Origin of the sequence: Mycobacterium sp. (assembly GCF_035274705.1) — a bacterium.
Classification (GTDB): domain Bacteria; phylum Actinomycetota; class Actinomycetes; order Mycobacteriales; family Mycobacteriaceae; genus Mycobacterium.
Genome location: NZ_DATENY010000108.1, coordinates 1 through 46,151 on the forward strand (window position 1 = coordinate 1; position 46,151 = coordinate 46,151).

General features: G+C 66.1%; 47 protein-coding genes, 2 tRNA genes and 1 pseudogene. 31 read left to right on the top strand and 19 right to left on the bottom strand.

Going from position 1 to position 46,151, the window contains the following annotated elements:
- Window positions 1–127: 127 nt before the first annotated feature.
- From VJV41_RS22385 to VJV41_RS29010, 5 genes are all read right to left on the bottom strand, one after another.
- Entirely contained in the window at window positions 128–1,126 is a 999-nt protein-coding gene (locus tag VJV41_RS22385; protein ID WP_325337361.1) for a YncE family protein, read from the bottom strand.
- A gap of 4 nt (window positions 1,127–1,130) precedes the next feature.
- The gene (locus VJV41_RS22390; protein ID WP_325337363.1) at window positions 1,131–1,856 is read right to left on the bottom strand and encodes a sirohydrochlorin chelatase; all 726 of its coding nucleotides are present in this window, start codon (window positions 1,854–1,856) and stop codon (window positions 1,131–1,133) included.
- A complete protein-coding gene (locus VJV41_RS22395) occupies window positions 1,835–2,539 on the bottom strand; it encodes a phosphoadenylyl-sulfate reductase (RefSeq protein ID WP_325337365.1) in 705 nt (234 codons plus the stop codon). Before VJV41_RS22395 ends, VJV41_RS22390 begins: the two co-directional genes overlap by 22 nt.
- 28 nt (window positions 2,540–2,567) lie before the next feature.
- The gene (locus tag VJV41_RS22400; RefSeq protein WP_325337367.1) at window positions 2,568–4,238 is read right to left on the bottom strand and encodes a nitrite/sulfite reductase; all 1,671 of its coding nucleotides are present in this window, start codon (window positions 4,236–4,238) and stop codon (window positions 2,568–2,570) included.
- Window positions 4,239–4,356: 118 nt separating this feature from the next.
- Window positions 4,357–4,704, bottom strand: coding sequence for an Ms4527A family Cys-rich leader peptide (locus VJV41_RS29010; RefSeq protein WP_414685022.1), 348 nt, complete (start codon window positions 4,702–4,704; stop codon window positions 4,357–4,359).
- Between VJV41_RS29010 and hemW the strand changes: the two genes are divergently transcribed.
- Complete coding sequence (hemW, locus tag VJV41_RS22405) at window positions 4,637–5,812, top strand: radical SAM family heme chaperone HemW (RefSeq protein WP_325337369.1); 1,176 nt, start codon at window positions 4,637–4,639, stop codon at window positions 5,810–5,812. The two genes, VJV41_RS29010 and hemW, sit on opposite strands and share 68 nt — an antisense overlap.
- Before the next feature lie 24 nt (window positions 5,813–5,836).
- Here hemW and VJV41_RS22410 read toward each other — a convergent pair whose 3' ends face one another.
- Window positions 5,837–6,073 carry a hypothetical protein gene (locus tag VJV41_RS22410; RefSeq protein WP_325337371.1) on the bottom strand — a complete coding sequence of 79 codons (237 nt, stop codon included), beginning with the start codon at window positions 6,071–6,073 and terminating at the stop codon, window positions 5,837–5,839.
- 162 nt (window positions 6,074–6,235) lie between these two features.
- Here VJV41_RS22410 and VJV41_RS22415 point away from each other — a divergent pair, with 162 nt between their 5' ends.
- Window positions 6,236–6,745: a sigma-70 family RNA polymerase sigma factor gene (locus VJV41_RS22415; protein WP_325337373.1), complete on the top strand. Its 510-nt coding sequence runs from the start codon at window positions 6,236–6,238 to the stop codon at window positions 6,743–6,745.
- Window positions 6,742–7,449: a hypothetical protein gene (locus VJV41_RS22420; RefSeq protein ID WP_325337375.1), complete on the top strand. Its 708-nt coding sequence runs from the start codon at window positions 6,742–6,744 to the stop codon at window positions 7,447–7,449. The genes VJV41_RS22415 and VJV41_RS22420 overlap by 4 nt, the downstream gene beginning before the upstream one ends.
- Before the next feature lie 80 nt (window positions 7,450–7,529).
- On the opposite strand, the pseudogene VJV41_RS22425 reads toward VJV41_RS22420, so the two are convergent.
- Window positions 7,530–8,004, bottom strand: a pseudogene (locus VJV41_RS22425) (hypothetical protein).
- A gap of 104 nt (window positions 8,005–8,108) precedes the next feature.
- On the opposite strand from VJV41_RS22425, the gene VJV41_RS22430 reads away from it, so the two are divergent.
- Window positions 8,109–8,498 (top strand): hemophore-related protein, encoded by a 390-nt coding sequence (locus VJV41_RS22430; RefSeq protein ID WP_325337377.1) that lies wholly within the window; start codon window positions 8,109–8,111, stop codon window positions 8,496–8,498.
- Window positions 8,499–8,523: 25 nt separating this feature from the next.
- Window positions 8,524–9,147 (top strand): DUF998 domain-containing protein, encoded by a 624-nt coding sequence (locus VJV41_RS22435; RefSeq protein WP_325337379.1) that lies wholly within the window; start codon window positions 8,524–8,526, stop codon window positions 9,145–9,147.
- 80 nt (window positions 9,148–9,227) lie between these two features.
- Here VJV41_RS22435 and VJV41_RS22440 read toward each other — a convergent pair whose 3' ends face one another.
- Window positions 9,228–9,563 (bottom strand): type II toxin-antitoxin system VapB family antitoxin, encoded by a 336-nt coding sequence (locus tag VJV41_RS22440; RefSeq protein WP_325337441.1) that lies wholly within the window; start codon window positions 9,561–9,563, stop codon window positions 9,228–9,230.
- 145 nt (window positions 9,564–9,708) lie between these two features.
- On the opposite strand from VJV41_RS22440, the gene hrcA reads away from it, so the two are divergent.
- From hrcA to era, 8 genes are all read left to right on the top strand, one after another.
- Window positions 9,709–10,740, top strand: a complete 1,032-nt coding sequence (gene hrcA, locus VJV41_RS22445; protein WP_325337381.1) for a heat-inducible transcriptional repressor HrcA — start codon at window positions 9,709–9,711, stop codon at window positions 10,738–10,740.
- A 30-nt stretch (window positions 10,741–10,770) separates the two neighbouring features.
- Window positions 10,771–11,913, top strand: coding sequence for a molecular chaperone DnaJ (gene dnaJ / locus VJV41_RS22450; protein WP_325337383.1), 1,143 nt, complete (start codon window positions 10,771–10,773; stop codon window positions 11,911–11,913).
- A gap of 6 nt (window positions 11,914–11,919) precedes the next feature.
- Window positions 11,920–12,657 (top strand): 16S rRNA (uracil(1498)-N(3))-methyltransferase, encoded by a 738-nt coding sequence (locus VJV41_RS22455; RefSeq protein ID WP_325337385.1) that lies wholly within the window; start codon window positions 11,920–11,922, stop codon window positions 12,655–12,657.
- 108 nt (window positions 12,658–12,765) lie between these two features.
- A complete protein-coding gene (locus VJV41_RS22460) occupies window positions 12,766–13,800 on the top strand; it encodes a PhoH family protein (protein ID WP_325337387.1) in 1,035 nt (344 codons plus the stop codon).
- Between the two features lie 4 nt (window positions 13,801–13,804).
- A complete protein-coding gene (gene ybeY, locus VJV41_RS22465; RefSeq protein ID WP_325337388.1) occupies window positions 13,805–14,341 on the top strand; it encodes an rRNA maturation RNase YbeY in 537 nt (178 codons plus the stop codon).
- Entirely contained in the window at window positions 14,338–15,627 is a 1,290-nt protein-coding gene (locus VJV41_RS22470; RefSeq protein ID WP_325337389.1) for a hemolysin family protein, read from the top strand. The genes ybeY and VJV41_RS22470 overlap by 4 nt, the downstream gene beginning before the upstream one ends.
- Window positions 15,620–15,940, top strand: a complete 321-nt coding sequence (locus tag VJV41_RS22475) for a cytidine deaminase (protein WP_325337390.1) — start codon at window positions 15,620–15,622, stop codon at window positions 15,938–15,940. Before VJV41_RS22470 ends, VJV41_RS22475 begins: the two co-directional genes overlap by 8 nt.
- A 67-nt stretch (window positions 15,941–16,007) precedes the next feature.
- Window positions 16,008–16,916: a GTPase Era gene (era, locus tag VJV41_RS22480; protein WP_325337391.1), complete on the top strand. Its 909-nt coding sequence runs from the start codon at window positions 16,008–16,010 to the stop codon at window positions 16,914–16,916.
- Window positions 16,917–17,181: 265 nt separating this feature from the next.
- Here era and VJV41_RS22485 read toward each other — a convergent pair whose 3' ends face one another.
- Window positions 17,182–17,601 carry a CAP domain-containing protein gene (locus VJV41_RS22485; protein ID WP_325337443.1) on the bottom strand — a complete coding sequence of 140 codons (420 nt, stop codon included), beginning with the start codon at window positions 17,599–17,601 and terminating at the stop codon, window positions 17,182–17,184.
- A gap of 88 nt (window positions 17,602–17,689) precedes the next feature.
- Entirely contained in the window at window positions 17,690–19,234 is a 1,545-nt protein-coding gene (locus tag VJV41_RS22490; protein WP_325337393.1) for an amidase, read from the bottom strand.
- Window positions 19,235–19,297: 63 nt separating this feature from the next.
- Here VJV41_RS22490 and recO point away from each other — a divergent pair, with 63 nt between their 5' ends.
- From recO to VJV41_RS22505, 3 genes are read left to right on the top strand one after another with little or no spacing between them, the layout of a single operon-like run.
- The gene (gene recO / locus VJV41_RS22495) at window positions 19,298–20,143 is read left to right on the top strand and encodes a DNA repair protein RecO (RefSeq protein ID WP_325337395.1); all 846 of its coding nucleotides are present in this window, start codon (window positions 19,298–19,300) and stop codon (window positions 20,141–20,143) included.
- Window positions 20,088–20,972 carry a decaprenyl diphosphate synthase gene (locus VJV41_RS22500; RefSeq protein ID WP_325337397.1) on the top strand — a complete coding sequence of 295 codons (885 nt, stop codon included), beginning with the start codon at window positions 20,088–20,090 and terminating at the stop codon, window positions 20,970–20,972. Before recO ends, VJV41_RS22500 begins: the two co-directional genes overlap by 56 nt.
- Complete coding sequence (locus VJV41_RS22505; protein WP_325337399.1) at window positions 20,972–21,379, top strand: hypothetical protein; 408 nt, start codon at window positions 20,972–20,974, stop codon at window positions 21,377–21,379. Before VJV41_RS22500 ends, VJV41_RS22505 begins: the two co-directional genes overlap by 1 nt.
- Here VJV41_RS22505 and VJV41_RS22510 read toward each other — a convergent pair.
- Both VJV41_RS22510 and VJV41_RS22515 read right to left on the bottom strand, forming a co-directional pair.
- Complete coding sequence (locus VJV41_RS22510; protein ID WP_325337401.1) at window positions 21,368–21,772, bottom strand: Fur family transcriptional regulator; 405 nt, start codon at window positions 21,770–21,772, stop codon at window positions 21,368–21,370. The two genes, VJV41_RS22505 and VJV41_RS22510, sit on opposite strands and share 12 nt — an antisense overlap.
- On the bottom strand, window positions 21,769–22,128 hold the full coding sequence (locus tag VJV41_RS22515) for a metalloregulator ArsR/SmtB family transcription factor (protein ID WP_325337403.1): 360 nt from the start codon (window positions 22,126–22,128) through the stop codon (window positions 21,769–21,771). Before VJV41_RS22515 ends, VJV41_RS22510 begins: the two co-directional genes overlap by 4 nt.
- A 39-nt stretch (window positions 22,129–22,167) precedes the next feature.
- Between VJV41_RS22515 and VJV41_RS22520 the strand changes: the two genes are divergently transcribed.
- Complete coding sequence (locus VJV41_RS22520; protein ID WP_325337445.1) at window positions 22,168–23,583, top strand: glycine--tRNA ligase; 1,416 nt, start codon at window positions 22,168–22,170, stop codon at window positions 23,581–23,583.
- 97 nt (window positions 23,584–23,680) lie between these two features.
- Here the strand turns inward: VJV41_RS22520 and VJV41_RS22525 are convergent, their stop codons facing one another.
- Entirely contained in the window at window positions 23,681–25,678 is a 1,998-nt protein-coding gene (locus tag VJV41_RS22525; protein ID WP_325337405.1) for a TPM domain-containing protein, read from the bottom strand.
- On the opposite strand from VJV41_RS22525, the gene VJV41_RS22530 reads away from it, so the two are divergent.
- From VJV41_RS22530 to VJV41_RS22540, 3 genes are read left to right on the top strand one after another with little or no spacing between them, the layout of a single operon-like run.
- Window positions 25,677–26,969, top strand: a complete 1,293-nt coding sequence (locus VJV41_RS22530) for a deoxyguanosinetriphosphate triphosphohydrolase (RefSeq protein ID WP_325337407.1) — start codon at window positions 25,677–25,679, stop codon at window positions 26,967–26,969. The genes VJV41_RS22525 and VJV41_RS22530 overlap by 2 nt on opposite strands.
- A gap of 31 nt (window positions 26,970–27,000) precedes the next feature.
- Entirely contained in the window at window positions 27,001–28,917 is a 1,917-nt protein-coding gene (dnaG, locus tag VJV41_RS22535; RefSeq protein ID WP_325337409.1) for a DNA primase, read from the top strand.
- A 60-nt stretch (window positions 28,918–28,977) separates the two neighbouring features.
- The gene (locus VJV41_RS22540; protein WP_325337411.1) at window positions 28,978–29,259 is read left to right on the top strand and encodes a DUF7155 family protein; all 282 of its coding nucleotides are present in this window, start codon (window positions 28,978–28,980) and stop codon (window positions 29,257–29,259) included.
- 5 nt (window positions 29,260–29,264) lie between these two features.
- Here VJV41_RS22540 and VJV41_RS22545 read toward each other — a convergent pair whose 3' ends face one another.
- Window positions 29,265–29,516, bottom strand: coding sequence for a hypothetical protein (locus VJV41_RS22545; protein WP_325337447.1), 252 nt, complete (start codon window positions 29,514–29,516; stop codon window positions 29,265–29,267).
- A gap of 149 nt (window positions 29,517–29,665) precedes the next feature.
- Between VJV41_RS22545 and VJV41_RS22550 the strand changes: the two genes are divergently transcribed.
- A tRNA-Asn gene (locus VJV41_RS22550) sits at window positions 29,666–29,738 on the top strand.
- Window positions 29,739–29,809: 71 nt separating this feature from the next.
- Here VJV41_RS22550 and VJV41_RS22555 read toward each other — a convergent pair.
- Window positions 29,810–30,151, bottom strand: a complete 342-nt coding sequence (locus VJV41_RS22555) for a hypothetical protein (RefSeq protein ID WP_325337413.1) — start codon at window positions 30,149–30,151, stop codon at window positions 29,810–29,812.
- 205 nt (window positions 30,152–30,356) lie between these two features.
- Here VJV41_RS22555 and VJV41_RS22560 point away from each other — a divergent pair, with 205 nt between their 5' ends.
- The 3 genes from VJV41_RS22560 (at window position 30,357) to VJV41_RS22570 (ending at window position 33,756) form a co-directional block, all read left to right on the top strand.
- Window positions 30,357–32,594: a M4 family metallopeptidase gene (locus tag VJV41_RS22560; RefSeq protein WP_325337415.1), complete on the top strand. Its 2,238-nt coding sequence runs from the start codon at window positions 30,357–30,359 to the stop codon at window positions 32,592–32,594.
- Between the two features lie 217 nt (window positions 32,595–32,811).
- Window positions 32,812–33,201 carry a nuclear transport factor 2 family protein gene (locus VJV41_RS22565; protein ID WP_325337417.1) on the top strand — a complete coding sequence of 130 codons (390 nt, stop codon included), beginning with the start codon at window positions 32,812–32,814 and terminating at the stop codon, window positions 33,199–33,201.
- A gap of 78 nt (window positions 33,202–33,279) precedes the next feature.
- The gene (locus tag VJV41_RS22570) at window positions 33,280–33,756 is read left to right on the top strand and encodes an LppP/LprE family lipoprotein (protein WP_325337419.1); all 477 of its coding nucleotides are present in this window, start codon (window positions 33,280–33,282) and stop codon (window positions 33,754–33,756) included.
- Window positions 33,757–33,829: 73 nt separating this feature from the next.
- Here VJV41_RS22570 and VJV41_RS22575 read toward each other — a convergent pair whose 3' ends face one another.
- Window positions 33,830–35,752 (bottom strand): acyl-CoA dehydrogenase, encoded by a 1,923-nt coding sequence (locus VJV41_RS22575; protein WP_325337421.1) that lies wholly within the window; start codon window positions 35,750–35,752, stop codon window positions 33,830–33,832.
- Window positions 35,753–35,851: 99 nt separating this feature from the next.
- On the opposite strand from VJV41_RS22575, the gene VJV41_RS22580 reads away from it, so the two are divergent.
- On the top strand, window positions 35,852–36,586 hold the full coding sequence (locus VJV41_RS22580) for a VIT1/CCC1 transporter family protein (RefSeq protein ID WP_325337423.1): 735 nt from the start codon (window positions 35,852–35,854) through the stop codon (window positions 36,584–36,586).
- Here VJV41_RS22580 and VJV41_RS22585 read toward each other — a convergent pair.
- The gene (locus VJV41_RS22585) at window positions 36,583–37,803 is read right to left on the bottom strand and encodes an MFS transporter (protein WP_325337425.1); all 1,221 of its coding nucleotides are present in this window, start codon (window positions 37,801–37,803) and stop codon (window positions 36,583–36,585) included. The genes VJV41_RS22580 and VJV41_RS22585 overlap by 4 nt on opposite strands.
- Window positions 37,804–37,826: 23 nt before the next feature.
- A complete protein-coding gene (locus VJV41_RS22590; protein WP_325337427.1) occupies window positions 37,827–38,264 on the bottom strand; it encodes a MarR family winged helix-turn-helix transcriptional regulator in 438 nt (145 codons plus the stop codon).
- Window positions 38,265–38,372: 108 nt separating this feature from the next.
- On the opposite strand from VJV41_RS22590, the gene VJV41_RS22595 reads away from it, so the two are divergent.
- From VJV41_RS22595 to VJV41_RS22620, 6 genes are all read left to right on the top strand, one after another.
- The gene (locus VJV41_RS22595) at window positions 38,373–40,406 is read left to right on the top strand and encodes an ATP-binding cassette domain-containing protein (RefSeq protein WP_325337429.1); all 2,034 of its coding nucleotides are present in this window, start codon (window positions 38,373–38,375) and stop codon (window positions 40,404–40,406) included.
- Window positions 40,403–41,236, top strand: a complete 834-nt coding sequence (locus VJV41_RS22600; protein WP_325337431.1) for an energy-coupling factor transporter transmembrane protein EcfT — start codon at window positions 40,403–40,405, stop codon at window positions 41,234–41,236. The genes VJV41_RS22595 and VJV41_RS22600 overlap by 4 nt, the downstream gene beginning before the upstream one ends.
- Window positions 41,237–41,793: 557 nt before the next feature.
- Window positions 41,794–43,311, top strand: a complete 1,518-nt coding sequence (locus VJV41_RS22605) for a TldD/PmbA family protein (RefSeq protein WP_325337433.1) — start codon at window positions 41,794–41,796, stop codon at window positions 43,309–43,311.
- Window positions 43,312–43,314: 3 nt separating this feature from the next.
- Window positions 43,315–44,688: a metallopeptidase TldD-related protein gene (locus VJV41_RS22610; RefSeq protein WP_325337435.1), complete on the top strand. Its 1,374-nt coding sequence runs from the start codon at window positions 43,315–43,317 to the stop codon at window positions 44,686–44,688.
- Window positions 44,689–44,695: 7 nt separating this feature from the next.
- Window positions 44,696–45,541 carry a carboxymuconolactone decarboxylase family protein gene (locus VJV41_RS22615; RefSeq protein WP_325337437.1) on the top strand — a complete coding sequence of 282 codons (846 nt, stop codon included), beginning with the start codon at window positions 44,696–44,698 and terminating at the stop codon, window positions 45,539–45,541.
- A gap of 101 nt (window positions 45,542–45,642) precedes the next feature.
- Window positions 45,643–45,716 (top strand) — tRNA-Ile (locus VJV41_RS22620).
- 16 nt (window positions 45,717–45,732) lie between these two features.
- Here VJV41_RS22620 and VJV41_RS22625 read toward each other — a convergent pair.
- Window positions 45,733–46,151, bottom strand: a 419-nt coding sequence (locus VJV41_RS22625) for a tyrosine-type recombinase/integrase (RefSeq protein WP_325337439.1), incomplete at its 5' end; no start/stop codon positions are given.

A 46,151-nucleotide genomic window follows, 5' to 3' on the forward strand; every position in this document is an offset into this window, starting at 1 on the left:
CACCCGGGGGTATGTGACAGCAGCCTCGACGATACCCCATGGGGTATCTGCACCCAGGGCACAAAGTCCTCGACTATGCGTGAGCTCCGCCACTCGTCCGTATGCGATGGCGGTGGCAAAGGCCTGGTCAGCTAGGCACGCGGATCAGCAGGCCTGGTCGCCCGTCGGCGCCGTCGGGTACCGGGTAGTAGCTTCGGTGGGTGTTTGGATCGACGGCCACAACGTGAGCGCCGTCGGCCAGACGGCCCGAACCGACCGACGTCAATGCGCGATCGCGAAGGTCTAACACTGTGACGGTGCCACTTTCGGCGGCCACGTACAGCCGGCGCGCATTGCCGTCGTATGCGAGGACGTCAGGGCCGTCACCGACCTGGCTGGAACCGGCAAGACGCCAGGTCTTTTCGTCGAGCGTGACCAGCGTGGCGTTCTGATCGCAAGCCACGAATACCACCGCGCTGGACGGATCGATCGTCAGCCCGTGTGGATGTTCACACCCCGATAGTGCCACCCGCCTTTCGACGGTCAATATCCCGGGATCGATGACGGCCACATCGTTTCGGCCCTGTACGGCGACCAGCATCCGATCGGTGGACGAGTCATAGCCGACGTTGCCAACTTCACCGCCGAGTTCCACGGTGCCCCGTAGCTGCAATGTGGCGGCGTCGAGGACGGTTTCAGTCCCCGCCACTTCATTCGTCGTCCAAATCGCGTTGCGACGTGAGTCGTAGGCCAGCCCGTCGGGATATTCACCCGTTTGCGCCCGTCCGATCTCTGTACCGGTGCTCTCGTCGATCGCGACAACCTGATTGGTGCCGGTAGCCGTGGCGTAGACGCGGTTCAAGGACCCGACAACCAACACGCCGTGCACCTGCGAGAGGTTCGGCACTGTTCGCACCACTCGGCCAGCGTGAACATCGATTTCGATGACTTCGCTGGCGCCCAGATGTGCGACAAACAGTGATCCGCGTTGAGCATCGAGGCTCGCGTAGTCGAACCGCGAGTTGTCTCCTGGCAGTGGAATATCCCCGACGGGACGCAGGGGCAGCGGTTGTGAAGACGCGTGATGGGCGCATCCCGTCGCGATCATCGCGACGATAACCAGTGCCTGCAGCAGCCTGGCCAACATCGGCTCAGGCGGCCGCGCGATCCTCGGCGGCCACCGCGTCGAAACGGTCCAGCACCGTTGCGGCAACGAGGTTGTGCGAGCCCAGCGGCTCGGCCATTGAAATGCCGTGCGCGGCAGCGTAGGTCGCTACCCGGTCGGTGATCAAACCGTGCGCCAAGAACCACGGAGCTATCACCAGACGTTCGGCACCATTCGCGGAGAGATGTGCCGCGGTGTCCGCAATGCCCGGATGCGGACCCGTCGCAAACGCGACTTCGGCGCCCGCCCAGCGGGTCCCGGCACTCAACGCGCGCGCCACCGTCGAGGTCCGCGCGTTGGCCGCGTCGCTCGATGAGCCCACCGCGACGACGAGCACGCCGAGCGTCTCGTCATCCGGCGACACTCCGATCTCGGACAATCGTTGCCTCAACACCGACAACAGCGCCGGATCCTCACCAAGCACCCCTGCCCGCCCCACCGCGGCCCCAGACTCCTCGATCAGGGCGGGGATGTCTATGCGGGCGTGGTACGCGTCGGCGAGAAGGAACGGCACCACGACGCCGCGGGCGGGCACAGCGCCCAGAACGTCGTGGAGGTTGGGCGTGGTCTGCTCGAGAAATGCGGGACGGACGTCGAGCCAGGGCCGCAGCCGCCGGATCCGGCCGGCGACCGCATGTGTCACCGCCGCCGACCGCGGGTCGGCGCTACCGTGGGCGGCCAATATCAGCGTCACGACGCGTGCAAACCGCATTCCGTCTTCGACGAGCCGGCCCACCGGCCGCTGCGCGGATCGGCGCCCTCAACGGGCTTCGCGGTGCACGGCGCGCAGCCGATCGACGGATAACCCTCGAACACAAGGGGATTGACGAGCACATCGTTGGCGTCGATGTAGTTCTGGATGTCCTCGTCGGTCCAGGCCGCGATTGGGTTGATCTTCACCAACCCAAAAGCCTTGTCCCAGCTGATCAGTGGCGCGTTGGCGCGCGTCGGCGCCTCGACGCGGCGGATGCCCGTCACCCATGCGGAGTAGCCGCGCAACGCCTTGCCCAGCGGCTCGACCTTGCGCATCCGGCAGCACTCGTTGGGCTCGCGGGCGAACAGGTCCTTGCCGAATAGTTCGTCCTGCTTGGCCACGGAGTTCTCCGGCGTGACATTGACCACGTTGATGTCGTAGACCGCCTCGACCGCGTCGCGGGTGCCGATGGTCTCGACGAAGTGGTAACCCGTATCCAGGAACAGCACATCGACACCGGGGCGGACCTTCGCAGCGAGATCGACGAGCACCGCGTCCTGCATATTCGACGCCACGATGTAATTGCCGCCGAAGTTCTCATCGGTCCAGCGCAGAAGGTCGTTCGCGTTGGCGCCCGCGAGTTCGGCCGCGCCGCGCGCGGCCAGCTGCTGCAGCTCTGCCTCGGTCATCACTTCTGTCATCTGTGTCCTCTGCTCTTCGCGCAAGCGCTCATCGCAAATCCGCCTCGTCTGCTCGCACTGCCCACGTAGCGAAACGCTCGCCTTGCTCGCGTTGTTTCACGAAGTTGCGAACAACCCGGTCGATGTAGTCGCCGAGCTCGGTGGAGAGCACCTTGTGCTGGCGCAGCTTGCGGCCGAAACCGCTGTCCAGGCCCAGGCTGCCGCCCAGATGAACCTGGAAGCCCTCGACCGAACCGCCGTTGCCGTCGTCGACCATCTGCCCCTTGAATCCGATGTCAGCGACCTGGATGCGGGCGCACGAGTTGGGGCAGCCGTTGATGTTCACCGTGATCGGCACGTCGAGCTGGGCGTTGATGTCCTCGAGCCGCTTCTCGAGCTCAGGCACCAGCACCTGCGCGCGGTTGCGGGTCTCGGCGAATGACAGCTTGCAGTATTCGATGCCCGTGCAGGCCATCAGGTTCTTGCGCCAATGCGACGGGCTTGACGGCAGCCCCAGCGCGTCCAGCTGTTCGACGAGCTTGGCCACCTTTTCATCGGGCACATCCAAGATGACCAGCTTCTGGTACGGGGTGAACCGGATGCGGTCCGAACCGGCGACCTTGGCCAGGTCAGCCACCTTGGTCAGGATGGTGCCGGACACCCGGCCCGCGATCGGCGCGACTCCGACGGCGTTCATGCCGTTCTTCAGCTTCTGCACACCGACATGGTCGATCGGATGCTTGACGGGCTCGGGCGCCGCGCCGTCGATCAACTTGCGGCCAAGGTACTCCTGTTCGAGAACTTCCCTGAATTTCTCAATGCCCCAGTCCTTGATCAAGAACTTCAGCCGCGCCTTGGCCCGCAGCCGCCGGTAGCCGTAGTCGCGGAACACCGAGGTGACGCCCTCCCAGACGTCGGGCACCTCCTCGAGCGGAATCCACGCGCCGACGCGCTGGGCCAGCATCGGATTGGTCGACAACCCGCCGCCCACCCACAGATCCAGGCCCGGCCCGTGCTCGGGGTGATTGACGCCGATGAACGCGACGTCATTGACCTCGTGTGCGACGTCCTGCAACCCCGATATCGCGGTCTTGAACTTTCGCGGCAGGTTGGAGAGCTCGGGATTGCCGATGTAGCGGCGAACGATCTCGTCGATGGCCCAGGTCGGGTCGAGCACCTCGTCTAGGGCCTCGCCGGCCAGCGGCGAGCCCAGCACCACGCGGGGGCAGTCGCCGCAGGCCTCGGTCGTCTGCAGACCGACCGCGGCCAGCCGCTCCCAGATCTGCGGGACGTCCTCGATCTGGATCCAGTGGTACTGCACGTTCTCGCGGTCGCTGATATCGGCGGTGTCGCGCGCGAACTCGGTCGAGATCTCGCCCAGCGTGCGCAACGCCGCGGTGGTCAGCGCGCCGCCGTCGCAACGCACCCGCATCATGAAGTAGGAGGCCTCGAGGATGTCGGCGTTCTCGTCACCGGTCCACGTGCCGTCGTAGCCCTGCTCGCGCTGCGTGTAGAGGCCCATCCACCGCATCCGACCGCGCAGATCCTGCTTGTCGATGGACTCGAAACCCTGCTTGGAGTAGATGTCGACGATGCGACCGCGCACGTTCAGCGCGTCGTCATCCTTCTTGAACTGCTCGTTCGGGTTGAGCGGCTCGCGATAACCAAGGGCCCACTGGCCCTCGCCACGCGGGCGCTTGACCGGCTTTGCGGTGGTCATGAGATTGGCTCCTTATTGGAGCCGGATCGCGCGCAATCACCGGTTGGGCTGTCCGGCGGCGCAGATCCGGCGGCCAGCTGAAGTTTCGGGGTGGGCTGGGTCCTCTAGATCAAGCGCATCAAGGCAGACAACAACAGGTACAAACGCGCTTGAAGTCGACATGCCGCCGCGCCACCAACGAAACACGACGCTGGAAGCTGCGGGCGGCGATCACGTCGCCAATTGTGCCACGGATACTCGCACCAGCCCTAACCGGGGGAGATTTGCGCTCACAGTGAGCAAAACCCGCTGCGAGCCCGGGCGAACGTTCCGTACCGCTCGAAGTTACGGAGATTTTTCGAGCGGTACGGAACGTTCGGGCCAGATATTGGGTGACCGCGGTCTGGGAAACTGGATGCATGACCGTCCGAACGGCGCCAGCTGCGCTGCCCGACCTGATCGCCAGGCCGGGCGGACCGTTCGGCATCTATATCCATGTTCCGTTCTGCGCCACGCGTTGCGGATATTGCGACTTCAACACCTACACACCGGCTGAGCTGGGCGGCGCGAACCCAGACGGCTGGCTGGCGGCTCTGCGGGTCGAACTGCAGCTCGCGGCCTCCCGGCTCGGCTCGCCACCCGCAGTGGACACCGTCTTCGTGGGCGGTGGAACGCCGTCGCTGCTGGGCGGGGCCGGCCTGACGGCGGTGCTCGACGCGGTCCGCGCCCATTTCGTCCTGGCGCCGGAGGCCGAGGTCACCACGGAGGCCAATCCGGAGTCGACGTCGCCGCGCCTGTTCGAGCAGTTGAGGGCGGCAGGATTCACCCGGGTGTCGCTCGGCATGCAGTCGGTGGCCCCGCATGTGCTGGCCGTGCTGGACCGGGTGCATTCGCCGGGCCGGGCACTCGACGCAGCGGAAGAAGCACGCGCGGCGGGCTTCGACCACGTCAACCTCGATCTGATCTACGGCACACCGGGGGAGACGGACGACGATCTGCTGCGCTCTGTCGACGTGGCGCTCGAAGCAGGTGTGGACCACGTCTCCGCCTATGCGTTGATCGTCGAGGACGGAACCGCGCTGGCGCGCCGGGTCCGGCGCGGCGAGATCGTGATGAGCGACGACGAGGTGCTGGCGCGGCGTTACGAGCTACTCGATGCGCGGCTGTCAGCGGCGGGCCTTGGCTGGTACGAAGTGTCCAACTGGAGCCGCCCCGGCGGCGAGTGCCGCCACAACATGGGCTACTGGAACGGCGGCGAATGGTGGGGCGCCGGACCGGGTGCGCATGGCTTTGTCGGGTCGATGCGGTGGTGGAATGCCAAGCACCCCAACGCCTATGCCCAGTCGTTGGCTGACGGGCATTTGCCCGTCGCGGATTTCGAACGGCTCGACGTGGCGACGCGGCACATCGAGGACGTGATGCTGCGGGTGCGGTTGCGCGACGGCCTGCCGGTGGCGCTGCTGAGCGAGGCCGAACGCGGGCGCGCCGAGACGGCGATCGACGACGGTCTACTCCAACGCCACGCCGACCGGTTGGTGCTGACCGACCGCGGCCGACTGCTGGCCGACGGCGTGATCCGCACACTGCTCGACTAATCAAACGAGTGGCGCGCCGTGTCGTCAGGCGATCGAGACGTCAACGGACAAATACTCAGAAATGCCGCAGGCCGTGAGCCAATCGCCGGTGCGCACCGCGCGCTCGAGGTCCTCGACAAGTGGGCTGTGAGCTCCCAACTCGGCCAACCACCGAGACATGGTGGCGGCGATCTCGTGGGCCGGCACTCGGACGGTGCGCTCTGCGTGCAGGCGGTCGCGGACCAGATAGGTGGTCCTGGTTCGAGCCGAGCGTCGCTTCATGCTCGTTATTCGGAGGCGACGTGCCGTCGGATTGTGTTGCCGTTCGCACACTCTGCTCGACTGGCGCCAATCGGCGAAAATTGCGTTGAACGGTTCACCGATGCCGCATCGTTGTGGTCTACAGAGGCCGACTAAAAGCAAGGGATGCGCGGGGCATGAGTCATGACTGAAGAACAGGCCGACCTGCTGCGTGCAATTCACGACGCCCACAGCCAGTCGCTGTTGCGGTACGTGTTGCGGTTGACCCGAGGCGATATGCCATTCGCCGAAGACGTCGTGCAGGAGTCGCTTCTTCGGCTCTGGCGCAAGCCGGAAGTGTTGGAGCAGCCCAGCGATTCGATTCGGGCGTGGTTGTTCACCGTCGCCCGCAACCTGGTGATCGACGATCGCCGCAGCGCGCGCTACACCCGCGAATTGCGAACCGACATGGTTCCCGAACGACCGTCGCCCGACGCCATCGGACCGGCGTTCGACAAGTGGATCCTCTCCGATGCATTGCTGTCGCTATCGGAGGACCACCGCACCGCGATTGTGCGCGCCTACTATCTGGGCCAAACGGTCGCCGACATTGCGCAGCAGGAGCAGATTCCGGAGGGCACCGTTAAATCCAGGCTGCACTATGCGCTTCGCGCGTTGCGAATTGCGTTGCAAGAAAGGGGGGTTGTCCGGTGACGAACTTCAAGCCCGACGACGACCTTGCCGAATGGGACGCCGCGTATGTCCTTGGCGCGCTGAGCCTCGAGGAGCGGCGCACCTACGAAGGCTATCTGGCGGCCAACCCCGCCCGTGCCACTGAGCTGACTGAGCTCGCGGGTATGCCCGGCATCCTCAACGCGCTCAGCCGAGACGAGGCGGTCGCGTTGACCGACCTTGCGGGCGCACCACCATCCGACGATCGGCATGACAACGTGGCTTCGCTCGCACAGGCGGCGGCCCAACGAAAGCGGCGGTCCCGGCGCACGTGGCTAGCGGCCGCGGTGGCCTCGGCGGCGGCGCTGTTGATCGCCGGGGGCATCGTGGGAGCGACGATCTTTGCGCAGACGACCGCGCCGGTGGAAACCGTCGCGATGCAGGAGATGCAGCCGACCCCGCGCGGAGGACTCACTGCGCAGCTGGCTGTCAACGAAAAGAAGTGGGGCACCGAGCTGAACTGGGCCTGCGAATACACCAAGGACTGGTCGAGGAACGTCAAGAGCTACGACATCGTCGTGACGACGCACGACGGCGTCCAGGCTGCGGTCGGCTCGTGGAAGCCAGCCGGGGACGAGGCGAAGGGATTGTCGGCGGCGACGAGCATCCCGACCTCGCAGATCCGCACGGTCGACATCCGGGTGACCGGCAGCAACGAGCCGTTGGCGATCACCACGCTGCGGTAAGCCCGCTGCGCACCAACCAGGCACCGATTTCATCGCTGTCCGGGAGCGTGGCAGCGTGCTAGGCGCCGTATCTGGTTCCGCTACGTCAAAGCGGCGGCCAGGCGGCGCCACTGTTCGCGCGGGAATTCCAGAGGGTCGGTGGCGAGCGCCTGAACGCAGACGTGGTCGGCGCCGGCTGCGCGATGCTCATTCACCCGCTGCACGACGGCGTCCTCGTCGCCCCATGCGATGATCGCGTCGAACAATCCGTCGCTGACCGAATCCAGGTCATCCTGGGTGAACCCGGAGCGTAGAAGGTTGTTGGCATAGTTCGGCAGCGCGAGATACCTACGGAGCCAATCAGTTCCGACGGCGCGGTGCGTCGCGGCTGTCTGTGAGCAGGACTGCCTGCTCGGGAAGCAGAAGGGCCACTGAGTCCAACACCGGTCCGCCGACGTCGGGAATCCACAGCGCGGAGAAGCCGAGTTCCTCTAACTCAGCTGCGGCCTCGGCCGACTTGGCGGGGTGGCCGTATCGCAGTTGAGAACTCCACACCCCGACTCCCGACAGGTCCATGGCCATCCTTTCCAATCACCGATGAACTCACGCTACCGTCCTAGCGCTGACCAAACACGGTCGCTGATGGGGCCATGACAGATTCGTTGTCTGTGAGAGCCGCGATGGCGTTCGGTGGCCCGGTAGCCGCCGCGTCCTTGTCAACGGGCATCGGGTCGGCAGCGCTGGATTTGGCGGCCGCCCTCGACCAAAACCCGCAGGCGCAAACCAAACTGCAGAACTTCATTGCCCTGCCGGCCGATCATCGCAAGCAGCTGCTGCAGCGGCGCCTGGACGAAAATCTCCAGTGGCGCACGACGATCGAACAGAAGCAGAACACGCCGGAAGGTCAGCAGAAGATACAGATGCCGGTGCGGATCGCCGCGACATGCATTGCTGTCCTTCGTATTACGCTCATGCATTTCTCCAATCGGATCCGCGTCATCAAGCACACGCTGATCGTGCCGCGGGGCCGTTTGAACAGCGTGAGGTGCGCGGGTAACTCGGCTGAATAGAGGCGTTGCCCTACGGTAGGTGGTCGTGACGACTCCACGGCGTGGGCTCAGCGTTGCCGGCGTGCTGTGGATCGCGGCCGCACTGATCTTCCTTGCGTTCGAGGCGATGGCCGCTGCCGCTGTGGTGCCGTCGTATAGCTACGCACACGGTTACATCAGCGACCTCGGCGTGCCTGCGTGGTCGCCCAAGGCAGCGTTGATGAACAGCGCGTTCTGGGTCCAGGGCTTGGCTTTCCTGGCTGGTGCTGTCGTGATCACCAGGGCACTTGGACGAGGGCGCTTGTTCGTCTGGCTGGCCGTGGCGAATGCCGTCGGAAACATCCTCGTCGCGATCGCCCATGGCGGCTCGGCGCTGGTCGCCGCGGGATACGCGGGGCTGCACGTCGTCGGGGCGGTGCTCGTCATCGTGGGAGGCAACGCCGCGATCGTCGTCGGCTCGTCGGCGATTCGGCAGGCGATCACAGCCCGGGGCTATCGCGTGGTCTCGTTGGTGATCGCGGTGGTGGGGTTCGTCTGCATGTTGCTGTTGAGCATCGCTACGTCGAAAACCGGCCTGCCCGCCGGAGCCTTGGAGAGAGGCAGCGTCTACTCCATCCTGGCCTGGCAGATACTCACCGGATTCCTCTTGCTGGGGGCGCGCAAAGGATGAGGCTCGCAGCCTGCGGGTGCATGCTTTCGGAAAGCGTCAACAATCGCTGACGGCTTGGGAATGATTGTCCCCCGAGCCGACTACGCCTGCTGCGCCTGGGCCCACGCGCCAGCTGGGGACGGCATGTCCATATCGAACACCCGCGCGTGTAGCACCGTCCGGTTCCGCAGCGCGGCGCGCACGGCGCGGTGTAACCCGTCTTCTAGGTAGACGATTCCCTTCCACCTGACCGCGTGAGGGAAAAGGTCGCCGTAGAACGTCGAATCCTCGGAGAGCAACCGATCCAGCGCGAGCACGGTCGTGGTCGTGACCAACTCGTCGAGGCGGATCTGCCGCGGCGGAATCTGCGCCCATTGCCGGTGGGAGAGCCCATGATCGGGGTACGGCCTGCCCTCGCGCACACCTTTGAAGATCATCGCGCTGATCTCTCGGAGGCCCGGCTCACCCTGCAAAGGCTAGTCCCAACCAGCGGGTTCGCCACACCTAGGACGGCTCGCGCGGTATCAGCGCTGATGATGACCGTAAAATGAACGCTGACTAGCTGAGAAGGGCAGGTGAACAGTGGGTAGTGCCGACGATCGTCGCTTCGAGGTGCTGCGTGCCATCGTCGCCGACTTCGTGGCCACCAAGGAGCCGATCGGCAGCAAGACGCTCGTCGAGCGACACAATCTCGGCGTCTCGAGCGCGACCGTTCGCAATGACATGGCGGTCCTCGAGGCGGAGGGTTACATCACTCAGCCGCACACCAGCTCGGGCCGCGTGCCCACCGAGAAGGGCTACCGCGAATTCGTCGATCGGCTCGACGACATCAAGCCGCTTTCGGCCGCAGAACGTAGCGCGATCCTGGGGTTCCTGGAATCGGGCGTCGACCTCGACGACGTGCTGCGCCGCGCGGTGCGGTTGCTGGCCCAGCTGACCCGTCAGGTCGCGATCGTCCAGTACCCGATGTTGTCGACGTCGACGGTGCGGCACCTCGAGGTGGTGGCTTTGACGCCGGCCCGGCTGCTGCTCGTCGTGATCACCGACACGGGCCGAGTGGATCAGCGCATCGTCGAGCTCGGCGATGCCCTCGACGAACATGAAGTTGCCAAGCTTCGGGACCTGCTCGGCCAGGCGCTGGAAGGCAAACCGCTGGCGGCCGCATCGGTCGCGGTGTCGGACCTCGCCTCACACCTCAACGGCCACGGCGGGTTTCCTGACGCCGTCGGGCGCTCTGCGACGGTGCTTGTCGAGACGCTCGTCGAGCACAGCGAGGAGCGGCTGCTGCTGGGCGGCACCGCGAATCTGACCCGCAACACCGCCGACTTCGGCGGCTCACTGCGGCCGGTTCTCGAAGCGCTCGAGGAACAGGTCGTGGTGCTGCGGCTGCTCGCGGCGCAGCAAGAGGCCGGCAAGGTCACGGTTCGCATCGGGCATGAGACCGAAGCCGAGGAGATGGTCGGCACGTCGGTGGTCAGCACCGCATACGGCAGTTGGGGCAAGGTGTACGGCGGCATGGGTGTGCTGGGCCCCACCCGGATGGACTATCCGGGAACTATCGCTAATGTCGCTGCGGTTGCTCTCTATATAGGTGAAGTCTTAGGCAGCCGGTAACCCGGCACGGAACAGGCAGGCAAGGTCAGCGTGGCACGCGACTACTACGGGCTGCTCGGAGTGAGCAGAGGCGCGAGTGATTCGGAGATCAAGCGCGCCTACCGCAAGCTCGCCCGTGAGCTGCACCCCGACGTCAACCCCGACGAAGAGGCGCAGGCACGGTTCAAGGAGATCAGCGTCGCCTACGAGGTGCTGTCCGATCCGGAGAAGCGGCGCATCGTCGACCTCGGCGGCGACCCGCTGGAGTCGGCCGCCGCCGCGGGCAACGGTTTCAGCGGATTCGGTGGTCTCGGCGACGTGTTCGAGGCCTTCTTCGGCGGCGGCACCGCCTCGCGCGGACCGATCGGGCGCGTGCGGCCTGGCTCGGATTCGCTGCTGCGGATGCGGCTTGACCTGGAGGAATGCGCCACCGGCGTGACCAAGCAGGTAACTGTCGACACGGCGGTGCTGTGCGACTTGTGTCAGGGCAAGGGCACCCACGGCAACTCGACGCCGGTCGCATGTGACACGTGCGGTGGCCGCGGCGAGATCCAGACGGTCCAGCGCTCGCTACTCGGCCAGGTGATGACGTCGCGGCCGTGCCCGGTGTGCGGAGGGATCGGCGAGGTCATCCCCGATCCATGTCACCGCTGCGGCGGCGACGGCCGGGTGCGCGCACGACGCGACATCAGCGTCAAGATCCCAGCCGGTGTCGGGGACGGGATGCGGGTGAGGCTGGCTGCGCAGGGCGAAGTCGGCCCGGGCGGTGGGCCCGCAGGCGACCTGTATGTCGAGGTGCACGAGAAGCCGCATGAGATCTTCGTCCGCGACGGCGACGACCTGCATTGCACCATCGCGGTGCCGATGGTCGACGCCGCACTGGGCACCACGGTCAGCGTTGACGGGATCATCGACGGCCCAATCGACATCGCCGTCCCCGCCGGTACCCAGCCCGGCGCCGTCACCACACTGCGTGGCCACGGAATGCCCCATCTTCGGTCGGGAGTGCGCGGCGACCTGCACGCGCACGTCGAGGTCGAGGTTCCGACCCGGCTCGAGCACGAGGACATCGAGCTGCTGCGCAAGCTCAAGGAAAATCGCACACGTGATGTCGCCGGGGTGCGCTCGACGCAGAGCACGTCGACCGGTAGCGGATTCTTCAGCCGGCTGCGCGAAACCTTCACCGGCCGATAACAGGTTGTGACCGACGCGCTGTTTTACGTCGACACGTTGCCCCCCGTCGGTGACATCGCGGTGGTCGACGGCGACGAGGGCTTTCACGCGGCCAACGTCAGGCGGATCCGTCCCGGCGAGAAACTCGACCTGAGCGACGGCGCCGGAACGCTCGCGCACTGTGTCATCGAGGACGTCGGCAAAGGCCGGCTGTCAGCCCGCGTCCTTGACCGTTCCACCGTCCCCGAAGCCGCCCCGCCGGTCATCGTCGTGCAGGCGCTGCCGAAATCCGATCGCTCGGAGCTGGCCATCGAGCTGGCCACCGAAGCTGGAGCGGACGCGTTCATCGCCTGGCAGGCGTCGCGGTGTGTCGCCCGCTGGGACGGTGCCCGGATGGACAAGGGATTACGGCGCTGGCGCGCGGTGGCCCGCTCGGCCGCACGCCAATCGCGTCGCGCACGCATCCCGCCGGTCACCGGTGTGGTGTCGACGGCGGAGTTGGTGAAGCGTGTGCGCGATGACAATGCGACGGTGCTCGTCCTGCACGAGTCCGCGACGGCGCCGTTGGCAGAAGTGCCCGTGGCGCAAGCGGATTCGCTGATGCTCATCGTCGGGCCGGAGGGCGGAATCGCCGACGACGAGATCGCCGCCTTGGCCGATGCCGGCGCGACGCCGGTGCGCCTCGGTCCGACGGTGTTGCGGACATCGACGGCCGCCGCGGTCGCGTTGGGTGCGCTGGGCGTTTTGACGCCGCGGTGGTTATGAGTCGGCCTGCATGGTTAAGCATTGGGATGCGTCGGGCGCCGGCGGTAAACTGGATGTTCGAGAGCAAACCACCAGGCCAGAACTCAGAAAGCAGGCAGAAAGCCCCACGTGACGCCCAGCGAGACTAACGCTGACTCGGACGCGCCGGTTCGAAGCAGCATCAATGTTCCGCCCGACCTCGTCGTGGGCCTGCTCGGTTCCGCCGACGAGAATTTGCGTGCACTTGAGCGCATCCTGGCCGCCGATATCCACGTGCGTGGCAACGCGCTCACCCTCTCCGGTGAGCCTGCGGACGTGGCGCTGGCCGAGCGAGTTGTTTCCGAACTGATCGCAATTGTGGCCAGCGGCCAAGCACTGAAACCCGACGTGGTACGCCACAGCGTGGCGATGCTCACCGGCACCGGCAACGAGTCGCCTGCCGAGGTGCTGACGCTCGACATCCTGTCGCGGCGCGGTAAGACGATCCGGCCAAAGACGCTGAACCAGAAGCGTTATGTCGACGCGATCGACGCGCACACCATCGTTTTCGGCATCGGGCCTGCGGGCACTGGCAAGACGTATCTGGCAATGGCCAAGGCCGTCAACGCATTACAGACCAAACAGGTCAACAGAATCATCCTGACTCGCCCGGCCGTGGAAGCCGGTGAGCGCCTTGGCTTCCTGCCAGGCACGCTCAGCGAGAAGATCGATCCCTATCTGCGGCCGCTGTACGACGCGCTGCACGACATGATGGACCCCGAGCTGATCCCGAAGCTGATGAGCGCCGGCGTAATTGAGGTCGCGCCGCTCGGGTACATGCGGGGAAGGACGCTTTCGGACTCGTTCATCATTCTCGACGAGGCCCAGAACACCACCGGCGAGCAGATGAAGATGTTCCTGACACGGCTAGGGTTCAACTCGAAAGTCGTTGTGACAGGCGATATCACACAGGTCGACTTGCCCGGCGGGGCCAACTCGGGGCTGCGCGCCGCGATGCGGATTCTGGAAGGCATCGACGACATCCACTTTGCCGAACTCACCAGCGCCGACGTCGTGCGCCACCGGCTGGTCGCCGAGATCGTGGATGCCTACGCCAAATCCGAGGAGCCCGCATTGATGAATCGGGCGCAGCGGCGTGCGTCGGGCACCCGTCCGCGAAGGTGACCCCGTGAGCATTGAGGTGTCCAATGAATCGGGTATCGACGTTTCCGAAGATGAACTGATCAGCGTCGCTCGCTTCGTCATCCGCAAGATGAACGTCAACCCCGCCGCCGAACTGTCGATGGTGCTGCTCGACACCGCGGCGATGGCCGACCTGCACATGCGGTGGATGGATCTGCCCGGGCCGACCGACGTGATGAGCTTCCCGATGGACGAGCTAGAACCGGGTGGCCGGCCGGATGCGCCCGAGCCCGGCCCGTCGCTGCTGGGTGACATCGTGTTGTGCCCCGAGTTCGCTGCCGATCAGGCCGCCGCGGCCGGGCACACGCTGGGCCAGGAGCTGGCGCTGCTGACCGTGCACGGCGTACTGCACCTGCTCGGCTACGACCACGCCGAGCCGGACGAAGAAAAGGAGATGTTCGCCCTGCAGCGCCAACTGCTCGAGGAGTGGGTCGCCGACCAGGTCGAGGCGTATCACCAGGATCGCCAGTCCGAGAAGGACCGGCGGCTGCTGGACAAGTCCCGATACTTCGACGAGCCGTGACCGGCTTGGGGCAGCTGCTCGCCGCGATCGCGCTCATCGCGTTCGGTGGGCTGTTCGCGGCCATCGACGCGGCCATCAGCACGGTGTCGATAGCCCGCGTCGAGGAACTCGTCCGCGACGAGCGCCCCGGTGCGGTGCGCCTGCACAAGATCATGGCCGAGCGTCCGCGCTACATCAATCTCGTTGTGCTGCTCCGCATCGCGTGTGAGGTGAGCGCGACGGTCCTATTGGCCGCATACCTAGATGACTACACGGGCGTCCGCTGGGGTCTCGTCTCCGCCGCCGCCATCATGGTGGTGGTCAGCTTTGTCGCGATCGGGGTCGGCCCGCGCACCGTCGGCCGGCAGAACGCCTACAGCATCTCTTTGATTGCCGCGCTTCCGCTGCAGGCTATTTCGGTGGTGCTCACCCCGATCAGCCGCGTTCTCGTGCTGATCGGCAACGCGCTCACACCCGGTCGCGGCTTCCGCAACGGTCCATTCGCCTCCGAGATCGAGCTGCGCGAGGTCGTTGATTTGGCCCAGCAGCGCGGCGTCGTGGCCGATGACGAACGCCGGATGATTCAGTCGGTGTTCGAGCTGGGGGATACCCCGGCCCGCGAGGTGATGGTGCCGCGTACCGAGATGGTGTGGATCGAAAGCGATAAGACGGCCGGGCAGGCGACGTCGTTGGCGGTGCGCAGCGGCCATTCGCGAATCCCGGTGGCCGGGGAGAACGTCGACGACATCGTCGGCGTGGTCTACCTCAAAGACCTTGTGCAGAAGACGTATTACTCGAGAAACGGCGGGCGCGACACCGAGGTGGCCGACGTGATGCGCCCCGCGGTGTTCGTGCCGGACTCCAAACCGCTCGACGCGTTGCTGCGAGAGATGCAGCGCGACCGTGTGCACATGGTGCTGCTTGTCGACGAATACGGCGCGATCGCCGGGCTCGTGACGATCGAGGACGTGCTGGAGGAAATCGTCGGTGAGATCGCCGACGAGTACGACACCGACGAGGTCGCGCCGGTAGAAGACCTGGGCGACAAGCATTTTCGGGTATCGGCGCGCCTGCCCATCGAGGATCTCAGCGAGCTGTACGACATCGAGTTCGACGAGGACCTCGACGTGGACACGGTCGGCGGACTGGTGGCCTTGGAGCTGGGCCGTGTCCCGCTGCCGGGTGCCGAGGTGACGTGGGATGGGCTGCGCCTGCGCGCCGAAGGCGGGCCAGACCATCGCGGCCGCGTGCGGATCGGTACGGTCCTGGTCAGCCCGACCGAGAAGCCCGAGGAGAGCGATGAGTGAGCTCGATGCCGAGGACGCGAAGCTGGTGGTATTGGCCCGCGGAGCGATGGGCCGGGCCGAAGCGAGCAGCGGCGCGGCGGTACGTGACCTCGACGGCCGCACCTACGCTGGTGCACCCGTGGCGCTCGACGCACTGCAGTTGACCGCGTTGCAGGCCGCGGTGGCCGCCGCGGTGTCCAGCGGCGTGACGGGCCTGGAGGCAGCGGTTCTCCTCGGCGGCTCGGCCGACGACGCCGGGGTGGCCGCCGTGCGTGAGCTGTCGGCCGACGCGGCGATCATCGTCACCGACCGGGCCGGGAAGGTCGTCGAATGAGCCTCGAGACTGCGGACAGATCGCGAATCGCGCCCAAAACAGGATCTCCCCGCAGTCTCGGCGAGCGATGAGCGCAGAAACTTCGTTCCGCTCGGGCTTCGTCTGCTTCGTCGGCAGGCCGAACACCGGCAAGTCGACGCTGACCAACGCGCTCGTCGGCGCGAAGGTGGCGATCACGTCCAACCGGCCGCAGACCACCCGGCACACCATTCGCGGCATCGTGCACCGCGAGAACTTCCAGATCATCCTCGTCGACACCCCGGGCCTGCACCGGCCTCGCACGCTGTTGGGTCAACGGCTCAACGAGTTGGTGAAGGACACCTACTCCGAGGTCGACGTCATCGGGCTGACCATCCCGGCCGACGAGAAGATCGGGCCGGGTGACCGCTGGATCTACGAGCAGATCCGCGCGATCGCGCCGAACACCACGCTGATCGCGATCGTGACCAAGATCGACAAGCTTCCCAAGGACCGCGTGGCCGTCCAACTCCTGGCGGTCAGCGAGCTCGTCGGGCCGGACACGGAGATCGTTCCGGTCTCGGCGACCCGCAGCGAAAACCTCGACGAGCTGACCGACGTGCTGGTCGCCCAGCTTCCGCCGGGTCCCGCGTTCTACCCGGACGGTGAGCTCACCGACGAGCCGGAAGAAGTACTGATGGCCGAGCTGATCCGCGAGGCCGCCCTCGAAGGCGTGCGCGACGAGCTACCGCACTCCTTGGCCGTCGTCATCGATGAGGTCACCCCGCGCGACGGCCGCGATGACCTGATCGACGTGCACGCCATCCTCTACGTCGAGCGCGACAGTCAGAAGGGCATCGTCATCGGCAAGGGCGGCGCCAGGCTACGCGAGGTGGGCACCGCCGCGCGCACGCAGATCGAAAAGCTGCTCGGCACGAAGGTGTATTTGGATCTGCGGGTCAAGATCGCCAAAAATTGGCAGCGCGATCCTAAACAGCTGGGGCGGCTTGGCTTTTGATGCTGTAGGCGGCCCAGCGCTGCGCCTCGCTGGGCAGCGGGAGATACGTGTGCCCGCAGTCCAAACGCCAAGTGCCGCAACCGGCCACGCGGATCAACCGGAATCGGTTGCAATACCGACAGTGCGTCATCGCTCCAACTCCTTTCATGCGGTGTACAAGCACCGTATGAAGGCGAAGCGATATCCATAACGGGGCGCAATCCCTCGCTGTGCTGCACGGGCTGCGGCTTTGCGAGGTGGCCGCGTTAGGGGATTAGGGGAAGCGCTAAGCCGGCTGGCCGTATACCGCGACGACTACGGTGCGGTCCAGGCTGTTCACCGACCACACGCCCATCAGGCTGTTGGCGCAGTTGCTCATGATCGCCATGTAGTCCGGCCGGTAGTACCAGTTGTTCATGATCTCGATGCCGCTGACCGCCAGCGCCGGGTTGATCGCGACGGTCTCTGCGACGGCGCCCTTGAAGCCGGCGGCGTTGCCACGGTCCTGCGGCGTCGACCCGTCGGAGCCGATGTCGCCGTCCAGCGCGCGGTTGTTCAGCACATCGTTGGCATGCCACTCCGCGGCCAGCTGCAGCTGCGGGTTCTTCTTCACGTCGTTGGTACAGCCAGCCTGATGCTGAATGGTGTACACGTTCGCGACGACCCCGTCGTTGAGCCGCCTGTTGTCGGCATGCGCGTCCGGCATGCCCGCGATCGCCCCGCCTACAACGGCCAGGACGGGCAGCGTGCGTGCACAGCGGCGTGCGGTATGGCTGAATGTCACGTTCGGGAGATTACGCGACCTCGTCGGGCACTGGGGCTTGAGCTGCAATATTGCCGACGGCCTCCGGCTCCTCGGCGATCAGTTCGGGTGGCACGGCCTTCTGGTCCTCCGGCGTGTTCCACCAGATCTCCGGCTGCTTCATCACCCAGCCGTTGAGCGCCTCGAGCTCGGCGGCCAACGAGATCAGCAGCGGCTCGCTGTTGGCCGGGCCCATCAGCTGAACGCCGATCGGTAGCCCGTCGGAGGTGAACCCGGCCGGCACGTTGACCGACGGCCAGCCCAGCAGGTTCCACGGCCACGTCACCGGGCACGCCTTGATCATCGTGCGGTCGGTGCCGAGCCCGCCAAGCTTGTCGAACTTGTGCACTTCGGGTGGCGGCTGTGCGGTCGTCGGCGCCAACACGACGTCGACGAGGTTGAAGATCCACCCGATCCGGCGCTGCGACGCGGCCTCACGGGCACGCGCCTTGCGCAGCACGATCTCCGAGAGCAGCCGGCCCGTCCGCATGTTGGCTTTCGTACGTTTGTCCAGCGTGACGCCGTAGCCCAGACGATCGGCCCAATCCAGCAGCCCAGAGGTGGACCTCGACAGGAAGCTCCACGACATGCCCAGGTTGTAGTTGGGGTCGGCCTCGACGATGGTGTGGCCCAGTTCCTCGAGCTGACCCGCGATGGCCGCCATGGCCGCACGGATCTCCGGATGCAGCTTGGCGCGGAAGACGGTGTACGGGAACTTCGTCGACAACGCGATCTTCAGCGGTCCCGGCGCCTGGGCGACGTAGTCCGACACCCGCACAGGCGGCGGCTGATGAAGGTCACCGGCGACATTGCCCGACGCCGCGTCGAGCACGAGCGCGGCGTCGGTGACCGTGCGGGCGAGCACACCGTTGACGGTGATGCCGTTGAATGCCTCGGGCAGCGGCCAGGTGGAGATCCGGCCGCGCTGCGGCTTGATGCCGACCAGATGGGTCCACGCGGCGGGGATGCGCACACTGCCCGCGCCATCCGAGCCGATCGCCGCGGCCACCAGCCCGGCCGCCACCGCCGCGGCGCTGCCGCCGGACGAGCCGCCCGGCGTGTGCTCGCGCGACCACGGATTGCGGGTGTGGCCGAACGCCGGCCCGCTGGTGAACGGCCATTGGCCGAGCTCGCAGGTGTTGGTCTTGCCGACGATCACCGCGCCGGCCGCCCGCAGGCGCCGTACCACCTCGGCGTCGCGCTCGGCCGGTTCGATCTTTCCGTCGGCGCCGAACCGGGTCGGTACGCCCGCCACGTCGACGTCGTCCTTGACCGCGATCGGAATGCCCAGCAGTGGAAGGTCTGAAATATCCTGGCCCGCCGCACGTTTGCGATCCGCCTCCGCCGCGTCGGCCAGCGCCTGTTCGGTCAGCACCACCCGGAACGCGTTGAGACTCGACTGGCTCGCGTTGATCGCATCGAGCGATCGCCGTACCAGTTCGTCGGACGTTACGGTGCCGCTGGCGAGCTGATAAAGCTGATTGGTCAGGGTAGGGAAGGCGGGGCGTCGGGTTCCGCCTGAACTTGAGTCGACCATCACATAAAAGAATATCGGCGCTGCGTACCAGCAACTGTCAGATCGCAATGAGAGACTGTATCGATGCGGCTGTACCGGGACCGGGCGGTGGTGCTGCGCCAGCACAAGCTCGGCGAGGCCGACCGGATTGTCACCCTGCTCACCCGCGACCACGGGATGGTGCGCGCGGTGGCCAAGGGCGTGCGGCGCACCCGCAGCAAGTTCGGGGCGCGGCTGGAACCGTTCGCGCACATCGATGTTCAGCTGCATCCCGGCCGCAACCTCGACATCGTCACCCAGGTGCAAGCCATCGACGCGTTCGCCACCGACATCGTCAACGACTACGGGCGCTACACCTGTGCATGCGCGGTGCTCGAGACCGCCGAACGGCTGGCGGGGGAGGAGCGGGCCCCGGCGCCGGCGCTGCACCGACTGACCGTTGGCGCGCTGCGGGCGGTGGCCGACGGCAACCGGCCCCGCGAACTCGTGCTCGATGCTTATCTGTTGCGCGCCATGGGAATCGCGGGCTGGGCGCCGGCGCTGACCGAATGCGCCCGCTGCGCAACACCCGGTCCGCATCGGGCGTTCCACGTCGCGGCAGGCGGCAGCGTGTGTGTGCACTGCCGCCCGTCCGGCTCGGCGACCCCGCCGCAGGGCGTGCTGGATCTGATGGCTGCGCTGTACGACGGCGACTGGGAGCATGCGCAGGCCTCGCCGCAGTCGTACCGCAACCAGGCCAGCGGGCTGGTCGCCGCACATCTGCAGTGGCATCTCGAACGTCAGTTGCGGACATTGCCGCTGGTCGAGCGTTTCTATCAAGTGGATCGCACGGTCGCCGACCATCGAGTAGCCGTGTTCGGGCAGGATGTGGCCCATGGCAATCAGACGGGCGAGCAAGGCCCAATACCCCCAATTGCCTCAGGCGCCTGACGACTATCCGACCTTCCCCGACACGTCCACCTGGCCGGTCATCTTTCCCGAGTTGCCGCCGCGCACCAACGGCAAGTTCAGCCGGCCGCCTCAGCACACATCGAAGGCCGTCGCGCCTCAGATTCCCGCCGAGCTGGTGCCCAACCACGTCGCGATCGTGATGGACGGCAACGGCCGGTGGGCTACGCAGCGGGGGCTGCATCGCACCGAGGGCCACAAGATGGGCGAGGCGGTCCTGATCGACGTGACGTGCGGCGCGATCGAAATCGGCGTCAAACACCTGACGGTGTACGCGTTTTCCACCGAGAACTGGAGCCGTAGCACCGAGGAGGTGCGGTTCCTGATGGGCTTCAACCGTGAGGTGGTGCGACGCCGTCGGGAAAACCTCGACGCGATGGGTGTGCGGATGCGCTGGGTCGGCTCTCGCCCGCGCATGTGGCGAAGCGTCATCAAGGAATTCGTGATCGCGGAGGACATGACGGTCGGCAACGACGTCATCACCGTCAACTACTGCGTGAACTACGGCGGCCGCACGGAAATCGCCGAAGCGACCAAGGCCATCGCACGCGAAGCCGTCGAAGGCAAGGTGAACCCGGACCGGATCACCGAGAAGACCATCGCCAAGCATCTGCACCGCACCGACATTCCCGACGTCGACCTGTTCATCCGGACGTCGGGGGAGCAGCGGGCGAGCAACTTCCTGCTGTGGCAGGCGGCCTACGCCGAATACGTCTTCCAGGAAAAGCTGTGGCCTGATTACGATCGCCGCGATCTGTGGGCGGCGTGTGAGGAATACGCCAACCGCAACCGGCGCTTCGGCGGGGCGTAGTGACGCTCTCCGAGCGCCTCGTCACCGTCCTCGACGAGATCCTGCCGACCCAGCAGGAAGAGGACGGTGGGATCACCGTGCACCACGACGAGACGTTCGCATCGCTGCGTGTGGTGACGATCGCGGAGGGCCTCGACATGGTGTCGCTCACCCAGGTGCTCGCGTGGGATCTCCCGTTGGACAGCAAGATTCGCGCGAAGGTCGCCAAGCAAGCCGCCGACACGCTGCTTGGCACAGTGTCGTTGGCCGAGAAAAGTGCTGGCGCTAAACGTGATTCGCGCAAAACCGCTGATGTGCTGCTGCGCTACAACTTTCCCGCCAGCGGCCTGTCCGACGATGCGCTGCGCACGCTGATTCTCATGGTCTTGGCCACCGGCGCCGACGTGCGGCGTGCCCTAGTTGCCTGACGCCTTCGCGCAGTCGCCGCAGAGGCCGAAGATCTCGATGGTGTGGCTGACGTCGGAGAACCCGTGCTCGCGGGCGACTTCGGCGGCCCACGCCTCGACCTGGCGCCCCTGAACCTCGACCGTTGAGCCGCACGCTCGGCAGACCAAGTGATGGTGATGGTGTTCGGAGCAGCGACGGTATACGGATTCGCCGGTGTCGGTGCGCAACGTGTCGACGAGTCCGTTGGCGGCCATCGACTGCAAGGTGCGGTACACCGTAGTCAGGCCGATGCCCTCCCCGCGGCGGCGCAGTTCGTCATGTAGCTCTTGGGCGGACCGGAAGTCGTCGAGGTTCTCGAGCAGCGCGGAGATCGCGGCACGCTGGCGGGTGGCGCGCACCCCAGGAGAGCTCACTCGCCGCCCTCGCCCGCGTGGGTGACCGCGGCTACCACGATGTCGGCGAGGTGGTGGTCGACGAGCCGGTACATCACCTCACGGCCCGAACGCTCTCCCTCGACGATGCCGGCGGCCTTGAGGATCCGCAGGTGCTGGCTGACCAGTGGCTGAGGAACTGCCAACGCGTCGACGAGCTCGTGCACGCAGCGCGCCGATTCGCGCAGTTGCAGCACGATCGCGATACGCACGGGCGCGGCCAGGGCTCGCAGCAGATCGCCCGCGGTGTCGAGGACGTCGCGGGGCGGCAGCTCTGGCGTAGGCGCGCCGCTGTGGTCGTGCGCCTCCTGCTCAGCCAAAGTGGAAACCGTTTTCATTATGGCGCCAGATTACATGCGTGACCGCGCATGTCAACGATGCGCCGGGTGTCGTTAGGCTGTTCACCCGTGGCTTCCATCATCGACACCGTCGCAAACCTGGCCAAACGGCGTGGGCTGGTCTACCAGTCCGGCGAGATCTACGGCGGCACGAAGTCGGCGTGGGACTTCGGACCGCTCGGTGTGGAGCTCAAGGAGAACATCAAGCGGCAGTGGTGGCGGTCGGTCGTCACAGGCCGCGACGACGTCGTCGGCCTCGACAGCGCGATCATCCTGCCGCGCGAGGTGTGGGTGGCCTCCGGCCATGTCGAGGTGTTCCACGATCCGCTTGTCGAGTGCTTGAACTGCCACAAGCGGCATCGCCAGGACCATCTGCAGGAGGCGTACGCCGCGAAGAAGGGCGTCAACGATGCGGACTCGGTGCCGATGTCCGAGATCGTGTGCCCGGACTGCGGCACCAAGGGCGAGTGGACCGAGCCGCGCGAGTTCAACATGATGCTCAAGACCCACCTGGGCCCGATCGAGTCCGACGAGGGTCTGCACTATCTGCGGCCCGAGACCGCACAGGGCATCTTCGTCAACTTCGCGAACGTGGTGACCACGGCACGTCGCAAGCCGCCGTTCGGAATCGCCCAGACCGGCAAGAGCTTCCGCAACGAGATCACCCCGGGCAACTTCATCTTCCGCACGCGTGAGTTCGAGCAGATGGAGATGGAGTTCTTCGTCGAGCCGGCGAGTGCCCCGGAGTGGCACCAGTATTGGATCGACGAACGACTGCAGTGGTACGTCGATCTCGGCATCGACCGTGACAACCTGCGGCTGTTCGAGCATCCGAAGGACAAGCTGTCGCACTACTCCGACCGGACGGTCGACATCGAGTACAAATTCGGCTTCCAGGGCAATCCGTGGGGCGAACTCGAAGGCGTGGCCAACCGCACGGATTTCGACTTGTCAACGCACTCAAAGCATTCCGGTGCCGATCTGTCGTTCTACGACCAGGCCACCGATACGCGGTACGTGCCGTATGTGATCGAGCCGGCGGCCGGGCTGACACGATCGTTCATGGCGTTCTTGATCGACGCGTACGCCGAGGACGAAGCGCCCAACGCCAAGGGCGGGGTGGACAAGCGAACGGTGCTGCGGCTCGACCCACGCTTGGCGCCGGTCAAAGCGGCGGTGTTGCCGCTTTCGCGGCATGCCGATCTGTCGCCGAAGGCGCGTGATCTCGCCGCGGAGTTACGCAAGTACTGGAACGTCGAATTCGATGACGCTGGCGCGATCGGCCGGCGGTACCGCCGCCAGGACGAGATCGGCACGCCGTTCTGTGTGACCGTCGACTTCGACACGCTCGAGGACCATGCCGTGACGATCCGCGAGCGAGACGACATGACCCAGGACCGCGTCGCGATCGACAGCGTCAGCGACTATCTGGCAGCACGGCTGAAGGGCTGCTGACCGAGTCTGACGCGCGGAGGCGCTTCGGGGAAGGGTGCCTTCTCGAAACCGTCAACATGTGCTGACGGTCCGCGAAAGGGTCCGTGTTACGGAGGGTCTAGAAGCGGCCGCCGCCGCCACCGCCCCAACCGCCGCCGGACGATCCCGAGCCGCCGAACGATGTCGAGCTCCAACCGCCGCCCATGCTGCCACCGATCCCGCCGCGCAGTGCTCCGCTCAAGATGTTGCCGATGATGATGCCTCCGATCACCGCACCCATATTGGAACCGCCGCCACTGCCATACCGCGAGGTGTAACTCCGTTGCGCCGCAGTCACATCGGCGTTGGCCATCGATTGCGCCTGGTTGGCCAGCATCGCGGCGCCATTCGCGTGCGCGATGGCTTCGTTGAGGTCGACCGACTTGGTGTCCATGGCCGCTTGAAGTTGGCGCACGGCCTCGGCAAGCCGGGTGCGCGCCTCGGGACCGACGCTGCCGCGTCGCGTGTCGATGTAGTCGGACACCGCCCGCACCCTTGATTGTGCGGTGAACAGTGCCTGGTCGAACGTGCGGCTGAGCCGTTCGGCGGCCTCACGCTCCTCGGAAACCTCGGCGAGCAGCCGGTCGAGCTCGGCATCGGCCTGCGTCAACTGAGTGAACGCACCAAGTGGGTCGGCCGCACCGATGCTCTGCGCGTGCGTCACCGCCTTGACCGCGGCGTCGCGCGCGGCACCTAGTTCGGTTGCACGCGGCACGCCGCCTTGTGCAAGCTGATTGCCCGCCTGGTTGATCCCGTTCTGTAGGTCGGCGATGGCCGCTGGAAGCCTCGCTGCGGCGCTGTTGATGTCGGTCGCGGCGCTGTCGACGGCGTCGATGAGCATACGAGCTTGTCCCAGAGCCGATTCCGCGCCTCGGATAGAGTCCACGAGTCCGCTTTGGCGATCTGCGGGCCGTGCGACCAAGGTCCGGGCATTCGTGATGTTCTGGTCAGCGAACGCCAATCGTTGCTTGGCTGTTTCGACATTGCCTGCCACCGACGTCAGTGCCGAATCGGAAAACTGCTTGTGCAGCGCCGCGAGCGCCTGTTCGGACGGCGCGATCCTGGCGGTCAGATCGACCATCTGCTGCGTGAGCGTGTCCAACCGGGATGGGGCATTGATCACCAGATCTCGCAGCTGGTTGAACGCGTCACGTTGGGCGTCGAGCTCACGGTCGGCCTTGGCGGCGGCGACGATAACGCGGGTCAACAAATCACGCCTCTGCTGCGGTGACTCCGGAACCGCGTCGTCGAGAATCTGCCGTACGTTGAACGCTTGCGCGAGCGTGGTCTTCGCATTGGTGACGGCCTGACTGAACGGGGCGGTCTGCCCAGGGCCGAATTCCTCGACGGCCAAAACCAATTCGTTATCGCTGGTGCGCACGGCGTTGTCGACGTCGACGACGATCGACTTCGAGAGGTCGTCGAGGGCGTCGATTGGTACCGCGGCCAACGCATTCGGGTCGGCCGGATCCGCGCGGCGGGCCGCGGCGAACTCAGCCTCGCGCCGCTTGCGGCGGCGGCGCCGAGTCCACAGCCACATCAACAAGATCGCGACGGCCAGCACCCCGAACGCCACCACGAACCCGAACCACGAGATGCCTTTCCCGGACGATGTCGTCGTCCCGTTGAGCCCATCGGCGGCAGCTATGGCCGCACCTGCCCAGTCACCTTGGCGCAGTTTGGGTTCGATGTCGTTGGTGCGCAGCGACGTGACGTCGAAGCCACCCGGAGCGGTGGTGGGAGGCAGGAACGCGTAGGCGCGGTCCTCGGTGGCGACGGCGAGAATCGCGTCCTGGCCGCTGATATCGCTGAAGCTTTTCGTCTCCTGGGTCCAGGTGACGGCGCTCTTACCGGAAAACGTGTCGACATAGACGACCCACAACCGGATGTGCCGGTTGCTGTACAGCTTGTCGACCGCCTGCTGAACGTCGCTGAATTCCGAGCCGCTGAGCGCGTTCGCGCCGTCGGTGATGTAACTGGGCAGCCGGAACGGCGGTTTAGCAGCAGCGGTCGGCGCCAGCAGAGCGCCGACGGTCAGTACCGCCAGCACGAGGCCGAGCAAACGGGCGATGCGCATGGCCCACAATGTAGTACTGGCAGACTGTGCACCGGTGGCTGTAATTGGTGATCTATACGACGAGTTCGACCGGCAGCGTTTTGTGGTCGAGCCGCCTAAGGGTGCCGCACTGCCGGGCACCGACTCCGAACACCGCACCGACTTCGCCCGCGACCGGGCGCGAGTGCTGCACAGTGCCGCGTTGCGCCGGCTGGCCGACAAGACGCAGGTAGTAGGCCCCCGCCAAAGCGAGACGCCCCGCACACGCCTGACCCACTCGCTGGAGGTGGCGCAGATCGGCCGCGGCATGGCCATCGGGCTCGGCTGCGATCCTGACCTCGTCGACCTGGCCGGCCTGGCCCACGACATCGGGCATCCGCCCTATGGTCACAACGGCGAACGGGCCCTCGACGAAGTGGCCGCCGAGCACGGTGGCTTCGAAGGCAATGCACAGAACTTCCGCATCCTGACCCGCCTTGAGCCCAAAGTCCTTGGCCCCCAAGACCATAGCGCCGGGCTGAACCTTACCCGTGCAGCACTGGACGCCGTGACGAAGTACCCGTGGTGGCGCGGCGCGCAGAAGCGCAAGTTCGGCTTCTACGACGACGACGCCGCGGCGGCCGACTGGGTGCGCTCCGGCGCGCCGCAGCGCAGGCCCTGCCTGGAGGCCCAGGTGATGGACTGGGCCGACGACGTCGCCTACTCGGTCCACGACGTCGAGGACGGCGTCATCTCCGGCCGCATCGACATGCGGGTTCTGGCCGACGACGACGCGGCCGCGGTGCTCGGCCGTCTGGGGGAGTCCAGTGGAGTGGGCGCGGGACTGCGCGCCGACGACCTGGTGGCCGCCGCCGAGCGTCTGTCGAACCTGCCGGTGATCGCGGCCGTCGGGAAATACGACGCCACGCTCGCCGCGTCGGTCGCGCTGAAAAGGTTGACCAGCGAGCTGGTGGGCCGGTTCGCGTCGGCCGCGATCGCCGCGACTCGCGAGGCGGCGGGACCCGGTCCGCTGGTGCGCTACCAGGCCGAGCTGCGGGTACCGGAGTTGGTGCGGGCGGAGGTTGCGGTGCTGAAGATCCTGGCGCTGCAGTTCATCATGTCGGACCCGCGGCACTTGGAACTTCAGGCCCAGCAGCGGGAACGGATCCACCGCGTCGCCCAGTGGCTGCTGGCCGGAGCCCCGGCGACGCTCGATCCCATTTTCGTCCCGTCGTTCAACGACGCCGACGACGACGGGGCGCGACTGCGGGTCGTCGTCGACCAGATCGCGTCGTTCACCGAGGGGCGGCTCGAGCGTCTGGAACCCGCTTAGCCGGCCCGGCGCGCGCGCCTAGACTGAGCCGGTGGCCGGCCGCATCCCTGATCGCGATATCGCGGCCATTCGCGAACGCATTCGCATCGAGGACGTCGTCGGCGACTACGTGCAGCTTCGCCGCGCGGGTGCGGATTCGCTGAAGGGACTGTGCCCGTTCCACGATGAGAAGTCGCCGTCGTTTCACGTGCGGCCCAACCACGGCCACTTCCACTGCTTCGGCTGCGGCGAGGGCGGTGACGTCTACGCATTCGTGCAGAAGGTCGAGCACGTCAGCTTCGTCGAAGCCGTCGAACTGCTTGCCGATCGCGTCGGCTACACCGTCACCTACACCGGTGCGAGCGCGACGAATGTGCAGCGCGACCGCGGTAGCCGCAGCCGGCTGCTCGCCGCCAACGCCGCCGCCCAGGAGTTCTACGCGGAGGCGCTGCGGTCCGACGAGGCCGCACCGGCACGGCAGTATCTACTCGACCGGAACTTCGACGCCGAGGCCGCCGCGCACTTCGGCTGCGGGTTTGCGCCGTCGGGCTGGGAGTCGCTGACAAAGCATTTGCTGCGCAAGGGATTTGAGTTCAAGGAGCTAGAAGCGGCCGGGCTGTCGCGAGAGGGCCGCCGCGGCCCGATGGACCGCTTTCATCGCCGGCTGTTGTGGCCGATCCGGGCCGCCGGCGGTGAAGTGATCGGGTTCGGGGCGCGACGCATCTTCGACGACGACCAGATGGAAGCGAAGTACATCAACACCCCCGAGACCGTGCTCTACAAGAAGTCGTCGGTCCTGTTCGGCCTCGACATGGCCAAGCGCGATATCGCCAAGGGGCATCAGGCGGTGGTGGTCGAGGGCTACACCGATGTGATGGCCATGCATCTGGCCGGGGTGACGACGGCCGTCGCGTCGTGCGGCACCGCGTTCGGCGATGAGCATCTGTCGATGCTGCGGCGACTCATGATGGACGACAACTTCTTTCGCGGCGAGCTGATCTACGTGTTCGACGGCGATGCGGCCGGACGCGCCGCGGCGGTCAAGGCGTTCGAAGGCGAACAGAACCTTGCCGGACAGTCGTTCGTCGCCGTGGCGGACGAGGGGATGGATCCGTGCGATCTGCGGTTGAAGTCCGGTGACGGAGCGCTGCGCGATCTGGTGGCGCGCCGGACACCGTTGTTCGAATTCGCCATTCGCACCGCACTTGCCGACCACGACCTCGACAGCGCGGAAGGCAGAGTGTCGGCGTTGCGCCGATGCGTGCCGATGGTGGCGGGCATCAAGGACAGCATGTTGCGCGACGAGTACGCCCGCCGGCTGGCCGGATGGGTGGGCTGGGCCGACGTCGCCCAGGTCATCGGCCGGGTGCGTGAGGAGGCGCAGAAGCGCGGCATGCCCGACCGAAGCAAGCGGCGGACGGCTGGCCTCTCGGGAGCCGGGACCCTTTCCGCCGAAGTAACGGTCAAGCAGCAGCGGCCCGATCCTGCCGATCCAACACTGTGGCCGCAGCGGGAGGCGCTGAAGTCGGCGCTGCAATATCCCGCTGTCGCCGGGCCGGTTTTCGACTCGCTGACGGTGGAGAGCTTCACTCATCCCGGATACGCCGCGGTTCGGGCGGCCATCGATGCGGCCGGCGGGACGTCGGCGGGCCATTCGGGTGCCCAATGGATCGAAGCCGTGCGTGAGCAGACCGCGTCGCCCGCGGGCGCCGGCCTGGTCAACGAGTTGGGTGTGGAGGCCATCAACGTCGACGACGAGAGACTGCCGCGCTACATCGGTGGGGTACTCGCGCGGCTGCAGGAAGTGTGGGTCGGTCGCCAGATCGCCGAGGTGAAGTCCAAGCTGCAGCGCATGTCGCCGGTGGAACAAGGCGACGAATACCACGCGTTGTTCGGTGATCTGGTCGCGATGGAGGCCTATCGCCGCAGCCTTCTCGAGCAGGCCAGCGGCGACGACCTTACTGCGTAAATGCGCTAAGCAGGTTATGGTGTATGGGCTGTCGGGGCAACCGAGAAGAGAGACGAGCTGATGACCATTCGAACTCGGCTGATCGCCGGTGCGTTCGTGGCCGCCGGTGTGGCCGTCCCGCTCTATGCCGCAACTGTGACGTTGGATGCGCCGCAGGTCAGCGCGCAGCCCGCATGCCTGGCGTGGTTCGGCAACAAGGAAGACGGCAAGTGCTTGTCGTACTCGAACGGCCAGCCCGTCTACGTCGGAACGCCGGTGTTCAATGGCGGCAACGGTCCTGACGCCGGTTGGAGCAGCGGGCCGCTGCTGCCCGGCACCACGATCAATCAGGGCATCGGCTAGGCCCGCTAGCCCTGCTTTTTGGCCGTCGTCCCCGGTGCCAGCACCGAGGTGTCGGAGTCAATGGGCGTCAGCGTGACCAGCGCCGGGTCGGGCGATACCCGGTCAGCGATCTTGCGTCGTCCCGCATCGATCACGGCCTTGGCGGCCGGACTTTCGGTGACCGCTTTGTATGTTCCGGCGATCTGCTCATATCGGCGCCTGCCCGCCTTCGAACCCAAGACGTAACCGACAGCCAATACGACGAGATACCGGATCACAGGACCCCTCCCAGACGACGGTGCGACGTGTTCCATCCTGCCTCACTCGCCGCGGTCCGTCCCAGGCGGCGGCGTATTGGCGAGCCGAACCGCACGTGCGCTAGAGTCATGCCTCGGCCCGCGGCACAATCAACGCTGCGGGAGGGCAATCCCCTGTAGCTCAATTGGCAGAGCATTCGGCTGTTAACCGAAGGGTTGCTGGTTCGAGTCCAGCCGGGGGAGCAAACAAAACTGTTTGCCCAAAATTGACGTGTTTATCAATATATTGGCGTCAACTCCTGGTAATTTGCCGCTCAGACCGCGGAGCACCTAGGGGGGACGACGTTGGCAGGTCGGCATCGCCGCGATTCGCCAGGGGCGTGCGCACAGTGGCTGCGCGTCGGCGCATTGACCGTCGGTCTGGGCGCCGCCGTTACCGCTGGCCAAGGTATCGCCACCGCTGCTCCCGCAGACACGACGGATTCCGCGCAGTCCACCAACACCGACAGCTCGGCCACAACCGAGACGACCGCCACCGGCGCAACCACCGCCGCCAGTGGGACGTCCGGCTCCTCATCGGCTTCTTCGGCATCGACGTCGTCATCGACGGGCCCTACCTCGACGGTGTCGGCCCAGCAGAACACCGGCGACAGCACGACTGCCGCTACCGAGACCGCAAAGAAATCAGAGCAGTCAACTGAGGCGAGCAGCGAAAGTGTAGTAACCGCAAAAGGATCCGATTCAACTGGCACGCGCGCGACGACGGCCGACGTAGAGACGACGAACAAGTCGGGCAGTGCGCACGACGCCACTACGGCGGACTCTGAGACCCGGACACCGGCCAGTCACGAGGCTGCCGCTGTGACCGCGCAGACGCTGTCCGTCCGGTCCGCCGCAACGCCCACGGTCAACGTCGCAACTCCAACCACCGTATCCATGGCCGTGCAGACGACTACCGCGGTCCAGACGACCGTGAAGACCATTGCCGCACAACCGCCTGCGGCCGCACCCGTGACCGTGGCCAGCATGGTCACCGACGTTCTGACATGGATCGGGTTGGGGCCGTTGGCGAACGGCCTGCCCGTCCCTGCCGCCCCGGTTTCCTCACTGGTGGAGGGGCTATGGCTGGCGGTGCGCGAAGCCGAGTACAGATTGAACAACCAGCGCCCCGTCGCGCAGCCCACCGTCTCGGGCCAGGGCCCCGATGGCACGGTCACCGGCCGCGTCAACGCCACCGACTATGACGACGGCACTATCACGCTTACGGTCTCGAGTGCACCCGAGCACGGCACTGTCGTCGTCGACGAGTCCGGAATCTTCACCTACACGCCCGATCCCGAGTGGGCGGCCACCGGCGGCACCGACAGCTTCACCATCACCGTCGACGACACCGTCGGCAACCCGCTACACGTCCATGGACTCCTCGGCCTCATCGGCCAAGCCGGGCCGACGTCGGCAACGGTCACCGTCAGCGTCTCACCCACCACGACGACGGCCGGCAGGACATCCACCGACACGACCGTCCGCACGACGGCCGACGCGGCGCAGTTCCTCAACGGGCTGGCCCCGATGCTGGGCGCCGCCACTGGTTTCGCCAGTCCCGACAACATCACGGTCCAACACGTGGGCACCACCCCTGGAGATGTTGCCGAGACGTTCTATCGCGTGCACGAAACCATCGATGGCATAACTGTTTTGGGCAGCGACGTGATCCTCGTGACCGACGCCAGGGGCACGGTTACCGGTCTGTTCAACAACCACGACGACCGCATCGCCGACACCGACATCACGCCCGACGCACGCCTCGACAACCCGGCAGAGGCGGTCGCGGTGGCGGCCACGGCTTACCTGGCTTCGACCACCGGGCAAACCGATCGCACGTCCGTCGCGGCGTTCGTCGCCTCGTCGACGTTCGATCCCGAGCTGGTCGTCTATGCACTCGACTCCGGCGCACCGCCGAGGCTGGCGTGGCGGGTTGTCGTCCAACCGTCCGACATCCCACAACAATTGGGCCTAACAGCTCCGGATCCCGGCGCCACGTATTTCGTCTACGCCAATGGCGCAGACGCTGGCACGGTGATCGTGGACACGCCCAACGTGCAGGCCCTGTCCACCACGACAACCGCCCGCGACGTGCTCGGGCAGACCCGCCAGATCAACGTCGTGGACACGACCGTCTGGTTCTTCTTCCACACCTCGGCGCTCAGCGATACCACCCGAAACATCGCGACGTATTGGACGTCCTACCAATTCTTCGGATGGGGCGCGCCGGTACTCCCCGGCAGCATCGTGAACCCGGGCTGGTTCGGCTGGGACGCCGCACCGGTCTCGGCACACGCAAATGAAGCAGCCGTGTACGACTACTACAAGGACGTGCTGGGCCTGACGTCCTTCAACGGGCTCGGTGCAGCGATCAACGTCAGCGTCGCATACAACCCGCACGCCACCTGGTCGGACTATTTCAGCGGGTACAACAACGCTTTCTGGGATCCGAGCAGGCAGCAGTTCGTATTCGGTAACGGCGGCGACCTCGAGGCCGCGCTGGACGTCGTCGGGCATGAGTTCACCCATGCCGTCGTGAGTTATGCCGTCGGTGACGGCGGCTCGGTTCTCGACTACGGGGAGTCCGGTGCACTCAACGAGGCCTTCGCCGACATCATGGGCAGTTTGATCGAAGGCAAATCCGGGACCGGCCGCTGGCTGATAGGCGAGGATTCACACTTCGCCGGCGGCGCGGTACGCAACCTCGCCAACCCATCGGCGATCACGACGGCATACGGGCCGTATCGCCAGACCTACGCCACCCGCTACACCGGAACGGGAGACGACGGCGGCGAGCACATCAACAGCACCATCTTCAGCCACGCCGCCTACGAGATGATGACCGATGCCGCCACAGCTTCGATCTCGCAACAGACGTGGGCGAAGGTCTTCTACCACGCTCTGTACCGCTTGAGCCCAGGCGCGACATTCGCCGACGGGCGAGCCGCCGTCCTCGATTCGGCCGACGCGTTGGGCTTCACCGCGGCCCAGCTCGACGCGATCGACCGCGCGTTCGACGATGTCGGCATCCCCGTCGGCGTGACGGTGTTGATCTGAGCGAGCGCACGAAATCTCTGACAGTGCAAGCACTTCTGTTTGCATTGGCAATGGCGCCAATTAATTTGTGCTGATTGCGCTTACCGCGCATTCCCCGGCGGCCGATAATCGACACGGCGGCGAACGGTCTGACTGATCGGGGGCCCGTACCGCGCGATTCCTCGACCGGCCACTCGTATCCCGGCCGAAATATCGGATACGCACGAAGGGGGTCAATATGTCGGAGCAGGACAACAAAGATGTCATCAAGAGGGGTTACGAAGCCTTTACCGCCGGTGACATGGACGCGGTGATGAACCTATTCGACGATGACATCGAATGGGTGCAGCCGGGCCAGAGCTCGGTCAGCGGGACCTTCCACGGCAAGACCGAAGTCATGGAGGAACTCGGGCGATTGGCCGAGAAATCACTGACAGTCAAGCTCAACCGACTGATCGCCGAGGGCGATACGGTCGTCGCTATCACCGAAGTGACCGCTGGCGGCGAGACCGGCGAGGACGCCGACGTCTTCACGGTTCGCGACGGCAAGACCGTCCGCGCAGAGATGCACGGGGATACGGCGTTGCTGGAGCGCGTGTACGGCAAGAAGCAGCTTGCGGCCGGTTAGTCGCGGCCCATTCCGGTCGGCCCGCCATCAGCCCGGTGGCGGGCCGACTGCTTTGGCGCCGTCCGTAAGCTCAGGGCCATGCGCCCTTTCCGGTTGATCGCCGTTCTGCTGTCCCTGGGCCTGATTGGGGCTGGCTGCGGATGGAGCCCGCCCAGTCCACCTCCCACCAGTTCGGCCGCCTGCACCCCGGCAGACGGGCCGAGCACAGACACCGTCGCCGCTGAGATCGCCAAGCTGCCCGCCGCGCAGTGGATGGAGGTGGTCAGCGGGCACACCGCCGACTGCAACCTGCACTGGGTCGTCGTCACCTCCGGCGACGCGTCGGACAGCCCGCAGCAGGTGTTGTTCTTCGACCGCAAGTCGCCGATCGGCACACCGACCCCGGACCCTCGGCCCTACATCACCATCACCGCGATGGGCAATGACACCGCGGCGGTGCAGTACCAATGGCGTCAAGGCCAAGACCCCGCGTGCTGCCCGACGGGCATCGCCACGGTCCGCTTCAAAATCGAGGACGGCAAGCTCAAGGCGCTCGACCCGATCCCGAACGGCTAGCCGCTTTTCCGGCGAGCAGACGCAAAGCGCGCCATTTTCTCGGCGTGTCGGGTCAGTTTGCGTCTGCTCGCGCTTACTCGTCGGGGATGTTCTCCGGGTGCAGCATCTCGGCGTAGCGCAGCTGCTCGGGTATGCCGAACCCGTCGACCAGCGTCTCGGCATACGGCCGCAGCGTGCGGCAGCGCTCGTTGATGCCGCGAGTGACGGCCTTGGCGCGTTCGGTCGACAGGAATCGATGTTCGATGAACCACGCCTTGTCGTCCTCGATCACCGACAACGCGTACAAATCGCACACCATGTCGAGGATTTTGCGCGCCTCGTCGTCTTCGCATGAGTCGATGCCGGCCACGAACGCTTCCAGGACGACGCGATCGATGTGCGCCTGCGCGGCGTGCAACACGTGATCCTGCACCGCATTGAACGCCTCGAACGCCGACATCTCCTTCGACTTGCCCTGCAGCCTGCGAGCGACCGTGGAGATCATGTACTCCTCGCGGTCCTCGAACATCTTGACCTGGGTACCGCGGTTGAAAAGGCTGCCCTCTTCTTCGTTGTCCTGCCGGGTGTCGAGGATGGTCTGCATGATCGTCTCTGCCGCAGTGCGTTTCACCACCTGAGTGCCGGCGAAATTGGCCGCGAACCGCACCCATTCCACCGGGCTCATGCCCTTGATGTCGTCGGCGTAGGCGGTCAGCAGCTCCTTGGCCACCAACTGGGTGAGCACGTGGTTGTCGCCCTCGAAGGTGGTGAACACATCGGTGTCGGCGCGCAGCGCGATCAACCGGTTCTCGGCGAGATAGCCTGCGCCGCCGCATGCTTCGCGGGCTTCCTGAATGGCGCGGGAGGCATGCCAGGTATTGGCGGCCTTCAGCCCGGCGGCACGCGCCTCCAGCTCACGTTGCTCCTCGGGATCGGGGTCTTCGGCGGTCTGCAGGTCATGGGTCTTGGCGACCAGCTCGTTCTGCGCGAACTGCAGCGCATACGACCGCGCGATCAGCGGGAACAACCGTCGTTGATGCACCAGATAGTCCATCAGCAGCACCTCGTGGTCATCGCCGGGTGCCTCGAACTGCCTGCGCTGCAACGCATATCGGGTCGCGATGTCGAGCGCCACCCGGGCTGCGGCGCCGGCGCTGCCGCCCACCGTCACCCGACCCCGAATCAGCGTGCCGAGCATCGTGAAGAACCGGCGGTTGGGGTTCTCGATCGGCGAGGAATACGTGCCGTCCTCCGCCACGTCGGCGTACTTGTTGAGCAGGTTTTCGCGCGGAACGCGAACGTGGTCGAACTGGATTCGGCCGTTGTCCACGCCGGGCAGCCCGCCCTTGTAGTGGCAGTCCGAGGTGGTGACGTCGGGGAGGTCGTTGCCATCCTCGTCACGGATGGGCACGACGAAACAGTGCACGCCGTGGCCGACTCCGTCAGGCGTGATCAGTTGGGCGAATACCGCTGCCACAGTTGCTGTTTCGGCGGCACCGCCGATGTAGTCCTTGCGCGCGGTTCGCGTGGGGGAGTCGATGACGAACTCTTGCGTCGCGGCGTCGTAGGTCGCGGTGGTTTCGATCGATTGCACGTCGCTGCCGTGGCCGGTCTCGGTCATCGCGAAGCAACCCAGCAGGTCCAGGTTGATGATCCGCTGCACATACGCCTGATGGTGGCGCTCGGTGCCGAGATTCTCGATCGCGCCGCCGAACAAGCCCCACTGCACGCCAGCCTTGACCATCAGCGACAGGTCGGACATCGCCAGCATCTCGATCTGGGTGACCGCCGCGCCGACATCGCCGTTGCCGCCGTGCTCCTTTTTGAACCCGTCCTCGGCGGCACCGTGCGCGGCCATGATCTTCAGCTGTTCCGCAACCTTGGTGCGGGCGATGACGGTGTTCGGCGTGTAATGCGGGCGGAAGACCTCGGTGGAGAGTTCTTCCCGCATCCGGTTCTTCACATCGCGCCAACGGCCGTCCAGCGTGTTGCGCAGATGCTCCGCAGTGGTGGTCATACCCGACGGTAGCCCGCTGCGCGCCCGCGCAAACTGTGATCTGGGAAACGTAGGCAAACCTCGCTAGACCAGGCGAAACCCGTAGCGTTGAATCGACGCATGACCGAGTCAGACGAGGCGCCGGTATCGCCGACCGGCATGCCGCACATTCCGGGTCATCGTCACTCCGACGTGTCCGGCGGCTGGCTGCGGGCCGCGACGTTCGGTGCGATGGACGGGCTCGTCAGCAACACCGCTTTGATCGCGGGCGTCGCGGCGAGCGCGAGCGCTCACACCGTCGTGCTCAGTGGTGTGGCAGGCCTGCTTGCCGGCGCATTCTCGATGGCGTTGGGGGAGTACACCTCGGTCAGCACCGCCAACGAGCAACTCGAAGCCGAGGTTCGGACGGAGCGGCGCGCCTTGAGCAAGCATCCCGAGGCGGAGAAGACCGAGCTGGTGTGGATGCTCGTGGAGATGGGCATGACGCCGGAAACCGCGGAGACGGCCTCCGAGGAGATCCACCGCGACGAAAACCGCGCGCTCGATGTGCATGTGACACAGGAGCTCGGGGTGAACCCGCGCGAGAAGCCCTCCCCGTGGGTTGCCGCCGGCTCCTCGTTCGTGATGTTCGCGATCGGCGCGATCGTCCCGTTGATTCCTTACCTTCTCGGGCTCGAATCCTTGTGGGCCGGCCTTGCGTGCGGCGGAGTCGGCCTGCTCATCGCCGGTGCCGTGGCCGCCAGGTTCACGCGCAAGCCGCCGTGGTGGGCGGGTTTGCGGCAGTTGGCATTCGGCGGGGTCGCGATCGCCGCGACCTATGCGGTCGGAACCCTCGTCGGCACCGTGACGACTTAGCTGTCGCTGCCGACGGTGACCGCGGTCGCCTGCTCGGTGAGCTCATCGAGTTCGGACTCCTCGACGTCTTCAATATCCAAGCCGACCAGATACTGCCGGGTGGCGAAAAGCACACCCGCGCCGAGCAGCACAGCCGCGGCGCCGACCCAGAACGGCAGGTGCACGCTGACCTGTTCGCCGAGCACACCGGCCAGCCACGGAGCCAGTGCCGCGCCCGCGAACCGCACGAAGCTGTACGCGGCCGAGGCCACACCTCGCTCGACGGGCGCCGCCTTCATCACCGTCTCGGTGATCAACGTGTTGTTGATGCCGATGAACAGGCCCGCCACGACCACGCACGTCGCCAGCACCGCCTTGTTGTCGGTGCCGACGGCCATCACCGCCAGCGTCGCCGTCATTGCGAGCAGATTGACCAACAGCGTGGGCACGGTACCGAAGCGGTGCTGCAGCCGCGGCGCGATGACCACCGAGGTGAACGCCAGCCCCACGCCCCAACCGAAGAAGATCAGGCCTATCTGATGCGCGCTCATGTCGAGCCGAAACGGTGTGAACGCCAGCAGTGTGAAGAAGCCAAAGTTGTACAGCAGCGCGGTGATTGCGACGCCGAGCAGACCGCGATGCCGCAGCGCGCGGAACGGATCGGCGAGCGACGTCGCACGCTCTGCGCGCGGCGTGGACGGCAGCAGGAACGCGGTGACGACGAGTGCGAATGCCATCAGCGCCGAGACGCCGAAGAACGGTCCGCGCCACGAGATCGAGCCGAGAACGCCGCCGACCAAAGGCCCGACGGCGATGCCAAGGCCGAGTGCTGCCTCGTACAGGATGATCGCCTGGGCCACCGACCCGCGAGCCGAGCTGACGATGGTGGCCAGCGCGGTCGCGATGAACAACGCGTTGCCGAGGCCCCACAATGCCCGCCACCCAACGATTTCCGCCACCGTGTCGGACATGCCGGCCAGACCTGCGCCGGCGATGATCACCAGCAGGCCCAGCAGCAGTGTGCGTTTGGCGCCGATCCGGCTCGCCACGACGCCGGTGATGAGCATGGCGACGCCCATCACCGCCATGTAACTGGTGAACAACAGCGACACCTGCGACGGCGACGCGTTGAGGTTGTCGGCGATCGGTTTGAGAATCGGGTCGACGAGTCCGATGCCCATGAACGCGACGACGCAGGCAAAAGCAACGGCCCAAACGGCCTTGGGTTGGTGCCACATAGCGTGCGGCTACTCCTTTTCGGTTATTTGGTGGTGGCGGGGGCGGCCGCGTCCTCCAGAAGGCGACGCAGCACGCGCACGGCGTCGCTCAGCGTCTGCCGGTCTGCGGCATCAAGCCGCTCCAGATACGGGTCGATGGCCGCGCCGCGGTCGACACGGACTTGTCTGAGCGTGTCGATGCCCTTCGGTGTGATGCGGATCAGCACTGCCCGCGCATCGTCGGGGTCGATGGTTCGCGACACCAGGCCGGCGTCCTCGAGACGGCGAACCTGGGTGGTCATCGTCGGTTGCGAGCAGTGGTCGAGGGCGGCGAGGTCGGAGATCCGCGCCGCACCCTGGTCCTCGATCGTGGACAGCAGCCGCGCCTGGGCAAAGCCAAGCGGCATCCGAACCCGTTGCGTGGCCATTCGATTGATGCGGGCCACCACGGACAGCAGATCAGCACCGAGCGTCGGGGACATGACTCCATAATTACATAGGTTCACTATGCGTATCAAACGACGCGGCCGGTGGCGCCGGTCACAGCGTGGTCGCAGGGGCTCTCGGCCGGCGGCTGGCAGAATCGAGAAATGACGGTGACCGGGGTGGGGAGCCGACGGCTGCAACCGGTCGAGCTGGCGCAAGCCTCGGTGATGGCAGCCCTTTGCGCGGCAACCGCGATCATTGCCGTCATCGTTCCGTTCGCGGCCGGACTCTCAATGCTGGGTACCGTGCCGATGGGGCTGCTGGCTTACCGCTACCGGTTGCGCGTATTGATCGCCGCGACGGTCGCAGGCGGCGTCATCGCGTTCCTGATCGCCGGCATGGGCGGATTCATGACGGTCCTCAACTGTGCTTACGTCGGCGGGCTGACCGGCATCGTCAAGCGTCGCGGACACGGCACACCGACGGTCTTCGTCAGCGCACTGGCCGCCGGAGCGGCGTTCGGCGTGGCTGTGGTGGCGGCCCTTGCCGTCTTCGCGCGGCTGCGCCACCTGCTGTTCGAATCGGTGACCGCCAACGTCAAGGGAACCGCCGCGATCCTCGCCCGCATCCCGGACATGCAGCCAGTCGCCGATCGGCTCAAGCGCGACTTCGCCACCGCTCTGGACTACTGGCCGTATCTGTTCTTCGGCATGTCTGTGCTGTCCATCATGATCGTCAGCCTGATCGGCTGGTGGGCGCTGTCACGCGTGATGTCACGACTGCTGGGCATTCCCGACGTGCACAAGCTCGAGTCGTCCACCGACACCGAACCGATCGAGCCTGTGCCGGCCCTGCTGGATGAGGTCCGCTTCCGCTACCCCAAGGCCGATCACGACGCACTCGGTCCCGTGTCGCTCCGCATCGAACCTGGTGAGCACATCGCGGTGACGGGCGCCAACGGCTCGGGCAAGACCACGCTGATGCTGATGTTGGCCGGGCGCGAACCCAGCTCCGGCACCATCGAGCGACCCGGAGCCGTCGGGCTCGGCCGGCTCGGCGGCACGGCGGTGATCATGCAGCACCCGGAGAGCCAGGTGCTGGGCACCCGCGTCGCCGACGACGTCGTCTGGGGACTGCCGCCCGGCAAGAACACCGACGTGCACCAGCTACTCAACGAGGTCGGTCTGGACGGATTGGCCGAACGCGACACGGGCGCACTGTCCGGCGGTGAGTTGCAACGGCTCGCGGTTGCGGCGGCGTTGGCGCGGGAGCCGTCGCTGCTCGTCGCCGACGAGGTCACCAGCATGGTGGACCAGGACGGACGCGAGGCGCTGATGTCGGTGCTGTCAGGGCTGACTCAGCACCATCGCATGTCACTGGTCCATATCACCCACTACAACACCGAGGCCGACGCCGCCGACCGCACGATCAACTTGACCGGCAATGGCGGAGCTGCCGACAACACCGAGATGGTGGAGACGGCAGCGGCGCCGGCCGCCACCGTAGCGCCGGGGCATGCCGCTGAGCGGCCGGTGCTCGAACTCAACGGTGTCGGCCATGAATACGGCAGTGGAACGCCTTGGGCGAAAACAGCTTTGCGTGACATCACCTTCAGCGTTCATGAGGGCGACGGCTTGTTGATCCACGGCCTGAACGGATCGGGCAAGTCGACTCTGGCATGGATCATGGCCGGCCTCACCGTGCCGACCGTCGGTGAGTGCTTACTCGACGGGGCGCCTGCGTCCGATCAGGTTGGCGCGGTGGCCATCTCGTTCCAGGCCGCGCGCCTGCAGTTGATGCGCAGCCGGGTAGACCTGGAAGTCGCTTCGGCCGCAGGGTTCTCGCTTCGTGATCGAGGCCGGGTGGTTAAGGCATTGTCGACCGTCGGCCTGGATCCGGCCCTGGCGAAGCGGCGCATCGATCAGCTCAGCGGCGGGCAGATGCGCCGGGTGGTTCTGGCCGGGCTGCTGGCTCGCTCGCCGCGTGCGCTCATCCTCGATGAGCCGCTGGCCGGCCTGGACGCCGCGAGCCAGCGCGGCCTGTTGCGATTGCTGGAGGACCTGCGACGACGCGCCGGCCTCACCATTGTCGTGATCTCCCACGACTTTTCGGGACTCGAGGACCTGTGCCCACGCACGCTGCACTTGCACGACGGAGTGCTCGAACCGGCGCCGACGACCGCGGGAGGGATGTCGTGACCGCGTCCGCGACCCAAAGGCAGCGCAAGCCCGTCGTCCTGCTGCGACCGGTTCCGGGCCCCAGCGTGATCCACGATCTGTGGGCCGGAACGAAACTCATCGTGGCGGCGGGTATCGGTGTGTTGCTGACCTTCTATCCGGGTTGGGTACCGATCGCGTTCGTCGCCGCGCTGGTGTTGGTGGCCGCACGGCTGGCTCGGATTCCGAGGGGCGTGCTCCCGTCGGTGCCGCGTTGGCTGTGGTTACTGCTGGTCCTCGGCGGTGTCACGGCGACGTTCGCCGGCGGCAGCCCGGTCATCAACTTCGGCTCGGTCGAAGTAGGGCTGGGCGGAGTGTTGAGCTTCGTGCAAATCACTGTGTTGTCGATCGTCTTGCTCGGCCTCGGTGCGATGGTGTCGTGGACGACCAACGTCGCCGAAATCGCCCCGGCGGTGGCAACGTTGGGGCGGCCGCTGCGGGCATTACGGTTACCGGTCGACGACTGGGCGGTGGCCTTGGCGTTGGCGTTGCGAGCGTTTCCGATGCTCATCGACGAGTTCCGGGTGCTCTATGCCGCCCGTCGGCTTCGGCCCAAACAGGTGCCCGTTACGCGCAGGGCCCGTCGCCGACGGCGAGCGTTGGAGGTCATCGACCTGCTCGCGGCGGCCATCGCGGTGGCGCTTCGGCGAGCCGACGAGATGGGCGATGCGATCACCGCCCGAGGTGGTGCAGGTCAGATCTCCGCGGCGCCGTCGAAGCCCAAACGCATTGACTGGGTCGCGCTTTCGATCGTCGTGTTGGTGTGCGCGGCGGCGCTGGCGCTGGAATTGACTCTGCTGGGAACACGTTAGGCACAGGCGCCAGACGTCGCACAGGATGCGTGCGCGAGAATCGCTGCGCAGACGAGCACTAGACTCTCCGCGCTCGTCAGCAATTGATGACGAGATCTGACGCAGTACGCACTAGACCCTTGGGATGTGAGTGCCTTGGGGCTCCGAGTGCAAGGCAAATCACGTCGACGTCGATCTCGGAGTTCTCAAGCAGACTGAGGCCCGCCTCCCAGCTCTGGCTACGACGACACGCATCACCTGAACGGCCCGAGAGGTTCGTCGAGTAGCGCGAGACGACGACGTGACGGCTGCGGGTTCTAACCCGACGCGCCGGCGAGTGGCGCTTTCGAACCAGTTGGTGCCGGGAATCGCGCCAACCTAGCAAGCGACAACATACTGATGGTGGCAAACAGCGGAAACGTTGTCGCTCGCTAGGCGGGCATTTCCCCCTCCCCAAGTCTGACTCAGTATCCCTATTCCTACTCGTAATTATCATTAGCGTCAATAGCAAACATTGCTAGCGCAAATACCGCGCTGGGCTGCGCTGCGGATCTCCGTCCCGCGATTACGGTGGTGACGTGACAGTGCACCGACCAGTCGATGCCGACTTTCTCGAGCTGCCTCGACATCAACTGGCCGACGCGGCGTTGTGTGCCGCAGTCGCCGCCGGTGCCAGCTACGCCGACTTGCGCATACACGGCGTCACGACAGAGATCGTGCAGTTGCGCGACGGCGAACTGGAGACCGCCGTCGTCAACCGTGAGATCGGGCTGGCGGTTCGGGTGATCGTCGACGGCACGTGGGGCTTCGCTTCCCATGCCGAACTGGATACGGCCGTGGCAGCAGACACGGCTAGGCGCGCTGTGGGAGTGGCTCTGGCGCTGGCACCGTTGAATGCCGAGCGCATCGAGCTGGCCGCCGAGCCCGTCTACTCCGATGTCAGTTGGGTCTCGGACTACCGGATCGACCCGTTCACGGTTCCGCAAGCCGACAAGATTGCGGTCCTCCAGGAGTACTCCGGACGGTTGTTGGCCTCCGACGGCGTTGACCACGTCTCGACGGCCCTGCATGCGGCGAAGGAGCAGACGTTCTATGCCGACACGTTCGGCTCCACGATCACCCAGCAGCGGGTGCGGGTGCAGCCCACCTTGGAAGCCGTGGCAGTGGACGCCGCGGCGGGCACCTTCGAGACGATGCGCACGCTGGCGCCGCCGACCGCGCGCGGCTGGGAGTATGCCGCGGGCGACGACGTGTGGAACTGGACCGACGAGCTGGCGCAGCTGCCGCCGCTGCTCGCCGAGAAAGCCAAGGCGCCGTCCGTGCAGGCCGGGCCCACGGACTTGGTGATCGATCCGTCGAATCTGTGGCTGACGATTCACGAATCGATCGGCCACGCCACCGAATACGACCGTGCCATCGGCTATGAAGCCGCCTACGCCGGGACATCGTTCGCGACGCCGGACAAGCTGGGATCTATGCGCTACGGCTCACCGGTGATGAACGTGACGGCGGACCGGACCGTCGAATATGGTTTGGCCACTGTTGGTTTCGACGACGAAGGGGTGCGGGCGCAAAGCTGGGATCTGGTGCGCGACGGCCTTTTCGTCGGCTATCAGCTGGATCGGGTGTTCGCGCCGCGGCTGGGGGTGGCCCGGTCTAACGGCTGTTCGTATGCCGACTCGCCGCATCATGTGCCGATTCAGCGGATGGCCAACGTATCGCTGCAACCGGGTCTTGATGACCTCAGCACGGAGGATCTCATCGGCCGCGTCGAGGACGGTCTTTATGTGGTCGGCGACAAATCGTGGTCAATCGATATGCAGCGCTACAACTTTCAGTTCACCGGGCAGCGGTTCTTCCGGATCCGCCACGGCGGGCTGGACGGCCAGGTGCGTGACGTCGCGTATCAGGCCACGACGACGGACTTCTGGGGATCGCTGGAAGCGATTGGCGGGCGGTCGACGTGGCGGCTCGGTGGAGCGTTCAACTGCGGCAAGGCCCAGCCCGGCCAGGTCGCCGCGGTGAGCCACGGTTGTCCGTCGGCGCTGTTCCGCGGCGTCAACGTGCTCAACACCCGTACCGAGGCGGGGCGGTAGTCGGTGATCGGCGCGCAGCAGGTCGTTGACATCGCGCTGGCCGCCGCCGGCAGGTTGGGTAAGGCCGACGAGACAATAGTGTTGGTGACCGATCGCGCGGACGCGGCGTTGCGATGGGCGGGCAATTCGATGACCACCAACGGTGAGTCGGTGAGCCGGCACACCACGGTGATTTCGATTGTGCGCCAAGACGCTAAGGCGCAAGTCGGTTCGGTGCGGTCCAGCGACGTCGACCCATCGGTCATCGCGGATCTCGTGTCCGCATCGCAGGAAGCGGCGATGTCCGCGCCCGAAGCCCGCGACAGCGCGCCGCCGCTGCCGGCTACCGATGTGCCGCCCGACTGGGATGAGCCGGTGGCAGTCACGGGGGCTGAGGTGTTCTCCGAGCTGGCCGGTCCTCTGGCACAAGGCTTTCGCGCCGCGGATCGGCTGTACGGGTACGCCCGGCACATCATGGAGACGACGTTCGTGGCCACGTCTGGTGGATTGCGGAGGCGATACACGCAGCCGACTGGTTCGGTGGAGATCAACGCCAAGCGTGACGGCGCCAGCGCCTGGGCGGGCGTCAGCACTCCGGATTTCGTTGATGTGCCGATCGATTCGCTGCTCGCTGAGCTTTCGAGGCGGCTGGGGTGGGCGCAGCGGACTATCGAACTGCCTGCGGGACGGTACGAGACGATCATGCCGCCGTCGACGGTGGCGGACATGATGATCTATCTGGCGTGGATGATGGACGGCCGCGGGGCGCACGAGGGGCGCACCGCATTGTCAGCTCCCGGCGGAGGCACGCGGGTAGGGGAGAAGCTGACCGATCTGCCGTTGACGCTGTACTCGGACCCGTCGGCTGGTGGGCTCGCGTGCACGCCGTTCGTCGCGGTGGCGACCTCGTCGGAGCGGGTGTCGGTGTTCGACAACGGCATGGATATCGGGCGGGTGGACTGGATCCGCGATGGGGTCATCAATGCGTTGGCCTATCCGCGGGCGGCGGCCGCCGAGTTCGGTGCGCCGGCGGCGGTGCCGGCGGACAACCTGTTGATGACGGGCGGCTCGGCGGGTCTTGAGGACATGATCGCGCGAACAGAGCGGGGTCTGCTGTTGACGACGCTGTGGTACATCCGCACGGTCGATCCTGCGGTGCTGCTGTTGACGGGGTTGACCCGCGACGGCGTGTATCTGGTCGAGGATGGCGAGGTCACCGCGGCGGTCAACAACTTCCGGTTCAACGAGAGCCCGCTGGATCTGTTGCGGCGGGCGACGCAGGCAGGCGTCAGCGAGGTGACGCTGCCGCGGGAATGGGGCGACTGGGCGACGAGGGCCGCGATGCCGTCGCTGAGGATCCCCGACTTTCACATGTCGTCGGTCAGCCAGGCGCAATAATCCATGGATGGCCGACACAGAAGTGCCCGGACGACTTGCTGGTCTCGTCGCATTGTCGTCGGGCGACGCGCGGCTTGACGCGCTGATCCGGTTGACATGCGGACGGGCGCTGGCGTTGCGGCCGTTGCCGGCAGAGGTTGACCTGGTCGACGGAACTTCGGATGACGAGGCGGTGGTGGCGGCCTTCGCCGAACAGTTCGCCGTCGACGTGACGGGAATCGGGGACCATCAGCGACGGCAATTTGCTGCGACGTTGGGCGACAGAGCTTTTCGCGTCGTCGTAGCGATCTACATCGCCGACTTCGTGCCGAGGGTGTGGGCCGGTCTCGACGCGCTGGGCCTGGGCAAGCCGGGCAATGGTGAGCCGATCGAGTGGGACCACGATGCGGATCCGGTGGAGGCGCTCTTGAACGGTTTCGTGTCTGCGGTGGCGCGTCTGCGCCAGCTGGACCCGGTGACGACGGAGGTCGTGCGGCTGCGCGGGGCGGCGCAGCACAACTGCCGGTTGTGTAAGTCGCTGCGGGACAGCACCGCGCTAGGGGCTGGCGGGTCGGAGGACCTGTACACCCAGATCGAGCACTACGAGTCAGCGGACGGTCTGACGGATGCGCAGAAGGCTGCGTTGCGCTATGTCGATGCGTTGATCTGGACGCCGTCGCGGATCGGTGCGGAGGTCGCCGCCGGGGTGCGGGAGCACTTCACCGAGGACGAGGCGTTCGAGCTGACACTGGACGTGATGCGAAACGCGTGTAACAAGATCGCCGTGGCGATGGGTGCCGATGCGCCGCGGGTGTCGGAGGGCACGGAAGAGTATCGGATCGACGAGCAGGGGCAGACGGTCTTCGCGAGCTAGCGGCCGGAGGTGCTAGTTCGTTTTGCCCGCCAGGCGGCGACTTTGTCGCCCGCTGGGCGGACAATCGCGTATGCGACCATGGTGCAGCGCAGATCACGCCTGGGGCGGTAGCTCAGTTGGTTAGAGCCGCGGACTCATAATCCGTTGGTCGCGGGTTCGAGCCCCGCCCGCCCCACTTCAGAGGCTATTTTTCAAGATCGTTCATCTTGAGTCATCGTTTTTTCATCGTTTATGCGGACCGTACGATCCAGCAGGTCGGCCACCTGGGTGTGGATTCGGCCGCGGGTCATATAGCGGTCTTGGGTCATGCTGACGTGGCTGTGGCCGAGATGATCGGCGCCGATTCGGGCGGATAGCCCTTCGTCGTCGATCAGGGTGGCGACGGTCTTGCGGAAGCTGTGGGCGGTGGCATCCGGGACGCCGAGCTCCTCTCGTACCGAGCGCCACAGCTTCAGGAAGTTGTTGGGATCGCGGAGGGTGCCGGCCGTGGACGGGAAGATGACGGTCTGCTCCCCGAGGTAGGGGAGATGCCGACGCTTCTGCAGCATCTCGACGGCGAACCGGGGCAGGGGAATGGTGCGGCGGCCGGCGGCTGACTTGGTCTCGTCGA

Bases quoted from the DNA above. Each gene is read 5' to 3' on its own strand.
- VJV41_RS22385 (WP_325337361.1), bottom strand. From the start codon at position 1,126: ATGTTGGCCAGGCTGCTGCAGGCACTGGTTATCGTCGCGATGATCGCG.
- VJV41_RS22390 (WP_325337363.1), bottom strand. From the start codon at position 1,856: ATGCGGTTTGCACGCGTCGTGACGCTGATATTGGCCGCCCACGGTAGC.
- VJV41_RS22395 (WP_325337365.1), bottom strand. From the start codon at position 2,539: ATGACAGAAGTGATGACCGAGGCAGAGCTGCAGCAGCTGGCCGCGCGC.
- VJV41_RS22400 (WP_325337367.1), bottom strand. From the start codon at position 4,238: ATGACCACCGCAAAGCCGGTCAAGCGCCCGCGTGGCGAGGGCCAGTGG.
- hemW (WP_325337369.1), top strand. From the start codon at position 4,637: ATGACCGTCCGAACGGCGCCAGCTGCGCTGCCCGACCTGATCGCCAGG.
- VJV41_RS29010 (WP_414685022.1), bottom strand. From the start codon at position 4,704: ATGCCGAACGGTCCGCCCGGCCTGGCGATCAGGTCGGGCAGCGCAGCT.
- VJV41_RS22410 (WP_325337371.1), bottom strand. From the start codon at position 6,073: ATGAAGCGACGCTCGGCTCGAACCAGGACCACCTATCTGGTCCGCGAC.
- VJV41_RS22415 (WP_325337373.1), top strand. From the start codon at position 6,236: ATGACTGAAGAACAGGCCGACCTGCTGCGTGCAATTCACGACGCCCAC.
- VJV41_RS22430 (WP_325337377.1), top strand. From the start codon at position 8,109: ATGGCGTTCGGTGGCCCGGTAGCCGCCGCGTCCTTGTCAACGGGCATC.
- VJV41_RS22440 (WP_325337441.1), bottom strand. From the start codon at position 9,563: ATGATCTTCAAAGGTGTGCGCGAGGGCAGGCCGTACCCCGATCATGGG.
- VJV41_RS22475 (WP_325337390.1), top strand. From the start codon at position 15,620: ATGAGTGAGCTCGATGCCGAGGACGCGAAGCTGGTGGTATTGGCCCGC.
- era (WP_325337391.1), top strand. From the start codon at position 16,008: ATGAGCGCAGAAACTTCGTTCCGCTCGGGCTTCGTCTGCTTCGTCGGC.
- VJV41_RS22485 (WP_325337443.1), bottom strand. From the start codon at position 17,601: ATGCCGGACGCGCATGCCGACAACAGGCGGCTCAACGACGGGGTCGTC.
- VJV41_RS22490 (WP_325337393.1), bottom strand. From the start codon at position 19,234: ATGGTCGACTCAAGTTCAGGCGGAACCCGACGCCCCGCCTTCCCTACC.
- recO (WP_325337395.1), top strand. From the start codon at position 19,298: ATGCGGCTGTACCGGGACCGGGCGGTGGTGCTGCGCCAGCACAAGCTC.
- VJV41_RS22500 (WP_325337397.1), top strand. From the start codon at position 20,088: ATGGCAATCAGACGGGCGAGCAAGGCCCAATACCCCCAATTGCCTCAG.
- VJV41_RS22515 (WP_325337403.1), bottom strand. From the start codon at position 22,128: ATGAAAACGGTTTCCACTTTGGCTGAGCAGGAGGCGCACGACCACAGC.
- VJV41_RS22520 (WP_325337445.1), top strand. From the start codon at position 22,168: ATGCGCCGGGTGTCGTTAGGCTGTTCACCCGTGGCTTCCATCATCGAC.
- VJV41_RS22530 (WP_325337407.1), top strand. From the start codon at position 25,677: ATGGCCCACAATGTAGTACTGGCAGACTGTGCACCGGTGGCTGTAATT.
- VJV41_RS22525 (WP_325337405.1), bottom strand. From the start codon at position 25,678: ATGCGCATCGCCCGTTTGCTCGGCCTCGTGCTGGCGGTACTGACCGTC.
- VJV41_RS22540 (WP_325337411.1), top strand. From the start codon at position 28,978: ATGACCATTCGAACTCGGCTGATCGCCGGTGCGTTCGTGGCCGCCGGT.
- VJV41_RS22565 (WP_325337417.1), top strand. From the start codon at position 32,812: ATGTCGGAGCAGGACAACAAAGATGTCATCAAGAGGGGTTACGAAGCC.
- VJV41_RS22570 (WP_325337419.1), top strand. From the start codon at position 33,280: ATGCGCCCTTTCCGGTTGATCGCCGTTCTGCTGTCCCTGGGCCTGATT.
- VJV41_RS22575 (WP_325337421.1), bottom strand. From the start codon at position 35,752: ATGACCACCACTGCGGAGCATCTGCGCAACACGCTGGACGGCCGTTGG.
- VJV41_RS22580 (WP_325337423.1), top strand. From the start codon at position 35,852: ATGACCGAGTCAGACGAGGCGCCGGTATCGCCGACCGGCATGCCGCAC.
- VJV41_RS22585 (WP_325337425.1), bottom strand. From the start codon at position 37,803: ATGTGGCACCAACCCAAGGCCGTTTGGGCCGTTGCTTTTGCCTGCGTC.
- VJV41_RS22590 (WP_325337427.1), bottom strand. From the start codon at position 38,264: ATGTCCCCGACGCTCGGTGCTGATCTGCTGTCCGTGGTGGCCCGCATC.
- VJV41_RS22595 (WP_325337429.1), top strand. From the start codon at position 38,373: ATGACGGTGACCGGGGTGGGGAGCCGACGGCTGCAACCGGTCGAGCTG.
- VJV41_RS22615 (WP_325337437.1), top strand. From the start codon at position 44,696: ATGGCCGACACAGAAGTGCCCGGACGACTTGCTGGTCTCGTCGCATTG.